This window comes from Rhodanobacter sp. OR92 (assembly GCF_000427545.1).
In the GTDB taxonomy this organism is placed as follows: Bacteria; Pseudomonadota; Gammaproteobacteria; order Xanthomonadales; family Rhodanobacteraceae; genus Rhodanobacter; species Rhodanobacter denitrificans.
This window is the reverse complement of record NZ_ATYF01000006.1, coordinates 394,344-450,136: the sequence shown is the minus strand read 5'-3', so window position 1 is coordinate 450,136 and position 55,793 is coordinate 394,344. Positions and strand designations below refer to the sequence as shown.

Genomic DNA, 55,793 nt, shown 5'->3' with positions numbered 1-55,793 from the left:
TCCAGCGGCCTGCGCCTGTCCGAGCTGTGCGGCCTGCGCTGGCTCGACCTCAACCTCGACGAGGGCGAAGTGCGCGTGCTCGGCAAGGGCAGCAAGACCCGCATCGTGCCGGTCGGCCGCCACGCCCTCGCCGCGCTGCGCGCGCTGGGCGCGGAGGAAGGCATGCCGGCGGACAGCCCGATCTTCCGCGGTCGCGGCGGCGCGCCGATCAACCCGCGCACGATACAACTGCGCATGAGCAAGCTGGCGTTGCAGCAAGGCATTCCGAAGCACATCCACCCGCACCTGCTGCGGCATACTTTCGCCAGCCACATGCTGGAATCCTCCGGCGACCTGCGCGCGGTGCAGGAGCTGCTCGGCCATGCCGACATCGCCACCACCCAGATCTACACCCACCTGGACTTCCAGCACCTGGCGCGGGTCTACGACGCCGCGCACCCGCGCGCGCGGCGCAAATGACCGCCATCGGGCGAACCGCCGCAAAAGCCCGCAGAAAGATTCCCATGGCCACAATGGCAACACGACACTTCTTGCCAGGCGCCAGCCAGTGACCCCCTCGGAAACGCCACTTGCCGCCATCGCACCCACGGTGGTCGGGCGCGACGCGTGGCCGACACACCGGCATCTGCTTGGGGTGGGAGAGCTGCCGCGACGCGACGTCTTCCGCATCCTGCTGCTGCGCCCCAACCATCGGCTTGGCAACGCGCTGCTGCTGACTCCGCTGCTGAGCGAGCTGGAACGGCGCTATCCCGGTGCCGAGATCGACCTGGTCACCGGCTGCGAAGCGGCCGACGAGGTGTTCGCCGGATTTCGCCAGGTTCGCCACATCTTTCAACTGACCCGCCGGCCAGGCCACCATCCGCTGCGGCTGTTGCGCACCCTGCTGCGTCTGCGACGCGCCCGTTACGACCTGGCGATCGACGGCACCCGCGGTTCGCGCTCCGGTCGCCTGCTGCTCTTCCTGAGCGGCGCCCGCCATCTGCTCGGCCTGCCGGGCAGCAAGCGCGAATTGCGTGAGGGCGGGTCGGCCTGGAAAACCGCGCTGGCTCACGCACCCGACCACTTTTCGCTGGATGGCGTATACGCGCTGCGCTGCGCGATGGGATTGTCCTTCCCGGAACAGGAAGAAAGCTGGCCGCCGCTGCGAATCCATCTGGGCGCAGAGGAGCGGGCGAGCGGCCGCGCGCTGCTGCTCGACCTGCTTGGCCACGAGCCGGACGGCAACCACCGGGTGATCGCGCTGTTCCCCAATGCCACCGGCAGCAAGCGTCTTTGCAGCGAGTGGTGGCTGGCCCTGGTCGACGCGCTGACGACAGCCCACCCGGAGCTGTGCTTCATCGAAATGCTTCCGGCGCACGGCCAGTCGCAACTGCAATCGCGCTTCCCCGCCTTCTACTCCAGCAACGTGCGCCGGATGGCGGCGGTGCTTGCGCAGTGCGACGGCTACATCAGCGCCGACTGCGGGGTGATGCATCTGGCCTGCGCCGCCGGCGTGCCCACGCTGGGCTTGTTCACGCGGGACAACCTGACGCGTTATCGCCCGCGCGGCCAGCACGACGAGGCACTGTGCGTGGCCGGCCTCACCCCGGTCCAGGTCGCCGCGGCGGCGGCGCCATTCGTGCACGCCCTGCAGCGCTGAAGCCGGGCGCATCGCTTGCAATCGGCGGGGCCGATCCTTATCTAGTCAGCTCCTCCCCGGAGCAAGACACCACCATGGAATCGTTTCACGCCACCACCATCGTCTGCGTGCGCCGCGAAGGCCGCGTCGTGATCGGCAGCGACGGCCAGGTCACGCTGGGCAACACGGTGATGAAGGGCAATGCGCGCAAGGTCCGCCGGCTGGGCAAGGCGGGCGACGTGGTGGCCGGCTTCGCCGGCGCCACCGCCGATGCGTTCACGCTGTTCGAGCTGTTCGAGCAGAAGCTCGAGAAGCACAACAGCAACCTCACCCGCGCCGCCGTGGAGATGGCCAAGGAATGGCGCACCGACCGCCGCTTCGGCCGGCTCGAGGCGATGCTCGCCGTGGCGGACAAGGAGGCCTCGCTGCTGATCTCCGGCAACGGCGACGTGGTGGAACCCGAACACGGCCTGATCGCGATCGGCTCCGGCGGACCGTTCGCGCAGTCCGCGGCGATGGCCCTGCTCGAAAACACCGAACTGGATGCGCGCACCATCGTCGAGAAGGCGCTGAAGATCGCCGGCGACATCTGCATCTACACCAACCACAACGTGTCGATCGAAGAGCTGTGATTCGGGATGGGGGATTCGGGATTCGCAAAAACCCGCCCCACTCCCATGCGCCACCCGCTGATCTTCCGAATACCGAATCTCGTCTCCCGAATCCCGGCGAAGCCCATGTCCGAACTCACTCCCCGCGAAATCGTCAACGAACTCGACCGCTACATCATCGGCCAGCACGACGCCAAGCGTGCAGTGGCGGTGGCGCTGCGCAGCCGCTGGCGGCGCATGCAGCTGCCGGCCGAGATGCGCAACGAGATCACGCCGAAGAACATCCTGATGATCGGGCCCACCGGCGTCGGCAAGACCGAGATCGCGCGGCGGCTGGCCACGCTGGCCAATGCGCCATTCGTGAAGGTCGAGGCGACCAAGTTCACCGAGGTGGGCTATGTCGGCAAGGATGTCGAATCGATCATCCGCGATCTGGCCGATGGTGCCTACAAGCTGACCCGCGAGCAGGCGATCAAGCGCGTGCGTTCACAGGCCGAGGATCGCGCCGAAGACCGCATCCTGGACGCACTGCTGCCGCGCCGGCAGACCCCGCCGACCGACTGGAGCCACGACGCACCGGCCGCTCCCGCCATCGACAGCGACACCCGCCAGAAGCTGCGCAAGCAACTGCGTGAAGGAGCGCTCGACGAGCGCGAAATCGAGCTGGATTTCGCCATGAACGTGGGCGTGGAGATCATGTCGCCGCCGGGCATGGAGGAGATGGGCGCGCAGCTACGCCAGATGTTCCAGAACCTGGGCGGGGCCAAGACACAGAACCGCAAGCTGGCGATCAAGCTGGCGCGCCCGCTGCTGATCGACGAGGAGGCCGGCAAGCTGCTCAACGACGAGGAAATCCGCGCCCAGGCGATGGAAGCTGCCGAGCAGAACGGCATCGTCTTCATCGACGAGATCGACAAGGTCGCCCAGCGCGGCGACCACGGCCACGCCGGGGTCAGCCGCGAAGGCGTGCAGCGCGACCTGCTGCCGCTGGTGGAGGGCTCCACCGTGTCGACCAAGTACGGCCCGATCAAGACCGACCACATGCTGTTCATCGCCTCCGGCGCGTTCTCGCTGGCCAAGCCGTCCGACCTGATCCCCGAGCTGCAGGGGCGGTTGCCGATCCGGGTTGAACTGTCCGCACTCAGCGTGGACGACTTCAAGCGAATCCTGCGCGAGCCGCAGAACGCGTTGACCAAGCAGTACGTGGCCCTGCTCGGCACCGAAGGCGTCAGCATCGAGTTCACCGACTCCGGCGTCGACCGGCTGGCCGAGGTGGCGTTCCAGGTGAACGAGCGCACCGAGAACATCGGCGCCCGTCGGCTGCACACCGTGATGGAGCGCCTGCTGGAAAAGATTTCCTTCGAGGCGGCGGACAAGTCCGGTGAAAAATACCTTATCGACGCCGAACATGTAGACAAAAACCTTGGAAGCCTGGCCCGGAACGAGGATCTCAGCCGCTACATCCTCTGAACAAGCCGGTTACCCCCATCTGCTAAAATAGGCGCCGTGAGCAACATTATTGAACTGAAAAACACCGGCCAGCGCGCCCAGTTGCGCGAGGCGCAACAGAAACAGACGCTGGTGCGGTTGTGGCGCGAGGAGCTTGAACACGGCAGCTTCTGCGGCTACGTGGGCGGCGTGGGACGCGAGTTCTTCCTGCTCTGGGTGGTCGGCGACGGCGTCACCTACGACGGCATGTACGTGATGCGCCACCGCGACGTCAGCGAGCTGGAGGCACCGGACAAGCACCACGTGTTCTTCGAGAAGGCGCTGGCGCTGAAGCAGATCCTGCCGCGGATGCCGCGCGGCTTCCCGCTGGACAATATCCGCGAGGTCATCCAGGCCGCCGGTGCGCAGGCGCCGGTGATCGGCGTGCACGTGGACAGCGAGGACGAGTCCGAGGTCTGCTACATCGGCCGCCTGATCGACGTCGAGGAAGACGGCTTCAACATGCAGGAGCTGAGCCCCGACGCGGAGTGGATGCGCGAACCCTCGTTCTTCGCCTGGGACGAGGTCTCCACCGTCAGCATCGAGGACAGCTACGCGCAGTCCCTGCTCGCCGTGGCCGGCCCTGCGCCGGCCCTGCTGCCCGGCGGCGACGCCGGCTTCGGCCGCGCTCCCTCGCCCTGATTCCCAGAAAAACGCCCTTGCAGGAGCCCGCTCGCGGGGTTCCCGTCGCACCCGGCTCGCCACGCCAACGGGTAAGCTTTCGGATACGTCCTGAAAGCCCACCCGCCCGGGAGCACACATGTGCCGCATCGTCGTCGTCGGCAGCATCAACATGGATCTGGTCACCCAGGCGCCGCGCTTCGTCGGGCCGGGCGAGACCATCCTCGGCGAGCGCTTCCTCACCATGCCCGGCGGCAAGGGTGCCAACCAGGCGGTGGCCGCGGCGCGACTGGGCGCCGAGGTGGCGCTGGTCGGTGCGCTCGGTGATGACGCCTTCGGCCAGCAATTGCGCGCCGGCCTCGCCACCGAAGGCGTCCACCTGGACCACGTCGCGCGCCTCGCCGACAGCGCCAGCGGCACCGCCTCGATCACCGTTGCCGGCGGGGAAAACCAGATCATCGTGGTGCCGGGTGCCAACGCCCGTGTCACCCCCGCGCAGGTGGACAACGCACACGCGCTGATCGAGCGCGCCGACGCCGTGCTGGTACAGATGGAAATCCCGCTGGACACCGTCGAAGCCACCGTGCGCCTGGGCCACCGCCTCGGCGTGCCGGTGATCCTCAACCCCGCGCCCGCGCAAAAGCTGCCCACCGACTGGCTGAAACTCACCCGCTACGTCACTCCGAACCAGCACGAACTGGCGATCCTGCTCGGCGCCGATCCCGACGAAGACTTCCGCACGTTGATGCAACGCGCGCCCTGTCCGGTGGTGCTCACCCGCGGCGGCGAAGGCGCCTGGTACCGCGAACAGGGCGAACCGCTGCACCAGTCCGGCTTCAAGGTCCACGTGGTCGACAGCACCGGCGCCGGCGACACCTTCAACGCCGCGCTGGCGGTGTTCCTGCACGAAGGCCTGCCCACCGCCGTACGCAAGGCCTGCGCCGCCGCCGCGCTGTCGGTGACGAAGCTCGGCGCGCAGGGCGGCATGCCGGGGCTGCAGGAACTGGATGCTTTTCTCGCGCAGCAGGCCGGCTGAATCACTTGCCTATGCAGAACGAGCCGAAGATCGCGCCCAGCAAATCGTCGCTGCTGTAGCTGCCGGTGATTTCACCGAGCGCGTGCTGGGCCTGGCGCAGTTCCTCGGCGGCGAGTTCGCCGGCGCGGCTACCGGTGAGGATGGCGGCGGTGCGATCGAGAAGCGCGCCGACCTGCTGCAGCGCCAGCACGTGACGACGACGCGCGCTGAAGGCGCCTTCGCCGCTGCCGGCGCCGGCCAGCCGCTTGAGGTGCTCGCGCAGGGCGTCGAGGCCGGCGCCGGTTTTCGCCGAGGCCCACAGCCAGTGCATGCCTGCGCACTGGCTGTGGCGGGCGGGAGCCTGGTCGAGGTCGATCTTGTTGATCAGCACGATGCGTTCGACGCCGACGGGCAAGGCGTCAAAGAAGGCCAGGTCGGCGGCGCAGTCGGCAGCGGTGGTCACCAGCAGGGCGACGTCGGCGCGCTGCAGTTCGCCGTGGGCGCGGCGCACGCCTTCGCGTTCGACTTCGTCGTCGGTGTCGCGCAGGCCGGCGGTGTCGGCCAGTTCCAGCGCGATGCCGTCGAGGCTGAGGCTTTCGCGCAACACGTCGCGGGTGGTGCCGGCGATCGGGGTGACGATGGCGCGCTCGCTGCCGGCCAGCGCGTTGAGCAGGCTGGACTTGCCGGCGTTGGGGCGGCCCACGATGGCCACCTTGAGGCCATCGTTCAGGCGCAGCCCGCGTTGCGCCTCGCGCAGGAGTTCAGCCAGTTCGGCGCGCAGTCTTTCGAGTCGTGCCGCGATCGCCGGGTCGGCGAGGAAGTCGATTTCCTCCTCGGGGAAGTCGATCGCCGCCTCGATATGCACGCGCAGCGCGATCAGCGATTGCAGCAGCGCGTCGACCTTGCGCGAGAACACGCCTTCCATCGACTGCAGCGCCGCGCGCGCGCCGGCCTGCGAGCGGGCGGCGATCAGGTCGGCGACGGCTTCGGCCTGGGCCAGGTCGAGCTTGCCGTTCAGGAACGCGCGCTCGGTGAACTCGCCGGGGCGTGCCAGCCGCGCGCCGAGTTCGCACACGCGACGCAGCAGCGCGTCGAGCAGCACGGCGCTGCCATGGCCCTGCAGTTCCAGCACGTGCTCGCCGGTATACGAGGCCGGGGCGGGGAAATGCAGCAGCAGGCCGCGGTCGATCAACTCGCCGGCACCGTCGCGGAACGCGGCGAAGTGGGCGTGGCGCGGTTGCGGCGGCCGGCCGAGCAGGGCTTGCGCGATCGCCGACGCGGCGGGCCCCGACACGCGCAGCACGCCCACGCCGGCGGCGCCCGGTGCGCTGGCGATGGCGGCGATGGTGTCGGTGCTCTGGCTCATGCGTGGCAGGTTAAACGAAGACGGCCGCGGCGGTTGCCCGGCGCGGCCGCTGTTACTGGAAGTGCGGCCACGAATGGCCGCTCACTCGATCCTGGCGATCAGGGATGAGCGCCAGCGTCACTCATCAGGCGGCCTGGGGCTTGGCCGCGTCCTCGCGATCGACGTGGTGGGTGATCCACCACTGCTGGCCGAGACCGACGATGCCGTTGACGGCGTAGTACAGGCACAGGCCGGCAGGGAAGAACGCGAACATCACGGTGAACAGCAGCGGCATCACCTTCATCATCTTCGCCTGGGTCGGGTCCATGCCCGCGGCGACCGGGTTCAGCCACTGCGTGCCCAGCATCACCAGTGCGTAGATAATCGGCAGAATGTAGAACGGATCGGGCGCGCTCAGGTCGGGAATCCACAGGAACGGCGCGTGGCGCAGTTCCAGGCTGTACTCGAGCACGAAGAACAGGCCGTAGAACACCGGCAGGGTGATCAGCACCGGCAGGCAGCCGCCCATCGGGTTGACCTTCTCCTTCTTGTACAGCTCCATCATCGCCGTCTGCATCTTCTGCTTGTCGTCGCCGTAGCGCTCCTTGAGCGCCTGCACGCGCGGCTGCAGCTTGCGCATGCGGGCGCTGGAGCGGTACTGGATGGCGGTGAGCTTCCAGCTCAGGCCCTTGATCAACAGCACCAGCAGGATGATCGCCACGCCCCAGTTCCTGGTGACGGCGTGGAACTGCGACAGCACCCAGTGCATCGGCACGGCGATGATCTTGAACATGCCGTAGTCGATGGTGAGGTCCAGCCCCGGCGCGATCGCGTCCATCGTGCCCTGCTTGTTCGGGCCAACATACAGGCGCGACTGGCTGGTCAGGCTCTGTCCCGGCGCCACGCTGAGCGCGGGGCCGACGGTGCGGATCAGGTAGCGCGGGTGCGCGCTGTCCGGGTTGATCGTCTGGGTGACGTACTGCTCGGTCTGGTCGGCCGGCGGAATCCACGCAGTGACGAAGTACAGCTTCAGCATCGCCGCCCAGCCGCCCTTGATCGAGGCGTTGAGCTGGTCTTTCGGTTCGGCGAAATTCTTGAACGGCAGCTTCTCGAACTTCTCGCCGGTGTACCAGGCGGCGCCCTGGAAGCTGCGTGTCTCGGGGTTGGTGTAGTTCGCCAGCCAGTTGCCGGCCTTCGGCGGCTCGACCCGCAGCAGTTGCTGGTAGGCGTTGCCCTGCCACGGCGCGGCGCTGCCGTTGTCGATGCGCTGGCTGACGCCGATGACGTAGCTGCCCCGCTTGAAGGTGTAGGTCTTGGTGACCTTGAGGCCGGCGGCGTCCTGCCAGGTGAGGTCGACCTTCAGCTCGTCCTGGCCGGGGGCGAGCGCGTAGGCGCTCTTCTCGGCGTGGAACAGCGCCAGGTGGTTCGGCTGGTCGGCCGGCGCGCTGTCGCTGTTGCTGACCAAGCCGTTCTGCGCCACCGAATAGCGCTCGGGATCGCTGGTCAGCAGCACGGTCGGCGGCGGGTTCGGCGCCTTGTGCGTGCGCGGCGCCTGCGGGTAGGCCAGCAGGTCGGCGTGCACCAGGCTGCCGCCGCGGGTATCCACGGTGAGCTTGAGTACGTCGGTCTCGACGCTGATCAGTTGCGCCGCGGCGGGTGTGGCGGCAGCCGCGTCACCGGCGCTCGGCGGCGTGGCCGCCGAGCCTGGCGCGGAGGCGGCCGGGATCGCGCCCGGTACACCGGCGTCCGCCGAAGATGCGGCTGCGCCGACGGCGCTGGTTGCCGTGGCCGGCGGCGGCGCGTAATCCTTCTCCCAGGCGAGGAACAGGAAGTAGGCCACGGCCAGCAGGGCGAACAGGAGGAAGGTGCGCGTTTGATTCATCGCGTAGCAGATCCGGGTAACGCCACGACACGTGTCCACGCCGCGGAGACAGGAAGGAAAAAGGTCAACGCTCGATTGTGGTGGTGTCGCCCGCGGGCTTCAATGGCCCCGACGTCGCGGCATGGCCGGCCAGCAGTTTTTTCCACAAGCCGTCGAGTTCGGCCAGCAGCTGCGGCCCGGGTACGCCGGCGGCCTGTTCGCGCGCCATCACCATCATGTCGACCGCCGGCAGCCGGTGGCGCACGCGCCGGAACGACTCGCGCAGCAGGCGCTTGATCCGGTTGCGCTCGACTGCGCGCTTGGAGACGCGCTTGGAGATCGCCAGGCCGAGCCGGGCATGGCCGAGCCCGTTGTCGCGATAGCGCATATGAAAACAGCGGCCGCCTGCGCGTCCGCTGCTGCTTCGCAAGGCGGCGAAGTCACCCGGCCGACGTAACCGCGCTTCGCGCGGCAGCCCGGCGCTGGACATGACGCTCGCGCCGATTACGGGATCAGGCGCTTGCGGCCCTTGGCGCGACGGGCGTTGAGGACTTTGCGGCCGTCGGCGGTGGCCATACGGGCACGGAAACCGTGCGTGCGAGCGCGCTTGAGCTTGCTGGGCTGGAAGGTCCGCTTCATGGGTTGCTCCGAAGGGAATGTGGATAAAAAGGTTGGAAAGTATGTGGGGTGAATGACGCCACTGTCAAATGGCGGTGGAGGGCACCCTGTGGATACCGCTGTGGATAGGTGGGCGGCCGGGGGCGTGTGGGAGGCTGCTAGACTACCCCATCACCCCGCGCGCAAGCGCTCCCAAGCTGTGGTTGATCCTATCCATGAGTGATCTGTGGCGGCGCTGCCTTGAGCGCCTCGAAGGCGAGCTGAGCGCCGAAGACCTGCATACCTGGCTGATGCCGCTGCAGGCGCGCGAAGACGCCAACGGCCTGCAGTTGTTCGCGCCCAATTCCTACACCCTGGACACCGTGCGCGGGCGCTACCTGGAACAGATCGAGGCGATGCTGCTGCAGCTTGCCGGCAAGCCGTGTCCGGTGCGGCTGGAGGTCGGTTCCAGTGCGGTCCGGCCGGCACCGCCGGCGAAGGTAGCCGCGGCGCCCCGGGTCGCCATGACGGCGGCCGCCGCGTTCAGCCACAACCTCGACCCGCACTACACCTTCGAAACCTTCGTCGAGGGCAAATCCAACCAGCTCGGCAAGGCCGCCGCCATGCAGGTGGCGACCAATCCGGGCCGGGCCTACAACCCGCTGCTGCTGTACGGCGGCACCGGCCTGGGCAAGACCCACCTGATGCATGCTGCCGGCAACCTGATGCGCGAACGCAACCCGGACTGCAAGGTGCTGTACCTGCGCTCGGAGCAATTCGTGGGCTCGATGATCGAGGCCTTGCGCGCCAAGAGCATGGACCAGTTCAAGCAGCGCTTCCGCTCGGTCGACGCGCTGCTGATCGACGACATCCAGTTCTTCGCCGGCAAGGACACCACGCAGGAGGAGTTCTTCCACACCTTCAACGCGCTGTTCGAGTCCAAGCAGCAGATCATCCTCACCTGCGACCGCTATCCGAAGGAAGTGGACAAGCTGGAGCCGCGGCTGAAGTCGCGGCTGGGCTGGGGCCTGTCGGTGGCGATCGAGCCACCGGATTTCGAAACCCGCGCGGCAATCCTGCTGTCCAAGGCGCACGAGAAGGGGGTGGCCGTGGACGAACACGTGGCGATGCTGCTGGCCAAACGCATCCGCTCCAACGTGCGCGACCTGGAGGGCGCGCTGAACACGCTGGCGGCACGGGCGAATTTCTATGGCAAGCCGATCACCACCGACTTCGCCGAGGAAACCCTGCGCGACCTGCTGGCCACGCATGCGCAGGCGGTCACCATCCCGAACATCCAGAAGATCACCGCCGAGTACTTCAACGTGCGCCTGCAGGACCTGTTGTCCAAACGCCGCGTACGCTCGCTGGCGCGGCCGCGGCAGATCGCAATGACCTTGTCCAAGGAGCTGACCGAGCACAGCCTGCCGGAAATCGGCGAGGCGTTCGGCGGGCGCGACCACACGACCGTGATGCACGCCTGCAAGACGATCCGCAAGTTCATCGAGACGGACGCACGCATGCGCCAAGACTGGGAGCAACTGATTCGCACGCTGACCGGTTGAGCGACGATCGGCAAAGTTTATGGATAAGCGGGGGCCCAAGCTGTGGATAATGGGTGGACAGATCGGTCCTTGAAGTTATCCACAAACAGCCCACCGGCAGGCCGCCCTTTCAGGCACAATCAAGAATCATTGCAAATCATTGATAGACAAAAGAAAAACAGGTCGTGAACGTTATCCACCGGTACCACCACAACCACCAACTTCTTTTAAAGACAGAACAGCAGGTATAGGGGAAGCACAGCCATGCAATTCAGCATCCAACGAGAAGCTCTGCTCAAGCCGCTGCAGCAGGTGGTTGGTGTGGTTGAACGCCGCCAGACGCTACCCGTGCTGGCCAACCTGCTGGTCCGGGTCGGCAACGGCAAGTTGTCGCTGACCGGAACCGACCTGGAAGTGGAGATGGTCGCCACGACCGAGGCGGAGAAGCTGGTCGACGGCGAGGTCACCATTCCCGCCCGCAAGCTGTTCGACATCGTGCGGGCGCTGCCCGACGGCGCCCGCATCGAGCTCAAGCTGAACGGCGACCGCGTGGCGCTCAGTGCCGGGCGCAGCCGTTTCACACTGACCACCCTGCCAGCCAGCGAATTTCCCACGATCGACGAAATCGAGCTGGTCGAAAAGGTCAGCCTGCCCGAGGAAGCGTTGCGCGACCTGATGGAGCGCACCGCGTTCGCCATGGCAAACCAGGACGTGCGCTACTACTTGAACGGCATGTTGCTGGACCTGCAGGAGCACACCCTGCGCTGCGTGGCTACCGACGGCCACCGTCTGGCGATGAAGGAAACCGAGCTGCAGAGCTCGGTCAGCGCGCGCCGGCAGATCATCATTCCACGCAAGGGCGTCAACGAACTGATCGGCCTGCTGGAAAGCGGTGACGGCCAGGTCGAACTGGAGTTCGGTCGCAACCACCTGCGCGTACGCCGCGGCGACGTGGTGTTCACCTCCAAGCTGATCGACGGCCGCTTCCCGGACTACGAAGCGGTGATTCCGCTGGGTGCCGACAAGACTGCCACGCTGGATCGGGAAGTGCTGCGTGGCGCCCTGCAGCGCGCGGCGATCCTGTCGAACGAGAAGTACCGCGGCGTGCGGCTGGAATTGTCGCCGGGCAAGCTGCGCATCGTGGCGCACAACCCGGAGCAGGAGGAAGCCGTGGAGGAGGTCGAGGCCGACACCCACGTGTCTGATCTGGCGGTTGGCTTCAACGTAGGCTACCTGCTCGATGCGCTGGCGGCGCTGCGCGGCGAACAGGCCCGGCTCAGCCTGCGCGACGCGCAGTCGAGCTGCCTGGTGCAGGAACACGACAACGAGCATGCCCGCCACGTGATCATGCCGCTGCGGCTCTGACGGCCGACCGATGGCGCTCGCCACGCACGGCAAGCCAGGGCAACGCCGGGGCCCCCCGCAGGGACCCCGGCGTTGCCGTTTGTGGGCGCCTTGCCCGTGAGGTTGCAGCAGCTTCGGATACGCGGACTGCGTTGCCTCACCGACGTCGATGCGGTGCTGGGTCCGGCTATCAATGTTTTCGTGGGCGCGAACGGCGCCGGCAAGACCAGCGTGCTGGAAGCGGCGTTCCTGCTTTCACATGCCCGCTCCTTCCGCAGCGGGGCGAAGGAGGCGCTGTTGCAGCGGGGCGCCACGCAGTTGTCGATCTTTGCCGAGTTGTGTCATGCCGACCGGCGGGTGTGCCGGCTGGGCCTGGGCCGCGCCGGAGCGGGCTGGGAGGCGAAGCTCGATGGTTCGGGCGTCCCGCTCGGGCAACTGGTGAGCGAATGCGCGGTGGTCTGCTTCGAGCCAGGGTCGCACGCCCTGATCGCCGGCGCGGCCGAGGAGCGCCGACGCTACCTGGACTGGGGTGTGTTCCACGTGGAACATGCGTTTCTGTCCTGCTGGCGCCGCTACCAGCGGGCGCTGAAACAGCGCAACAGTCTGTTGCGTTCCCTCTCGCCCCCCGGCGACGAGCTGTTTGCGCCATGGGAGGCCGAACTGGCGCAGGCTGCCGATCAAATCGATCGGCAGCGGCGCGCCTACCTGGATCGGCTGCGCCCGCGGCTGCAGGGCAGCATCGCGGGTTTGCTGCCGGAACTGGGGGCGTTCGCGCTGCGTTATCGCCGCGGCTGGTCGGACGAGCTGGATCTGGCCCGGCAGCTGCGCGAGCAACGGGGCAGGGACCTGGCACGCGGGCACACCACGCTCGGCGCGCATCGGGCCGACTGGTCGATCACGTTCGAACAGGCGCCACTGCGTGAGCATCTGTCCCGCGGCCAGGAGAAACTCACCGCGCTGGCCTGCCTGCTGGCCCAGGCCGAACTGTATGCCGAGCATCGCGGGGAATGGCCCATCGTCTGCCTGGACGATCTCGCCTCCGAACTGGATCAGGCGCACCAGCTTGCGGTGGTGACGCTGCTGCGGGCGGCCGACACCCAAGTCCTGCTGACCGGCACCGAGCTGCCGGCCGCGCTGCAGGGACTCCCTGCCTGCGTGTTCCACGTGGAACAAGGCAGGCTGGCGCGCCTGCTATAATCAAAAGGTTGCATCTCCCAGGATTGCATAACCCTGTCCGGCCATCCACGGCGCCGTGTCGGGCGGGTCGCTGGCGCCAGGAAACGGTCAACGCATGAACGAATCCAACAACGAATCGCATTACGACTCCAGCAACATCAAGGTCCTCAAGGGCCTGGAAGCGGTGCGCAAGCGCCCGGGCATGTACATCGGCGACACCGATGACGGCACCGGCCTGCACCACATGGTGTTCGAGGTCGTCGACAACGCGATCGACGAGGCGCTGGCCGGCTACTGCGACAAGGTGGTAGTCACCATCCTCGACGACGGTTCGGTCAGCGTCAGCGACAACGGCCGCGGCATTCCCGTCGACATCCATCCGGAGGAGGGCCGTTCCACCGCCGAGGTGGTGATGACGGTACTGCATGCCGGCGGCAAGTTCGACGCGAATTCGTACAAAGTCTCCGGCGGCCTGCACGGCGTGGGCGTATCGGTGGTGAACGCGCTGAGCGACCACCTGTGGCTGACCATCCATCGCGACGGCCACGAATACCTGCAGGAGTACGCGCTCGGCGAGCCGCTGTACCCCCTGAAAGAGGTCGGTCCGTCGACCAAGCGCGGCACCCTGGTGCGCTTCCTGCCCAGCCCGGCCACGTTCACCAACAACATCGATTTCCACTACGAGATCCTGGCCAAGCGCCTGCGCGAGCTGGCCTTCCTCAATTCCGGCGTCACCATCGAGCTGAAGGACGACCGCGGCGAAGGGCGCTCGGACACGTTTGCCTACCAGGGCGGCATCCGCTCGTTCGTGCAGCATCTGGCCCAGCTGAAGACCGCGCTGCATCCGAACGTGATCAGCCTGAGCGCGGAGCAGGACGGCATCGTGGTGGAAGTGGCGATGCAGTGGACCGACTCCTACCAGGAGACGATGTTCTGTTTCACCAACAACATCCCGCAGCGCGACGGCGGCACCCACCTCACCGGTTTCCGTGCCGCGCTGACCCGCTCGTTGCAGAACTATATCGAGAAAGAAGGTCTGGCCAAGACCGCCAAGGTTGCGCTGTCCGGCGACGACATGCGCGAGGGCATGATCGCGGTGCTGTCGGTGAAGGTGCCCGACCCGAAGTTCTCCTCGCAGACCAAGGACAAGCTGGTCTCGTCCGAGGTCAAGACGGTGGTGGAGCAGGTCGTCAACGAGAAGCTCGGCGAGTTCCTGCTGGAGCATCCGAACGAAGCCAAGGCGATCGCCTCCAAGGTGGTCGACGCCGCCCGTGCCCGCGAAGCCGCCCGCAAGGCGCGCGAGATGACCCGGCGCAAGGGTGCGCTGGACATCGCCGGCCTGCCCGGCAAGCTGGCCGACTGCCAGGAGAAGGATCCGGCGCTGTGCGAACTGTTCCTGGTCGAGGGCGACTCCGCCGGCGGCTCGGCCAAGCAGGGCCGCAACCGCAAGACCCAGGCCGTGCTGCCGCTCAAGGGCAAGATCCTCAACGTGGAGAAGGCGCGCTTCGATCGCATGCTGGCGTCGGCGGAGGTCGGCACCCTGATCACCGCGCTGGGCACCGGCATCGGCAAGGAGGAGTACAACCCGGACAAGCTGCGCTACCACCGCATCATCCTGATGACCGATGCGGACGTCGACGGCTCGCACATCCGCACCTTGCTGCTGACCTTCTTCTACCGGCAGATGCCGGAGCTGATCGAGCGCGGCCACATCTACATCGGCCTGCCGCCGCTGTACAAGGTGAAGCAGGGCAAGCAGGAGCTGTACATCAAGGACGACACCGCGCTGAACGACTATCTGATTTCCAGTGCGGTGGACAACGCCGCGCTGACCTACAGCCCGGACGCGCCGCCGATCACCGGCGAGGCGCTGGAAAAGCTGCTGCGCGGTTACCAGCACGCGCTGGACCAGATCGCCAAGCTGGCGCACCGCTTCGATGCCGCCGTGCTGAACGCCTTGCTCGAACACCCGCCGATCACGCCCGCGCTGTGGTCCGACGCGACCCTGATGCAGACTTGGCTGGATGGTGCCACCCGCCGCCTGGCCGCCAGCGGGCTGGGCAAGCCGCATTACCGCATGTCGCTGCGTCCGGCGCACGGCGAGCAGACGGCGGCGATCGAGGTGGTGAAGGAACAGCACGGGCTCAGCCATACCTGGTTGCTGCCTCAGCCATTCTTCGCCAGCGCCGAGTTCCGCCCGCTGCTGGCGATCAGCCAGCAGATCGCCGGCATGATCCAGCCCGATGCCGTGGTGCGTCGCGGCAATGCCTCGCGCGGCGTGCTCAGCTTCCTGGAGGCGCGCGGCTGGCTGCTGGAGGAGGCGAAGAAGGGGCGCAGCATCCAGCGCTTCAAGGGCCTGGGCGAGATGAACCCCGAGCAGCTGTGGGACACCACGGTGAACCCGGACACCCGGCGCATGCTGCAGGTCGGCATCGAGGATGCGTTTGCCGCCGACCAGATGTTTTCGATGCTGATGGGCGAGGCGGTCGAACCGCGCCGCGACTTCATCGAGGCGAACGCATTGAAGGTCGCCAACCTCGACATCTGAAACAGCTCGCGCCGATGTGCCGGCCGGCGCCAGGCGTCGGCCGGCGGCATGCCCATTGGGCGCCTTGCCGCGTGGTGCGGCGCCAAGCAATTGATTTTCAACAGGCTTTGATGCGGCAGTGCAACTTGTTATCCCGTGCCGGGTCGAGTTACGCTCCGCAATCCCCCGCGTCATCACGACACGCCCAGACATCAGAGGATCACCATGAAGCATGCCCGAGGGTTAACCATGCTGGCCGGCATTGCGCTGCTGCTGGGCGTGGCCAGCAGCCCGGCACTGGCGCGCAAGAGCGACGACGCCAAACCCAAGAAGGAAGTGCTGTATCCGAACGCGACGCGCGTCGAGCCGAAGCTCGACCTGAGCAGCGTGAAGGATCAGAAGAACCTCAACGACGGCCTGGATGCGGTCAACGAGGGCGACAAGGCCAAGGCCGAGCAACTGCTGCAGCCGATCATCGACGGCAGCAAGAGCAAGTACGCTCAGGCGCTCGCCCTGCAGGGCATGGCCAGCCTCCACTACAACGACGGCGACACCAAGGGCGCGATCGCCGCGCTGCAGCGCTCGCTGGCGCTTGGCGTGATGCCGAATGACACCTACTTCCAGTTGATGTACATGCTGGCGCAGTTCCAGCTGGCCGACGAGCAGTACCAGGCCGCGCTGGACACGATCGCCAAGTGGCGCGCCGAAGGCAAGAAGGAAACCGCCGATTCGTACGCGCTCGAAGGCAATGCCGACTATCGGCTCGGCAAATATCCCGAGGCGATCGCCGCCATCACCAAGGCCAAGTCGCTGACCGACAAGCCGCAGCCGACCTGGGACCAGATCCTGATGGCCAGCTACGCCGAATCCGGCCAGGACGACAAGGCAGCCGCACTGGCTACCAGCCAGCTCAGTTCCAATCCGGACGACCCGAACGTGCTCAACAACGCGGTCGCCGTGCTGATGCAGGCGCACAAGTACCCCGAAGCGATCCAGATGCTGGAAAAGGCCCGCGCCGCCGGCAAGCTCGGCAAGGACACCCAGTATGTGAACCTGGCCAAGCTGTACCTGATCAGCGGCCAGGACAGTTCCGATCCTGCGCCGAACGCGCTCAAGGCCCAGCAGGTGCTTGAGGACGGTATCGGCAAGGGCGTGCTCAAACCCGACGCGGAAACCTACGTGCTGCTCGGCCAGTCCGCCGAGATCGGCAACAACATCGACAAGGCGATCGGCTATTACAACAAGGCCATCCCGCTGGCCAGCAACGGTGAGGCCGCGCTGCGCGCAGGACGCCTGCTGCTGAGCGAGAACAAGTACAGCCAGGCCAAGGGCCTGGTCCAGCAGGCGATCGACAAGGGCGTGCAGCACAAGGGTACGGCGTACATGCTGCTGGCCGAGTCCGAGCGTGGCTTGAAGAACAAGCCGGCGGCGATCGCCGCGATGAAGAAGGCCGCACAGGATCCGGAGACGGCGGCGAAGGCAAGGGACTGGCTGAAAAAGACCGGCGCCGAGTGACCGGCCGAGGCACCTGGCAGGTCGCGGGGTGGATGGACGTCCATATGATTCGCCCCGCGGCGCTATACAAATGTCATGTGCTGTTGTACCGTTGAAACCTTTCCCTGCGTCTCCCCAGCGGCATGTTCCCTTCGGATCCGTCAAGGCATCAGACGACGGCTTCGGGGCCAAGCCCTGCGGCAACGTTCTCCTTCGGTTTGATCAGCTCCAGACAGTGACAGATGGCCTCAAGTAACGAAGAAATCGGGCGCGAGCCGTTTAGTTGGAAACGCACCTGGGCATTGGCAGTTGCCATCGGGCTGCATGCGTTTGCCTTCCTGTTGATCGTGGCGCCGATGGCGCCACCGAATCAGAACCACAAGGAAAAGGAACGCATCGTCCAGGTGAACTTCATCGAGCCGCCGCCGCCGCCGCCGCCGCCGCCGCCGCCGCCGCCGGAGCCGCCGAAGCAGCCGCCGCCGAAGATCATCCAGCAGATCAAGCCGCCGCCGACCCCGCCGCCGCCGACGCCGCCGCCACCGGTGGATGAGGTTTCAGCGAACGCGACTCCGGCACCGCCACCGGCGCCGCCGGCTCCGCCTGCGCCGCCTTCGGATATCACGGCCAGTTCGGACCTGAGCTACAACAGCCGTCTTCAGCCGAAGTACCCGCCGCAGGCGATCCGTCAGCGGCATGAGGGTACGGTCGTGCTGATGATCCTGGTGGGCGTGGATGGTTCGCCGAAGGACATCAAGATCGACCGCTCCAGCGGTTACCACGAACTCGATCGTGCTGCCATGGATGCCGCACGTCGTTGGCGCTTCAATCCAACGATTCGAAATGGACAAAAAGTTGAAGGGTACGCACGCGTTCCGGTCAACTTCAATCTCAACCAGCTGTAACCGGGTCCGCCCGGTTACAGTTACAGTTCACGCTTGACTTCCTTAGGGTAGCGTTATGTTCCTACAAACTCCTGCAACGACCGATGCCGCACAAGCTTTGGGTGGCAACACCAATGCTGAAGCCATGAAGGCCATGGGCTTTGGTGATTTGATCCACAATTTTGATCCGCTCGGTTGGGTCGTCTTCGTGACCCTGGTCGTGATGTCGTTCCTGTCGTGGTACTTCATCGTCGCCAACGGCATCCGCAATGCGACGGTGAAGGCCCGCGCCGACAAGGTCATCGACGGCTTCTGGGGCAACGGCTCCACCCAGGACGCGATCCGTGAACTGGAAGCCCAGCCGCGCAGCGAGCCGTTCTCCAAGATCGCGCTCGACGCCGCCTCGGCGGTCGCCCACCACCAGCAGGCCACAGCGGCGGCCGGCACCACCGGACGTCTGGCCGAGTCGCTGAGCCGTTCCGAGTTCATCGACCGCGCCCTGCGTCAGGCCGTGGCCCGCGAGAGCATGCGCCTGGAAGGCGGCATGACCCTGCTCGCCACGGTGGGCTCGGCCGCGCCGTTCGTCGGTCTGCTCGGTACCGTGTGGGGCATCTATCATGCTTTGATCAAGATTGCCGCTTCTGGCAACGCGTCGATGAACGCGGTGGCCGGCCCGGTCGGCGAGGCGCTGATCATGACCGCGTTCGGTCTGTTCGCCGCGATCCCGGCGCTGTTCGCCTACAACTTCTTCAGCCGCTCGAACCGCGTGGTCTATGCACGCTTCGACGAATTCGCGCACGACCTGCACGACTTCTTCGCCACCGGTTCGCGCGTCGAAAGCCAGAAGTGAGGGATTGACCCATGGCAGTCAGCCTAGGTGGCAATTCCGGCGGTCCGATGTCGGAAATCAACGTCACGCCGCTGGTCGACGTGATGCTGGTTTTGCTGATCATCTTCATGATCACGGCGCCGCTGATGTCGCACTCCATCACGATCGATCTGCCGATCGCGAATCCGAAGACCAAGGATGCGGAGTTGCCGGTGGCGCCTCTGGATCTGGCGGTCAAGCAGGACGGCAGCTTGTACTTCAATGACCACCTGGTCACCGAAGCCGAGTTGCGGGCGCAGTTTGCGGTGAATGCGCAGAAGTCGCCCCAGCCGGAACTGCAGATCCGTGCGGACAAGAACACCGAGTTCAAGATCGTGAAGAAGATCATCGGCGACGCCAAGGATTCGGGCATGGTCCATGTCGGCTTCATGACCACCGACGCGCCGAAGGGGTAACGAGATGTCTTTCTCCACCAAAACCAGCGGTCCGATGTCGGAGATCAACGTCACGCCGCTGGTCGACGTGATGCTGGTGCTCTTGATCATCTTCATGATCACGGCGCCGGTGCTGGCGCACAAGATCCAGGTCGACCTGCCGCAGCCGAACCCGAACCCGACGCCGCCGACCACGCCGCTGGATCCGATCCACCTGAAGATCGACCAGGCCGGTGCGCTGTACTGGAACGACACGCCGGTCGACGAGCTGGGCCTGAAGGCACAGCTCGCGGTGATCGCCCAGCAGAGCAACCAGCCGGAAATCCAGATCGCCGCGGATGACGCGGTGGCCTACCAGTACGTGGCGCGCGTGCTGGCGGATGCGAAGAGCTACAACCTGGTCAAGATCGGTTTCACCGAGAACTTCTGACCGGGCGCTGCCGCGGCAGCACGCAGCATCGAAGACCCCCGCCCTGTGCGGGGGTTTTTGTTTGCGTGAGCGGGCCGCGGGGCAGCGCTCAGCGCAGGATCTGCAGGTAGTTGCGCACGGTGGTGGCCAGTCCTTCGTACAGCGCCTCGCCGATCAGCGCATGGCCGATGGAGACTTCGGCCAGTCCGGGAATCGCCGCCTTGAAGGTGCCCAGGTTCGCCTGGCTGAGGTCGTGTCCGGCGTTCACCGCCAGCCCGGCCTGCTGCGCGCGGCGCGCGGTGTCGGCGCACGCGGCCAGCGCCGCCGCGGGCTGGCCATCGGCGAAGGCCTCGGCGTAGGGGCCGGTGTAGATCTCGACGCGCTGCGCGCCGATCGCTGCGGCCAGCTCGAAATCCCGGCTGCCGGCGTCGACGAACAGGCTGACCCGGCAGCCCAGGTCGCACAGTTCGCTGACCAGCGGGTGCAGCTGCGCGATGTCGCGGCGCAGGTCGAAGCCGTGGTCGGAGGTGATCTGGCCGTCGCTGTCCGGCACCAGGGTCACCTGGGTCGGGCGCACCTCGCGGGCCAGCGCGATCAGTCCCGGGTAGTCGCCGCGGGCGGCGGCAAACGGGTTGCCTTCGATGTTGTACTCGACCCGCCCGCGCAGCATCGCGGCCAGTGTGCGCACGTCCTGCGGCCGCACGTGGCGCTGGTCCGGGCGCGGGTGCACGGTGATGCCGCCACAGCCGGCCTCGATGCAGGTCTGCGCGGCGCGGCAGATATCCGGTTCGTGGCCGCCGCGCGAATTGCGCAGCACGGCGATCTTGTTGAGGTTGACACTGAGCAGGGTCATGGCGGGCGGTTCTTGGTGGTGGGCGATCGGCGTGGCACGCGGGTGGCGCACGGGCCGGTCGATGGACCGGAAACACTGCGCCGATCAGTCGTCGCTGGCAAGCGTGCCGAGGCGGATCCGCCGCTCGCCGCCGCGCCACGCCAGGGCGGCGATCAGGCCATGCCCGAGCGCCAGCCGCTGCAGCTGCCAGGCGCCGGCGTCGTCGCCGTGCAGCCGCCGCAGCTGCAGCCGTCCGTCCGCGCTGGCGACGCTGAGCCGGTCCAGGCCGAACGCGAGGCCGCGCCCCAGCGCCTTCAGCACCGCCTCCTTGGCGGTCCACAGTTCGAGGAAGACGGCGCCGCGCTCGGCCTCCGGCAAGGCGGCCAGCGCCGCGGCCTCCTCGGCGCAGAAAAAACGCCGGGCGAGCTGCAGTGCGTGCGGGCGTGGGCGCAGGCATTCGAGGTCGATCCCCGGCGCGACATGGCGGCCGACCGCGACCAGGGCATGGCCGCCACTGTGCGACCAGTTGAAGCCGAGCGTCGGGTCCAGCCCGGCGGCGAGCGCGGGGCGACCGTGCTCGCCCTCGGCCAGCACCACCTGCTCTGCCGCGATGCCGAGGTAGGTGGCCAGCAGTGCGCGCAGCGGTGCCCGCCCGCGCGACTGCTGGTGGTCCAGCCGCCACACATGAATCTCGTCATCGCGCAGGTGCTCTGCTACGTTGGCAAGTGTCGGTGCGGGCGCGGCGATCATCCGCGCATGGTGCCGCCGGCACCGCCATGGCACAAGCACGGGCCGCATGGTGCCGCGCCCGTCGATCGTCTGGCCGGGAGAAGGTGACTTGATTCAGGGGTGGATGCTGCTGCTGGTGTCGCTGCTGTACGTCGGGCTGCTGTTCGTGGTGGCCTACGCGGGCGACCGTCGGCCGCTGTACCCGCGCCAGCCGCGACTGCGGCCGATCGTCTACAGCCTGGCGCTGGCGGTGTACTGCTCGTCGTGGACGTTCTACGGCGCGGTCGGCACCGCCGCACGCGACGGCCTGGCCTACCTGCCGATCTACCTCGGCCCGATCCTGCTGTTCGTGTTCGGCTTCGGCCTGCTGCGCCGGCTGGTGCAGACGGTGAGGCAGCGCAACATCACCTCGATCGCCGACTTCATCGGCGCGCGCTTCGGCAAGTCGCACGGGTTGGCCGCGCTGGTGGCGGTGATCGCGGTGGTCGCCGTGGTGCCGTACATCGCGCTGCAGTTCAAGGCGGTGGCGATGTCGTACAGCGTGCTGGGCGGGGTCAGGCACGGCATGGTGACCGCCGGCGGCGTCGACAGCGCGCTGTGGTGCGCGGTGCTGCTGGCGGTATTCGCGATCCTGTTCGGCACGCGCAGCATCGACGCCACCGAACACCACCACGGCATGATGCTGGCGATTGCGCTGGAGTCGCTGATCAAGCTGCTCGCGTTCGTGGCGCTGGCCGGCTACGCGCTGTGGCAAGGCCCCGGGCTGGCCGATACCGTGCAGCTTCCGGCTGCCCAGCTGAGCCATGGCCTGTCGCCGGGTTTCCTGGCGCAGACGATGCTGGCGTTCTGCGCGATGTTCTGCCTGCCGCGGCAGTTCCAGATCGGCATGGTCGAATGCGAGGACACCGACGACCTCACCCGTGCGCGCTGGATGGTGCCGCTGTACCTGGTCATCGTCAGCGTGGCGGTGCTGCCGATCGTGGCGGCCGGCGCACACCTGCCGCTGGTGCGCGACGGCGCCGCTGACGCCTGGGTGCTGACCCTGCCGATGGCGCACGGTGACCGCGGCATGGCGCTGCTGGCCTTCATCGGCGGTTTCTCGGCGGCAACCGGCATGGTGATCGTGGCCTCGGTGGCGCTGTCGACGATGATCAGCAACGACCTGGTGATGCCAGCGCTGCTGCGCATCCGCCCGCTGCGGCTGGAGCAGCGCAGCGACCTGTCGCAGCTGGTGCTGGGCGTGCGCCGGGTGGCGATCATCCTGCTGGCGGTGATGGCCTACGCCTACTACCGGGCCGCCGCGAACGCGGAGAACCTGGCTGCCACCGGCCTGCTCGCGTTCGCCGCGGTGGCGCAGTTCGCGCCGGCGCTGATCGCCGCGCTGTACTGGCGCGGCGCCAGCCGTCGCGGCGTGATCGTGGGCCTGGCCGGCGGCTTCGCGGTGTGGCTGTACACCTTGCTGCTGCCGGCGCTGATCCGCTCGGATGGCTGGCTGCAGCACGGTCCGTTCGGCTGGGACTGGCTGCGCCCGCAGGCGCTGTTCCACCTGAGCGGCTGGGACCCGGTGATGCACGGCACGTTCTGGTCGTTGCTGACCAACGTGGGCTGCCTGGTGTTCGTCTCGCTGCGGCTGCGGCCCAGCCTGGAGGAGCGCCTGCACGCGGCGATGTTCATGGATGCCGATCCGGCCAGCCGCGGCGGCAGCGGCGACTGGCGCGGCCGCGTGGCGGTGGCCGACCTGCGCACCATCGCCGAGCGCATCGTGGGCGAGCGCAGCAGCGTGCGCGCGTTCGAGGAATACGGACAGCGCCGCGGCAAGCCGCTGCTGGCCGGCGAGGCGGCCGACCGCGCACTGATCCAGTACACCGAGCGGCTGCTCGCCTCGGCGGTGGGCGCGGCGAACGCGCGGCGCATCCTGATCAGCGCGCTGTCCGGCAGCGGCCTGGACCTGGCCGAGTCGATGGCGTTGCTGGACGAGGCCTCGCAGGAGTTGCGCTTCAACCGCGAGCTGTTGTCCACCACGCTGGAAAACGTTTCGCAGGGGATCAGCGTGGTCGACGCGCGGATGCGCCTGGTGGCGTGGAACCGGCGCTACCTGGAACTGTTCGACTACCCCGACGGCATGGTGCACGTGGGCGTGCCGGTGGCCGAGCTGATCCGCTGGAACGCCGAGCGCGGCGAGTGCGGCCCGGGCGAGGTCGAGGCGCACGTGGCCAAGCGCATCCAGTACATGCGGGCCGGCTCGGCGCACCTGTTCCAGCGCGTGCGCCCGGACGGCACGGTGATCGAGATGCGCGGCCGCGCGCTGCCCGGCGGCGGCTACGTCACCACCTATACCGACGTCACCGCGTACAAGCACGCCGAGCAGGCGCTGATCGAGGTGAACGAGACGCTGGAGCAGCGCGTCGAGCAGCGCACTGCCGAGCTGTCCGAGGCGCTGGTCGCCACCGCGCAGGCGCGGCGCGCGGCGGAAACGGCGAACATCTCCAAGACGCGCTTCCTGGCCGCCGCCAGCCACGACCTGCTGCAGCCGCTCAACGCGGCGCGCCTGTTCACCTCGGCACTGCGCCAGCATCCCGGACTGGACCCCGAGGCTAGCGGTCTGGCCGAGCGCATCGACGCCTCGTTCCGCGCCGCCGAGGACCTGCTCGATGCATTGCTCGACGTCTCGCGGCTGGATGCCGGCAGCTACCACCCCGAGGTCGGCGCGTTCGCGCTGGCCGAGCTGTTCGATTCGCTGACGGCGCAGTTCGCGGTGGTCGCCGAACGGCGCGGGCTGCGCCTGCGCGTGGTGCCGACGCGGCTGGCGGTGCGCAGCGACCCGCAGCTGCTGCGCCGGATCCTGCAGAACTTCCTCTCCAACGCGCTGCGCTACACCAGCAAGGGCAGCGTACTGCTGGGTGCGCGGCGGGTCGGCGTGGACGAGGTGCGCATCGAGGTATGGGACTCCGGCCCCGGTATCGCGGCGGAGCAGCGCGCGCGGATCTTCGACGAGTTCCAGCGGCTGGAACAGCCTTCGCCGTGGGGCGAGAAAGGACTGGGCCTGGGCCTGTCGATCTGCGACCGCCTGGCCGGCATCCTCGGCCACCGGCTCGACCTGCATTCGCGGGTCGAGCACGGCAGCTGCTTCGCGGTGACCGTGCCGCGCAACGAGGCGGTGCCGGTGCGCCGCCAGCGCGTGCAACGCAGCGGCACCGACAAGCAGCTGCCGCTGACCGTGCTGTGCCTGGACAACGACGCGGCGATCCTCGACGGCATGCGCGCCCTGCTCAGCCGCTGGGGCGTCGACTGCCGCATCGCGCTCGACGCGGCACAGGCGCGCGACGAACTGCGCCGCGGCACGGTGGACCTGATCCTGGCCGACTATCACCTGGCCGACGATGCCGACGGCCTGCAGGTGCTGCAGCAGTTGCGCCAGACGCTGGGCGACCTGCCGCCCGTGGCGATGATCACCGCCGACGGCAGCAGCGAGCTGAAACAGCGCGCCCGCGCGCTCGGCTACCCGCTGCTGCACAAGCCGGTGCGCCCCGCCGCGCTGCGCGCGCTGCTGACGGCGCTGGTACGCAGGCAGGGGGAGCCCGCGAGTTCAGCGGATTAGCAGGCCCGATACCGCGTCGGCCCCATCCGTTTGCTGGCGCGAATTCCGCCGTGCGTTCCGCCATGGGGCAATCCGGGCTTTCCGCGGTGGCGGATTGCCTTCGCAAGCCTGCCCAGGACGGCTTCAGGCGTCGTCGTCTTCGGGCAGCGGCTGCATCGCGCCGGGTTCGACCGCCAGCTGGCTGGCGATCAGCGCGACCTGGGTGCGGTTGTTGACGCCGAGCTTGCGCATGATCGCGGTCATGTGCGCCTTGACGGTGGCTTCGGAAACGCCGAGCTCCCAGGCGATCTGCTTGTTCAGCAGGCCTTCGGCGATCATCGTCATCACGCGAAACTGCTGCGGTGTCAGCGCGGCGACCTGCGCGGCAGCGGCGGCTTCGTCGGGCCTGAGCTCGGCGTTGCCGCCGACCAGTTGTGGCGGCAGCCAGACGTCGCCGTCGAGCACGGCGCGGATCGCCGCCACGATGCTTTCGCCCGAACTCGATTTCGGGATGTACGCCGACGCACCGTGAGCCAGCGCGCGGCGTGCCACCTGCGCTTCTTCGTGGCCGGACACCACGATGGTCGGCAGGCCCGGATACTGGCCGCGGATGTGCGCCAGCGCGGAATAGCCGCGCGCGCCGGGCATGTGCAGGTCCAGCAGCAGTAGCTCGGCATCGGGGAATTGCTCGATCAGGCCGAGCAGGGCGTGCACGCTGTCGGCGGTATGCACGCGTGCCTGCGGCATGGCGGCCAGCACCGCGCGCTGCAGCGCGTCGCGGAACAGCGGGTGGTCGTCGGCGATCAGGATGTCGGGCATGGCGTTCGTCGGCAAGGCGGGAGCGCACCCCGTGCGCGATGCTTTTGCTCTGCTGTGTGGAAAAGCACAGCGCACGGCGTGCGCTCCTGCCATTTCCTCATTTGATCAATCGCTCGTCCACCAGGTTCTTCACCACGCTGGGATCGGCCAGGGTGGTGATGTCGCCGAGCTGGTCGGGCAGGTTCTCGCCGATCTTGCGCAGGATGCGGCGCATGATCTTGCCCGAGCGCGTCTTCGGCAGGCCGGGCGCCCACTGCAGGTAGTCCGGCGTGGCGATCGGGCCGATCTCCTTGCGCACCCAGGCGATCAGTTCCTTGCGCAGCTCGTCGCTGCCGGTTTCGCCGGCGACCAGGGTGACGTACGCATAGATGCCCTGGCCCTTGATCTCGTGCGGGCAGCCGACCACGGCCGCCTCGGCCACCTTCGGGTGCGCCACCAGCGCGCTCTCCACTTCGGCGGTGCCGAGGCGGTGGCCGGACACGTTGATCACGTCGTCGACGCGGCCGGTGATCCAGTAGTAGCCGTCCTCGTCGCGGCGCGCGCCGTCGCCGGAGAAGTAGTTGCCGGGGTAGGCGCTGAAGTAGGTTTCGATGAAGCGCTGGTGGTCGCCGTAGATGGTGCGCACCTGGCCGGGCCAGGAGTCGGTGATCAGCAGGTTGCCCTCGGCCACGCCTTCCTGCACGGTGCCTTCGGCGTCGATGATGGCCGGCTTCACGCCGAAGAACGGCAGGGTGGCCGAGCCGGGCTTGGTGGCGATCGCGCCGGGAAGCGGCGAGATCATGATGCCGCCAGTCTCGGTCTGCCACCAGGTGTCGACGATCGGGCAGCGCTCCTCGCCGACCACCCGGTAGTACCACTCCCACGCCTCCGGGTTGATCGGCTCGCCGACCGAGCCGAGCAGGCGCAGCGACGCGCGAGAGCACTTCTTCACCGGCGCCTCGCCCTCGCGCATCAGCGCGCGGATCGCGGTGGGCGCGGTGTAGAAGATGCTGACCTGGTGCTTGTCGATCACCTGCCAGAAGCGGCTGTGGTCGGGGTAGTTCGGCACGCCCTCGAACATCACGGTGGTGGCGCCGTTGCATAGCGGGCCGTACACCACGTAGCTGTGGCCGGTGACCCAGCCCACGTCGGCGGTGCACCAGTAGATGTCGTCCTCACGCAGGTCGAACACCTGCTCGTGGGTGTAGCTGATGAACACCAGGTAGCCGCCGGTGGAGTGCTGCACGCCCTTCGGCTTGCCGGTGGAGCCGGAGGTGTACAGCACGAACAGCGGGTGCTCGGCCTCGACCGGGGTGGGCGCGCAGTCGGCCGACTGGCCTTCCATCAGCGTGTGCCAGTAGCGGTCGCGCGGCGACTGCATGTGCACCGCGCCGCCGGTGTGGCGCACCACGATCACGGTCTCCACGCTGTTGGTGCCGGGGCGTTCCAGTGCCGCATCCACGTTGACCTTGAGCGGGATGTGCTTGCCGGCGCGCCGGCCCTCGTCGGCGGTGATCACCACCTTGGCCTGCGAATCGACGATGCGCCCGGCCAGCGAGTCGGGCGAGAAGCCGCCGAACACCACCGAATGGATCGCGCCGAGCCGCGCGCAGGCCAGCATCGCCACCGCCGCCTCGGGGATCATCGGCAGGTAGATCGCCACGCGGTCGCCCTTGACCACGCCCAGGTGCTTCAGCGTGTTGGCGAACTTGCACACCTCGGCGTGCAGCTCGCGGTAGGTGATCTTGCGCGAGTCCTTCGGGTCGTCGCCCTCGAAGATGATCGCCACCTTGTCGCCGCGCTTTTCCAGCTGGCGGTCGAGGCAGTTCGCCGAGACATTGAGCTCGCCGTCCTCGTACCAGCGGATGTGCAGGTCCTTCGGATCGAACGAGACGTCCTTGATCTTGGTCGGCGGCTTGATCCAGTCCAGGCGCTGGCCGATGCGGCCCCAGAAGCCTTCCGGGTCGCTGACCGACTCGGCGTAGAGGCGGGTGTAGTCGTCGCGGCGCAGGCGCGACGCGGCGGCAAACGAAGGGTTGACCGGATAGAGCTTGGACATGGCTGGGCTCCTGCTGGCTCGGCGTGGAAGGTGGCGAAGGGGGATACCGCGGCAGGCGTCGACGCCCGGCGGTGCGCACGCTTCGAGTGTAGCCCGATCGTCGCGAAGGTAGCGGCGCGCCGCCGGCTCGACTTTGGTCGAAGTTCGACCAAAGGCGAATAGTCGCCCGCGTCGCAGCATGGCCATGCTCGGCTCGTCATCGACCCTGGGGAGACGCACGCATGACTCAACGACACACCCATCGTTACTCCGCGCTTGCCCTGAGCATGGCTTGCGCCCTGATGCTTCCGCTGGCCGGCCACGCGCAGGCGGACACGCGCGAGCAGCAACTTGAGCAGCGTGTGGCGCAGCTCGAGCAGCAGTTGAACGAACTGAAGGCCATGATCCAGGCGCAGAAGGCCGCGCCCGCGCCGCCGGCACCCGCGCAGAACGTGGCGGCGGCCCCAGTGGCGGCGACGCCGGTGTTCAGCAGCGCGCCCGGCGTGTCGGTGGCGCTGCACGGTTTCGTCAGCGCCAGCGCGTTCAGCCAGAACAAGAGCTTCACCTACGGCAACGGTCAGAACGCGCTGTTCCCGATCCCCGGCTCGAAAGGCTCGCTCTCCGGGGTCGACGTGCGCAACACGCGCTTCTGGCTCGACTTCAAGGGCGCCAAGTTCGCCGGCAACTGGAGCGGCGGCGGGCGCATCGAGATGGACTTCTTCGGCGGCTTCAACGGCACCGGCGCGTACAGCCAGCAGCAGCCGACGCCGCGTCTGCGCCAGGCCTACATGGACCTGACCAACCCCGAGAGCGGCACCACCGTGCGCATCGGCCAGCAGTGGGACCTGATGTTCCCGGTCGACAACTCGCCGACCTCGCTGGCGCACATCGCGTTCCCGCTCGGCTTCGGTTCCGGCTACGGCGGCTGGCGCTTCCCCGGCGTGGTGGTGATGCAGGACCTCAACCACGGCAGTACCGGTGCGCAGTGGCGGCTCGACGTGGGCGCGTTCGAGGGCACCTGGAGCGGACCGGGCAACAACGTCAACTACCTCACCGCCGGCAGCGCCGGCTTCCGCCCGCAGGTGGAGGCACGCTTGCACGTGCAGGACAAGAACTGGCTGGCGTACTTCTCGGCGCACTACAGCAAGGTCGACCTGCGCGGCGTGGGCGGCACCGCGCCGACGCCGATCCAGTCCAGCGTGAAGAGCACCGGCTACGAAATCGGCGGCCAGTGGAAGCCGGGCCCGTGGACGTTCAAGGGACTGGCCTACACCGGCAACGGCCTTGGCGAGATCTTCGGCGCGATGTCGCAGTTCGGCGACATCCAGGAGAGCGGCGGCTTCGTGCAGGCGGGCTACAGCTTCACGCCGAACTGGAGCCTGTATGCGTTCTATGCCTACAGCAAACCCGACAGCAAGGACGTGATCGCCTGGATGGGCAACGGCTCGACCGGCTTGCTGCGCAACCGCCAGACCGCGCTGAGCCTGCAGTACACCGCCGGCTCGTATGACCTCAGCGCCGAATGGATGCACGACAAGCTCGACTCCACCAGCAACGGCGTGGATCGCAAGACCACCACCGGCAACCAGTTCAGCCTCAACGCGCTTTATCGCTTCTGAGGTTCATGGCGGCGTGCCCCGGCGCGCCGCCGACCCACCTCCCGCGACAGCGGGAGGATGACGAGGTGCGGCCCGGGGCAAGGGACGGTCCGCACCTTCCGACTTCTCCCCAGCGTTCCGGGCAGAGGCATCTCACACCATTCGGGAGGGGAAACATCATGGCCAGCAATGCCATTGGCGCCATCGGCAACCAGGCCGACGCCGCGCTCGACGTCAGCCACAAGCGGGTGATCCTGGCTTCCAGCCTGGGCACCGTGTTCGAGTGGTACGACTTCTACCTGTACGGCTCGCTCGCCGTGATCATCGGCCACCAGTTCTTCTCCGGCCTGAACGAGGCCAGCCAGCTGGTGTTCGCCCTGCTGGCGTTCGCCGCCGGCTTCGCGGTGCGTCCGTTCGGCGCGCTGGTGTTCGGCCGGGTCGGCGACCTGGTCGGGCGCAAGTACACCTTCCTGATCACCATCGTGATCATGGGCCTGTCCACGTTCTTCGTCGGCCTGCTGCCCAGTTACGGCTCGATCGGGGTGGCCGCACCAGTGATCCTGATCGCGCTGCGCATGCTGCAGGGCCTGGCACTCGGCGGCGAATACGGCGGCGCGGCCACCTACGTGGCCGAGCATGCGCCGCACGGCAAGCGCGGCCTGTACACCAGCTTCATCCAGATCACCGCCACCTTCGGCCTGTTCCTGTCGCTGCTGGTGATCCTGGGCTGCAAGTGGATGCTCGGCGACAAGTTCAACGACTGGGGCTGGCGCATTCCGTTCCTGCTGTCCTCGCTGCTGCTGGCGATCTCGGTGTACATCCGCTTGCAACTGGCCGAGTCGCCGGTGTTCAAGCAGATGAAGGAGGAGGGCAAGCAGTCGAAGGCGCCGCTGACCGAATCGTTCGCGCGCTGGGGCAACCTGAAGCTGGTGATCCTGGCCCTGCTCGGCGCCACCGCCGGTCAGGCCGTGGTGTGGTACTGCGGCCAGTTCTACGCGATGTACTTCCTCGGCAGCACGCTGAAGATCGACGCCACCACCACGCAGTTGCTGATCGCCGCGGCGCTGGTGATCGGCACGCCGTTCTTCGTGGTGTTCGGCTGGCTGTCGGACAAGATCGGGCGCAAGCCGGTGGTGCTGGCCGGCTGCCTGCTCGCCGCGCTGACCTACTTCCCGATCTTCAAGGGCCTCACCCACTACGGCAACCCGGCGATCGAGGCGGCCAGCGTGGCGGCACCGGTCAAGGTGCTGGCCGATCCGGCTGGCTGCAGCGTGCAGATCGACCTGATCGGCAAGAAGGTCTTCACCAGCTCCTGCGACGTGGCCAAGAGCTACCTGGCCAAGCGCGGCGTGCCGTACGAGAACGTCGCCGCGGCGCCGGGCACGGTGGCGGTCGTCTCGGTCGGCGGCCAGGACTTCCCCGCGTTCGAGGGCGGCGCCCTGGCCAAGGCCGACTTCACCGCGCAGGGCAAGGCGTTCGGCGACAGCGTCGGCAAGGCCCTAGCCGCTGCCGGTTACCCGGCCAAGGCCGACCCGGCGCAGACCAACACGCCGATGGTGATCCTGCTGCTGACCATCCTGGTGCTCTACGTGACGATGGTCTACGGACCAATCGCCGCGTGGCTGGTGGAGATGTTCCCCACCCGCATCCGCTACACCTCGATGAGCCTGCCCTACCACATCGGCAACGGCTGGTTCGGCGGCTTCCTGCCCTCGGTATCGTTCGGCATCGTCGCGGCCACCGGCAACTTCTACGCCGGCCTGTGGTATCCGGTGGTGATTGCCACGATGACCTTCGTGATCGGCATGCTGTTCGTGCGCGAGACCAAGGACGTCGACCTCAACGACTGAGTACAGTCGCCTGGAAACCAAAAACGCAGCGGCTCGTGCCGCTGCGTTTTTGTTGGCCACGGTGAACCGGACGGGTCAGGCGCGCTTGATCAGGCCGATGAGCACCAGCAGCACGATCGCGCCGATCATCGCGTAGATGATGCTGGTGACGATCGGGCTGCCGAGACTGAAGCCGATGCCGAGCATCGGCAGCAGCCAGCCAGCGAGAAACGCGCCGATGATGCCGACCACGATATTGCCGAGCAGGCCGAAGCCGAAACCGCGCACGATCAGGCCGGCCAGCCAGCCGGCGATCGCGCCGATGAGCAGAAAAATGATCAAGCCGGATGCAGTCATCGTGAATTCCCAGGTAATGCGGGGCGGCAGGATGCCATGCCGCGATGTCAGCGCAAGCGTCCTAGTTCTGCCGTGCAGCGATCGTGATTGAAGCGTGATTCTGCCGACCCGCACCATGCACGCGCAGCGGCGATCCGGAAGCAGACGCTATGCTGGCAGCCGGGCTGCGTACGATGACTACGGGAGAGCACCGATGAGTAGCGCAGCAAGTTACGTTCACGGCGCCAGCGCGCAGCCGCTGCTGGGCGACACCGTGGGTTCGCTGATCGACCGCATCGCCGTCGCATACCCCGATCGACCGGCGCTGGTGGTGCGCGCGCAGGGCGTGCGCCTGAGCTACCGGCAATTCCACACCGAAGTGGAACGCATCGCTGCCGGGCTGCTGGCGCTGGGCCTCGAACCCGGCGAGCGCATCGGCATCTGGTCGCCGAACCGCGCCGAGTGGGTGCTGCTGCAGTTCGCCGCGCCGAAGGCCGGGCTGGTGCTGGTCAACATCAATCCGGCTTACCGCACGCACGAGCTGGAGTATTCGCTGAACAAGGTGGCTTGCCGCGCGCTGGTGCTGCCGCGCCGCTTCAAGACCTCGCATTACCTGGACATCCTGACCGAACTGGCGCCGGAGCTGGCCGCCGGCGTGCCGGGAGAGTTACGCGCGGCGCGGCTGCCGGCGCTGCGCGAGGTGGTCCTGCTCGACGACGAACCGGCGCCCGGCACGCGCGGCTGGTGGCAGCTGGCGGCGCTCGGCGACGCCGCGGCGCTGGCGCGGCTGCACGAGGTGGAACGCGAACTGGGCTTCGACGATCCGGTCAATATCCAGTTCACCTCCGGCACCACCGGCGCACCGAAAGGCGCCACGCTGACCCACCACAACATCGTCAACAACGGCTGGTTCATCGGCGAGGCGATGCGCCTCACCGAGTACGACCGGCTGTGCATCCCGGTACCGTTCTACCACTGCTTCGGCATGGTGCTGGGCAACCTCGCCTGCGTCACCCACGGCGCCTGCATGGTGATCCCCGGCGAGGGCTTCGACGCGCTGGCCACGCTGGAAACCGTGGCGGAGGAAAAATGCACCGGCCTGCACGGCGTGCCCACCATGTTCATTGCCGAGCTGGAACACCCGCGCTTCGCCGAGTTCGACCTGTCGACCCTGCGCACCGGCATCATGGCTGGCTCGCCGTGCCCGATCGAGGTGATGCGGCGGGTGGTCGGCGAGATGCACCTGGCCGAGATCACCATCGCCTACGGCATGACCGAGACCAGCCCGGTGAGCTTCCAGACCGTGCCGGACGACCCGCTGGAGCGCCGCGTGGACAGCGTGGGCCGGATCCATCCGCAGCTGGAGGTGAAGCTGGTCGACGAACGTGGGCTCATCGTGCCGCGCGGCACGCCGGGCGAGCTGTGCACGCGCGGCTACTCGGTGATGCTGGGCTACTGGGAAGACGAATCGCGCACCCGCGAGGTGATCGACGCGGCACGCTGGATGCACACCGGCGACCTCGCGGTGATCGACGCAGACGGTTACTGCCGCATCGTGGGCCGGCTCAAGGACATGATCATCCGCGGCGGCGAGAACGTGTACCCGCGCGAGGTCGAGGAGTTCCTGTACGCCCACCCGAAGGTGCTCGACGTGCAGGTGTTCGGCGTGCCCGACACGAAGTTCGGCGAGCAGGTGTGCGCGTGGGTCCGTCTGCGCGAAGGTGCCGGCGCCAGCGAAGCCGAGATCCAGGACTACTGCCGCCATCACCTCGCCTACTACAAGGTGCCGCACTACGTGCGCTTCGTCGACGCCTTCCCGATGACGGTGACCGGCAAGGTGCAGAAGTACCGCATGCGCGAGGCGATGGTCGACGAGCTCGGCCTGTAGGAGCGCACCCTGTGCGCGATGCTCTTGGCTGGATTGACCTCAGAGCATCGCGCACAGGGTGCGCTCCTGCCCGCAGCGACCTTATCGAGCCAGGCGATCGTGCTTCAGCGGATCCTTGCCTTCGCGCAGCCGCTTCAGGTCGTACTCGGACAGGCTGTCCCCGCGTGCGCTGCCGGCGATGCGCGCCTGCACGAAGGCCAGCGTGGTGGCGAAGACGCCGATCAGCCCGACCAGCAGCCAGAAGCCCCAGGCGCCGGCGCCGTGGCGGGTGAAGCACAGCACGAACGCGAACACGGTGGAGACGAGCAGCAGCCAGCGCATGAAGTAAGCCCCGACAGGTGGAAGCGCACCGCCGGCAGCGGCGGACGGCCGCATCATAGCGTCGCCATGGCGCGTCCGGCGCGCGCCGGATCACGCCGCGCAAAAATGTCGCGACGGCTGAGACGTCGCCGCGCGACACTGCCGCGATGGATCGTCCCTCGCCATTGCCGGCCTCCCCGGAACAGTTCCCCGCGACGCGCCCGCTCAAGGGCCGCGGCGCCGCCTCCAATCCGGAAGGCCGCTTCGAAAGCATCCGCCACCAGGCCGAGGACGACGGCTGGCAGAGCGCGCTGCTGGACGGGGATGCACCGCGCCCGCGCACCGAGGTCACCGAGGAGCGCGCCAAGAGCGTGATCACCCGCGCAGTGGATCAGGCCGTGTACCGCAAGCGGGGCGGCGGCGGTCTCGATGTCGTGGAGCATGGCGCTCATTTCAGTCTCCCAGCAGTCGGGTCAGTTGCCGCAGCACCGAGGCGGCAGGCAATTCGAGTTCGTTCGCATGGCGCGCCAGCGCCTGCAGTTGCGGTTCGAGCAGGGCCAGCCGGTGGCTTTCGCTTTGCGCGGCCTTGCGCATGGCGATAACGGCCATGCCCTTGCCGCGCAGCCGTTCGACCAGGCCTTCGCTTTCGGCGATGCCGTAGGCGCGCGACACGGTCATCGGGTTGATTGCGTGGAAACCGGCGACCTCGCGCACCGACGGCAGCCGTTCGCCGTGCGCGAGCTGGCCGCCGGCAATCAGCCGGCGCAGCTGCTCGACGATCTGCCGATAGATTGGCTCCGGCGCGGTGGGTTGAACGGTAAGCAGAGAAGCATCCATGTGTATCAGTACAGCAATACACTTAGCCGCTGTCAGGCATGACTCCTGACAGGGCGGTGATCCATCTGGGTTGCTCAGCCGAAGCGCTGGCGCAGGCTATCCAGCCGAGCCTGGTTGTCGATGGCGATGTGGCGAAAGTCCGGACTCAGTTGCGGGTGCTGCGCCACGCGTTGCCAGAACGCGGCGGCCCAGGCAGCCGTCTGCTGCCAGTGCGACAACGTGGCGGGCAGCGGCGTCGGCGGCTGGTAATCGCGCGGTGCGATGCTGCCGTTGGCGGCGGGCCGGTACAGCATCGGCAGCATGTCGTAACTGGGTGCCAGCTGCAGCGGCAAGGCGTCGTCGAGGAAGAAACCGAGGTTGCCGAAGTGCATGTCGGTGTTGCCGATCATGCGGCCGAACCACCAACGTTGGCGGATCTGTCCGAGCGCACCGGTGTCGAGCCAGCCGCCGCGCTGCATGCGCTCGGCCGTTTCCGGCCAGCTGTCGCGAACGCCGTCGTACGCGTCGCTCCACGCCGCCAGCGAGACGAAGCCGCGCCGGCCGTGCGCACCTGCGCGGTCGAAGCGGGTCGATTCCAGGCAGAGTTGCCTTTGCGACCAGACCAGTTCGTCGCTGGCGCTGGCGTGGCCGTGCTCGCCCAGCAGTTGGTTGGCGAGGTATTCGCAGATCAGTAGGTCGGCCCAACGCCGGGCTACCGGATTGGCTTCGATCGACTCGCTGAATTTCACGATGACGTGGCGCAGTGAGCCATCACCGTCCTCGATGCAGGCAGTGAATTTCGGCTGCTCGCCGGCGGCCGAGGAACCGGCCCGTTCGCCGGCCAGCGTGGCTTGCGCCAGGGCGGCGTAGCGTTCGGCACGCTGCGGCGAGGGAATCGGATCGGGCGCAGCGCGCAGCGCCCGATCCAGCGACGAATCGCCCAGCACGAAATTGCCCGGAGCGTCCTCGCCCCGCAGTAAGAGTGCCGTGAGTACCGCGTCCTCGTTCCAGCGCAGGATGTCAGGGTCCAGGCCCAGTTCGGACGCACTGCGCTGCGCAAACAGGCGGCCGAGAAAGCCTTGCGGCCGCATGTCGTCAAGGAACCATGGCAGGCCGGGAAAGACGCCGTCGCGGAACTCGTTGCGCAGCCAGTCGACTGATTGCGCGGGGGTGATCAGACAACCCTCGCCATGCAGGGCGGTCAGCTGGGCGAACGTGCGGGGCCGGCCGTTGCTGTCGATGCGGTATAGCGGCCAACGCTCGCCCAGGCCGCGTACGTTGCGCACGGCGGCGTAGCGTGAACTGCGTGCCTGCCCGATCCGCACGATCTGATCGCCGGCCGCGGCCAGCCAGCGCGAGATGCTCGGCTGGCTGGCACCGAGTGCGTTGCCGAGTTCACGCGCGCTGGCCAGCCGACGTGCGCGCAACGCGTCGAGCAGGCGATCTGGTGCGGATAGGCGAGGAGTCATGAATGAATGGATACATGAATAGATATTTCATGTCAAATTCACTTTATTTCATGTGTTTACAAATTGTTCTGTACCAGATTGAATAAATATTTGACGAGATTTCGCTTAGTTCGAGGCCGGTAGGTACTTCGCGAACCACGCCAAAGCCCGTTGCAGCACGTCGCGCTGGTGCGCGGGATCGACGAAGTGGTGGCCTTCGTTCGGGTAGACCACCAGCGAGGTCGGCACGTTCTGCGCGCGCAGCGCGTGCCACATCTCGAACGATTGCGGCGCCGGGCATTCGGCGTCGCGATCGCCGACCACGATCAGCATCGGCGTCTTCACCTGCTTGACGAAGTTGATCGCCGAGCTCTTCGCGTACACCGCCGGGTCGTCGTAGACGCTGGCGCCGAAGAACGGCGGCATCCACTGGTCGATCAGGTTCTGGCCGTAGTAGCTCTGCCAGTTGGCGATGCCGGCGCCGGCCACCACGGCGCGGAAGCGCTGGGTCTGCGTGGGCGCGAACATGCTCATGAAGCCGCCGTAGCTCCAGCCGGTGAGGCCGAGCCGCTGGTCGTCCACCGGCAGCTTCTTCTCCACCGCGTCGACGCCGGCGAGGATGTCGCGCAGGTCGCCGTAGCCGAAATCCCTGCGGTTCGCTTGCACGAACCGCTCGCCCTGGCCGAAGCTGCCGCGCGGGTTCGGCATGAACACGAAATAGCCCAGCGCAGACAGCGGCGCGCCGCCGTAACCGACGCCGGGCCAGCGCGGGATCACCGCGCTGGACGGGCCGCCATGCACCACCACGATCATCGGGTAGCGCTTCTTCGCGTCGTAGTGGGCCGGGTACAGCAGCCAGCCCTGCACGTGGAAGCCCTCGTTGTTCCACTCCACCGATTCGGCCTTGCCCCAGGCCGGTTTCAGCGCGGCGTTGAACGCGGTCACTGCCGGCGGCGGCGCGTGACCCAGCGCGCCGGCATGCACCTCGCTGGCGGCCGTGTACGAGCTCTGCACGAAGGCCACGTGCCTGAGGTCAGCGGAGAGCGACATCGCCATCGACGCGCTGCCGTCGCCGATGCTGGCCGGCACGGTGAAATGCACGCGCTGCTGCTGCGCGCGGTCGCCGGTGACGGCGTAATCCGCCAGCTGGCTCTGGCCGTTGCTGACCTGGCTGACCAGCAGCGAGTGCGGCCCGCTCCAGCGCAGCCACGACGGCGTGACGTGGATGCCCGGCGTGAGATCGACCGGCGCACCACCGCCGGCCGGCACCGCATAGATGTCGCCACCGGTGGCGCCCTGGTCGCTCATCAGGCCGCCGATGAAGGCGATCCGCGCGGCTTCCGGCGACCAGCGCGGCAGCGCGATCTGCAGGCCGTGCAGCGAAGCGCTGGCGGTGCCGGCCGGGTCGACCAGCACGCGGGCGTCGGCGTCCGCCTGCGCGCTCTGCACGTAAAGCTTCGCGATCCACCAGTTGTTGTCGCCCGGCGGCGGCGCGGCGGTGTAGGCGATGCGCGAGCCGTCCGGCGACCAGTCGAATTCGTAGGCGTACAGCGTGGCCGGGGTCAGTTCGCGCAGCGTGCCGTTGGCCACGTCGACGCTGGCCACGCGCTGCACTTCCAGCCCGCTCACGCCGATCTCGCCGGCGGCCGGCTTGGCGGCGGCCACCGCGCTGGCGTGGCGGGTGGCGCCGGGCACGTAGAGGAAGCCGAGCGACTTGCCGTCGGCAGTCCATTGCAGCGAACGCACGTAGCCTTGCAGTGCGGCCAGCCGCGCCGGCGCGCCGCCGCCGCGCGTGTCGGCGAGATAGATGGCGTTCTGCATCGCCTTGGTGCTGGTCAGATCGACGTGGCAATTGGCAATGAAGGCGAGGCGGCGCGAATCGGGCGCCCAGGCGATGCCGGATTCGGCACAGCTGCCCGGCGTGGTGGCGGCGCTGATGCGGTGCGCATGGCGGCCGTCGGCGTCGGCCACCTCGATCGCCGGCTTGTCGTCGCGCCGGATCACCCACGCCAGCTGTTTGCCGTCCGGCGACAGCGCCACCGCCTGGATCGACTGCGCCTTGCCCAGCTCGGTCAGCACCTGTTCGATGCGCGGATCGACCGTGGGCGTGGCGGCGAAGGCATGCGGTGCCAGTGCCACAGTCAGCAGCGACAGCGGGAGGATCAGGCGCGAGCGTTTCAGCATGGGAGGATTCCGGCGCGGGAAGTCCCCACGCTACAACCCGGTGGTCACCGGCGCCAAGTGCAGGACGGCACGGCCGGCGTGGCTCAGGGGGCGACGGTGGCCGCGGCGGCCTGGTGCGCCGCGACCATCGCGGCCAGCTTGGTGCGGATCGCCGGGATCGCCGCCAACGCGGCTTTCTCGCCCTCGAGGATGGCCTGGTTCTTCTGCTCGAAATCGGTCGGGCCGATGCCGCGTAGGTCGGGACGGATCACCACGTCGGCGCGCGCACTTTCCTGTGCAGCCAATTGCCGGCCCATGATGGTGATGGACTGGCCGACGATGCCCATCATGTCCTGCGGGTTGCTGCCGTCGGGCATGGCGGAGATGTCCACCGCGATCACGAAGTCGGCGCCGAGCTGGCGCGCCGCGTCGACCGGGATCGGGCTGACCACGCCGCCGTCGACATAGTGCTTGCCGTGGATCTCGACCGGCTCGAACACGCCGGGAATGCTCGACGACGCGCGCACCGCGCGGCCGGTATTGCCGCGCACGAACACCGTGCGCGTGCCGGTTTCCAGCTCGGTGGCGACCGCGGCGAAGGGCCGCTTCAGCTGCTCGATCGGCTGCTTGTGCAGCAGCTGGTTGACGTAGTCCTGCAGTGCCTGGCCTTGCACCAGGCCGCCGGAAAACAGCCGCACGTCGCGGATCTTCGCTTCGTCCAGGCCGAACGCGGTCTGCTGCAGCGCGAACGCATCCATGCCGCTGGCGTACAGCGCGCCGACCACGCTGCCGGCGCTGGTGCCGGCGACCACGTCCGGGTGGATGCCGCTGGCCTCCAGCATCTTGATCACGCCGATGTGCGCGAAGCCCTTGGCCGCACCGCCGCCAAGGGCGAGGCCGATCTTCAGCTTCACCGGTGGCGGCGCCGCCGGTGGCGGCACCGGTTTGGTGGCATGCGTGCAGGCGCCCAGCAGGAGCGTGGCGAGCAGTGGCAGCAGGCGGCGGAGAGGCATGGGTGTCGGTGTCGGAGGTTTTTGATCCGCTCCTCCCGCTGCATGCAGGGGGAGGCTGGTGACCGAAGGGAGTCAGTCAGCCCACGGCGCCGTCGGCTTCCCGGTGGTAGTGCGTGGCCAGTTCGACCTCCTGCTTCGAACCGAGGAACACCGGCACGCGCTGGTGCAGGCCGCTCGGCTGCACTTCCATGATGCGTTGGCGCCCGGTGGTGGCGGCACCGCCGGCCTGCTCGACGATGAAGGCCATCGGGTTGGCCTCGTACATCAGGCGCAGCTTGCCGCCCTGCTTTTCGATCTTGGCGTCCAGCGGGTAATAGAACACGCCCCCGCGGGTCACGATGCGGTGCACGTCGGCCACCATCGAGGCGACCCAGCGCATGTTGAAGTCCTTGCCGCGCGGGCCTTCCTTGCCGGCCAGCAGCTCGCCGACGTAGCGCTGCATCGGCGCCTGCCAGTGGCGCTGGTTGGACATGTTGATGGCGAACTCGGCGGTCTCGGCCGGAATGCGGATGCCGCGGCGGCTGAGGATGAAACTGCCCACCTCGCGGTCCAGCGTGAACTCGTGGGTGCCGTGGCCGAAGGTGAGCACCAGCACGGTGGACGGGCCGTACACCACGTAGCCGGCGGCGAGCTGGGCGGTGCCCGGCTGCAGGAAGTGCTCGGCCTTCGGCTCGGTCACGCCGTCCGGGCAGCGCAGCACCGAGAAGATGGTGCCGACCGAGATGTTGACGTCGATGTTCGAGGAGCCGTCCAGCGGGTCGAACAGCAGCAGGTGCTGGCCCTTCGGGTAGCCGTCCGGGATCTGCTGCGGGTCTTCCATCTCCTCCGAGGCGCAGGCGGCGAGGTGGCCACCCCAGGCGTTCGCCTCCAGCAGGATCTCGTTGGAGATCACGTCCAGCTTCTTCTGCGCTTCGCCCTGGACGTTCATGCTCAGCGCGTCGCCGTTGCCGGCCATGCCCAGCACGCCGCCCAGCGCGCCCTTGCCGGTGGCCACGCCGATGCGCTTGCAGGCGCGCGCGACCACTTCGATCAGCAGCGAGAGTTCGGCGTTGATGTGGCCGGCGCGGCGTTCCTCGATCAGGAACTGGATCAGCGAGACGGGTTTCATGTCGGGTCCGTGGCAAGAGGAAGCGCCATTGTCCCGGCTCCGGCTGAACGGTGCCAGCCCGGCAGCCCGCGTGCCCGCATCCAGCCCGGCTGCTGACATCACGTTGGCAGCAAGGGGTGGGCAAGCTGTACCTCCATAGCGGAGGGATACGACATGCGCGACGTGGTTTATTTCCTGGTGTTCGACGGCTTTGCCGACTGGCAGGCCGCGCTGGCCCTGTGCGAGATCCGCCGGCCCGGCGACTGGCAGGTGCAGGCGGTGGGCTTCTCGACGGCGCCGGTGGTCTCGATGGGCGGCCTTCGCGTGCAGCCCGAGCTGTCGCTGGATCAGCTCGATCTCAAGCGGGCGGCGTTGCTGATCGTGCCCGGCGGCCACCTGTGGCAGCGCGGCGAGGGTGCCGCGGCGGTGGCGGCGATCCGCCGGCTGTACACCGCCGGGGCGCCGGTGGCCGCCATCGACAGCGGCGTGCTGGCGCTGGCCCGCAGCGGCCTGCTCGACCACTGCCGGCACACCGGCAACTGGGCCGGGCACATCGACAGCCACGTCCCGGCCTACGCCGGCGCCGAGCAGTACGACGCCGGCGTGCTGGCGGTCAGCGACGGCGGCGTGATCAGCGCCAGCCACCTCGGCAGCGTGGAGTTCGCGCGCGAGGTGATCCGCACGCTGGACCTGTACAGCCCCAGCGACCGCGAACACTGGTACCGCCTGTTCAAGCACGCCGAGCTGCCGCCGTGGTGCGTCGGCGAAGCCGTGGCGACGGCCTGAGGAGCCCACCATGAAGCCGCTACTGAAAACCGTGCTGATGGCCTATCGTCCGCTCTATCTGAATGGCCTGCTGCTGGATGGGCAGTACAAGCTGCCCAAGCCGGCCCCGACCGACGCCGCCGCGCCGCGCGCGCGCCGGCGCACCCTGCTGGCTGCACTGACCCACATCGTCTGGCACCCGCGCGGCAAAGCATGATCCCGCCCGTCGCAAGGCGTTCTTCGACTCGCCGCTGGCCTCGCCGGCAGCGGCGTGGCGAAGCCCTGCCCCGGCGCGATCGACATGGACCGCGACGAGCCGGCGGCGGCCCGTTTCCGCAGCACTGACATCACCCCATCGGCCGGGAGCACCCAGCATGGACACGACACCCCGCGTCACCTTCTTTCATGCGCTGCAGAGCCGCTCCGCCGGCACCCGTGCCCTGCTCGAGGAACTCGGTGCCGACTACGAGCTGCAGCTGCTCGACCTGAAGGCCGGCGAACAGCGCCGGTCGCAGTATCTGGCGATCAACCCGATGGGCAAGGTGCCGGCGATCCATCACGCCGGCGCGCTGGTCACCGAGCAGTCGGCGGTGTTCATCTACCTGGCCGATCTCTACCCCGCCGCGAAGCTGGCGCCGCCACTGGGTGACCCCCTGCGCGGGCCCTACCTGCGCTGGCTGGTGTTCTACGGCTCGTGCTTCGAGCCGGCGATGGTCGACAAGTCGATGCAGCGCGCACCCGCGCCGCCGTCGACCTGCGGCTACGGCGACTACGACACCATGCTGCAGACGCTGGTCGACCAGCTCGAACAAGGCCCGTACCTGCTCGGCGACACCTTCAGCGCCGCTGACGTGCTGTGGGGCACGGCGCTGAACTGGACCACCCTGTTCAAGCTGGTGCCTGAGCTGCCGGTGATCCGCGCCTATATCGACCGCGTGCTGGCGCGCCCGGCGATGCAGCGCGCCGCGGCCAAGGATGCCGAACTGCTGGCCGCCCGGGCCGGGTGACGCGATGTATCGCGTCCGGCGTGACGTTCGGCGCTGTTCGCCCGCAGGTGCCTCGGCGATGATGTACGGATGCGTCGAGCCGATCGCCTGTTCCTCATCATCCATGCCCTGCGCGGCCGGCGTACCGCGTTGCAGGCGCGCTCGCTGGCGCAGACCCTGGGCGTGTCGCTGCGCACGGTGTACCGCGACGTCGCCGACCTGCAGCTGTCCGGCGTGCCGATCGAGGGGGAGGCCGGCGTCGGCTACGTGCTGCGCAAGGGCTCGGACATCCCGCCGCTGATGTTCACCGCGAACGAGCTCGAAGCCCTGGTGGTCGGCTCGCGCTTCGTGCGCGCGTTCGCCGGCACCCGGCTGGCCGAGAGCGCGCAGTCCGCCTTGCTGAAGATCGAGGCGGTGCTGCCGCCGGAATTGCGCGAGCGCGCCGCGCGTACGCGGATCTTCGCGCCGGTGTGGCGCGACCAGTACCGCGACGATTTCGCCGCGCTGATCGACCGGCTGCATGCGGCCATCGTGGACAGCCAGGTGCTGCGGCTGGAGTATCGCGACGAGGGCGGCAAGCCCAGCACGCGCGAGGTCGAGCCGCTGTGCCTGTCGTTCTGGGGCGGCAAGTGGACGCTGGGCGCGTGGTGCCGGCTGCGCGGCGACTTCCGCAATTTCCGCCCGGACCGCATCGATACTTGCGTGCCCAGCGGCGAGGTCTTCGTCGAGACCGGCGAACGCGACCTGGCCGCCTACTTGCGCGCGGTCGGCGTGGGCAAGCTCGATCTCGGCTGAGCGGTGCGGCTGGCCCCACGTTGCCATGCCGCGGCAGGAAGGCGAGGATAGGCGTTCGCATCACGTCGCGTGATGCACGTTGACGCCGTCCCGCTGCAAGGAATCCGTGTGAACAAGCCCCTGATGATCGCGCGGCTGGCCGCGCTCGCGCTGACCTGCAGCGCCGCGCCGCTGCACGCGGCCGCCACGCCGCCGCCCGCCGCCGCCAGCGCCAGCGCCGATGCACGCTTCAAGGACATCTACCGTGCCGAGTGGGCCTGGCGCACCGGCCAGGCCGGCATCAGCACCGCCGGCGAGCCGCAGCTGAACAGCGGCCGGCTCGACCAGGTCGATGCCGCCAGCCAGCAGCGGCGGCTGGCGTATTGGCAGGGTGTGCTGAAGCGGCTCGACGGCGTCGACGTGACGCGGCTATCGCCGGCCAATCAGGTCAACTACGCGATCTATCGCGAGCAGATCGGCAACTTCGTCGCCGGGCAGAAGTTCCAGGCCTGGCAGATGCCGTTCAACAGCGACTCCGCGTTCTGGTCCGATCTCGGTTACGTGCTGGGTGGCGACCGCCTGCGCACGGCCGCCGACTACCAGCGCTACCTCGACCGGCTCGGCCAGGTCCCGGCCTACTTCGACCAGCAGATCGCGAACATGCGCGCCGGCCTCAGGCGCGGCTTCAGCGTGCCGCGTGCGGTGCTGGGCGGGCGTGACGCCTCGATCGCCGCGGTGGCCGAGCTGAAAGACCCGACCCGCAGCAGCTTCTACGAACCCTTCCGGCAACTGCCGGCCTCGATCCCGGCCGATCGTGCGCAGGCGCTGCAGGGCCAGGCGCTGCGGCAGATCCGCGACGAGGTGATCCCCGCCTACGCGAAGCTGCTGGCCTTCTTCCGCAATGAATACGTGCCGCAGGCGCGCACCACACTGGCGGCCGAGGCGTTGCCCGACGGCAAGGCGTTCTATCGCCAGCAGATCCGCGAGTACACCACGCTCGACCTGGGGCCCGACGAGATCCACCAGATCGGCCTCGACCAAGTGGCGAAGATCCACGCGCAGATGCTGCAGGTGATGCAGGACACCGGCTTCAAGGGCAGCTTCGCCGAGTTCCTCACGTTCCTGCGCACGGACCCGCAGTTCTACGCGAAGACGCCAGACGAACTGCTGATGCGCAGCGCCTGGGTGGCCAAGCAGGTGGACGGCCAGATGTCGCGCTACTTCGGCCACCTGCCGCGCGCGCACTTCACCATCAAGCCGGTGCCGGCCGACATCGCGCCGTACTACACCTCCGGCCGCGGCGGCGCCGATGCCTACCTGGTCAACACCTACGACCTGAAGTCGCGGCCGCTGTTCAACGTGCCGGCGCTGACCCTGCACGAGAGCTACCCCGGCCACGCGCTGCAGCTGGAGCTGGCCGACGAACAGCACGAGCAGCCCGCGTTCCGCCGCAACAGCTACATCTCCGCCTACGGCGAGGGCTGGGGCCTGTACTCGGAATACCTCGGCAACGAGATGGGCATCTACCACACGCCGTACGAGCGCTTCGGCTACCTCACCTACCAGATGTGGCGCGCCTGCCGGCTGGTGGTCGATACCGGCATCCATCACCTCGGCTGGACGCGCCAGCAGGCGATCGACTACCTGACCGGCAACACCGCGCTGTCCGCACGGGAGATCGCCAACGAGGTGGACCGCTACATCAGCTGGCCGGGCCAGGCGCTGTCGTACGAACTGGGCTACCTGAAGATCCGCGAGCTGCGCGCGAAGGCGGAACAGGCGCTGGGCGGAAAGTTCGACATCCGCCACTTCCACGATACCGTGCTCGCGCTCGGTTCGGTACCGCTGCCGGTGCTGGAGCAGCGCATCGACCGCTTCATCGCCGAGGGCGGTCCGGAGCCGGACTACGCGTGCGACTGCGCGAAGACGAGGGGAGCTTCGGGACATTGAGGCCAGCTGGTGGTTGGCTGGTTTTTACTGTGTTTGTGAAGTAGTATCTTAAATAACTTCACAGGGAGAGTATGCGCCATGGCTGCTCATTCGACCCGCATCGCCGAAGCCGCACCTCGCTACACGCCGCCGGACACGCTCGCCGATCCGGCGCTGCGCGCGTTCTTCAAGCTGGCCGAACACTGGAAGCTGCGCATCGCCGACCAGCGCAAACTGCTCGGCGACCCGCCGGAATCGACCTTCTACAAGTGGAAGCGCCAGCAGGGCGGTGCGCTGGGGCGCGACACGCTGGAGCGGATCAGCTACCTGCTCGGCATCTGGAAGTCGCTGCAGATCCTGTTCCCCGACCCGGCCCAGGCCGATGCCTGGCTGCACAAGCCGAACGCGGCGCCGCTGTTCGGTGGTCATTCCGCGCTGGAGCGCATGCTGTCCGGCAACGTCGCCGACCTGTACGTGGTACGCCAGTATCTGGATGCGCAGCGCGGCTGAGCGGCGCTGCGCTGTACTGTGCTGCGCGTCGCGGTGCGCGAGACGGGACAGCCACACGCTTTGCTCCTCCCCCGCTTGTCGCTTGAAGGACTTCCTTCGGTCGCAGAGGAGGGAGTTCGCTTGTTCGATACGGAATCTCGATGCCAACCGAGTTGCCACCCGTCAAACGCATCCGCTGGAACCAGGCCTACCGCATCGTGCCCAGCCGCTTTCCGCCGGTCGGGGTGTACGACCGCATCGCCGATCCGGCCGATCTTGACGCGGTGTTCGCAATCGAGGCGCTGACCAACCCGCGCCTGCGCGAGGAAGCCGGCGCGTTGAAACTGGTGCCGAAGGAGCATCGCCTCAGCGGGCCGGGCTCCACCCCGGTGATGGCCGCGTTCACCCATCTCAATCCGGAAGGCAGCCGCTTCTCCGACGGCAGCTGGGGCGTGTTCTACGCCGGGCACAGCGTCGCCACCGCGGTCGAGGAAACCGTGTACCACCGCGAGCGCTTCCTTGCCGCCACCGCCGAGCCGGCCTGCGACATCCAGATGCGCTGCTACCGCACCCATGTCGACAGCCGCCTGCACGACCTCCGCGGCGGCTGGAAGGCCGAGCACGATCCGGGCGTCTATACGGCCAGCATCAAGCTTGCCCGCGAGCTGCGCGAGCAGGGTTCCAACGGCATCGTCTACGACAGCGTGCGCGATCCGGGCGGCGAATGCCTGGCTGCATTCCAGCCTGACGTGGTGGCGCCGTGCGTGCAGGCGCAGCACCTGGTCTACCGCTGGGACGGCACGCGCATCGCGCAGGTGCTGGCGGTTTCGGAACTGGCGCGGCCGCGCCAGGCTGCGGGCACACCCGGGGAGGCGAGCCGATGAAGACCCTGCGCAACCTGCTGCTGTTCCTGCTGCTGTGGCCATTGCTGGCGATGGCACGCGACAACCGCGAGAACGATCACGCGCAGTGGAACGCGGAGATCGCCGCGTTCCAGGCCGGCGATCGCATGCATCCGCCGCCGGCCGGCGCGGTGCTGTTCATCGGCAGCTCGTCGATCCGCCTGTGGACCTCGCTGGCGGCGGATTTTCCCGGCGTGCGCACGATCAACCGCGGCTTCGGCGGCTCGGAGATCGACGACGCCACTTTCTTCGCCGAGCGCATCGTGGCGCCGTACCACCCGCGCGCGATCGTGATCTACGCCGGCGACAACGACCTGCAGGACGGCGACAGCCCGGCGCACGTGCGCGACGATTTCGCCGCCTTCGTGCGCAAGGCGCGCGCGGTCGATCCCGGCGTGCCGATCGCCTTCATCGCGATCAAGCCCAGCGTGGCGCGCAAGGCGCTGTTGCCGAAGATCCGCGAGGCGAATGCGCTGGTGCGAACCTATGCAGCGACCCAGTCGGGTGTTGCCTACCTGGACGTCTTTACGCCCATGCTGGGCAAGGACGGCCAGCCGCAGTCGCGGTGGTTCATCGCCGACGGCCTGCACATGAACCGCCAGGGTTATGCACGGTGGATCGAGCTGGTGAAACCCTGGCTGGACGCGACGCTGCGCCGATCCGCCGGCTCAGGTATCCGCGTTGGCCGCCCAGCCCACGCGGTCGCCGCGGGTGAACACGCGGTCGCCGTCCAGCACGTCGCCGGCAGCGTGCGCCGGCCGCTCGCGCAGCTTGGCGTAGATCGGCGTGAAGTCCGGCCGGGTCGCCTCGAACAGCTGCTCGAAGCTGTCGATCACGAAGTAGGTCTGCTGGTAGGTGTCGATGCGGTAGCGCGTGCTCATCACGCGTTCCAGGCCGAAGCCGATGCGGTTCGGTGACGGCGAATCCAGGCAGTAGATCGACTCGCCCTTGGAGCTGACGATGCCGGCGCCGTAGATGCGCATGCCGTCGGCGGTGTGGATCAGGCCGAACTCCACCGTGTACCAGTACAGCCGGGTCAGGTTCATCAGCGCCTCGGGGCCGATCGCGAACGCCTTCATGCCGCCGCGGCCGTAGGCCTGCATGTAGTCGGCGAACACCGGGTTGAGCAAGAGCGGCACATGGCCGAACAGGTCGTGGAACAGGTCCGGTTCGCTCAGGTAGTCGAGCTGCTCGGGTTTCCTGATCCACCAGCTGACCGGGAAGCGGCGATGCGCCAGGTGGTCGAAGAACACCTCGTCCGGCAGCAGGCCTTCCACCGCCACCAGCTCCCAGCCAGTGGCCTGGCGCAGTACCCGGGTGACGTCCTCGAACTTCGGGATGCCGCCGTTGCCCAGGCCGAAGCGCTCCACCCCGGCGAGGAACTCCCGGCAGGCGCGCCCGGGCAGCAGTTCGCGCTGGCGCTTGAACAAGGTGTCCCACACCTCGTGGTCACTCTGGCTGTAGCTGGCCCACGGCTGCTCGACCACGCCGGTGGCGTACACCGGCACGTAGCCGCGGTCGGTCTGCTGGTGTTCGACTTTGCGGGGCGTGTCCATCGGTGCGATTCCGGTGTGATCGGGCAAGCCACAGCATACGGCGGTTCGGCCGCAGCAGGGTTGTTTTGTTGCATCGCGCTGCGGAACAAATGCACTATTCTTGCTTTGAAATAGCCATTATCTGAGGTTTATTGCGCATGACGACACTCGATCGCACCGACCTGCGCATCCTCGCCGTGCTGCAGAGCGAGGGCCGCATCACCAACGCCGAACTGGCCGAGCGGGTCAGCCTGTCGCCGTCGGCCTGCCTGCGCCGGCTGCAGCGGCTGGAGGCGGACCGGGTGATCACCGGCTATGCCGCGCAGGTCGATCCGCAGGCGGTGGGGCTGGGCCTGCAGGCGTTCGTGCGGGTGCAGCTGGTGAAACACGAGAGCGCGGCGATCGAGGGCTTCGTGGAGCGCGTCAACGGCTGGGACGAGGTGGTCGCCTGCCACGCGCTGACCGGCGACATGGATTACCTGCTGCACGTCTACGTGGCCGATCTCAAGGACTTCTCGCGCTTCCTGCTCGACCATCTGCTGAACGCGGCGGGGGTGGCCGATGTCAATTCCAGCTTCGTGCTGCGCACGGTGAAGCGTTCGCCGTCGCTGCCGCTGGCGCAGCTGGAGCGCTGACGCCCCGCGTGTGCGCGAAACTGCCGCTAAACTAACCGACTGATGAGCATCGACACCACGACTACCACGACCGGGCCCGAGCGCGACCTGCTGCGCCCGCTGCGTTACCTGTGGCGGGTGCCGCTGCTGCTGCTGCACATCGTGCTGGGCATCGCGCTGTGCGCGCTGATCCTCAGCTGGAACCAGCGCGTGGTGATGAACAACGGCCGCGAGCCGTTCGCGCACCGCATGATCCGCTGGTGGTCGCTCGGTCTGCTGCGCATCTTCGGCCTGCGCTCGGTGCGCTTTGGCGAGGTGCGGCGCGACCCGGTGCTGTTCGTGGCCAACCACACCTCATGGATCGACATCGTGATGCTGCACAGCCAGCGCGCGGCCTGCTTCGTGGCCAAGGCGGAGATCGCCGGCTGGCCGCTGATCGGCTGGCTGGCCAGGAACGGCGGCACCATCTTCCATCGCCGCGGCAACAACCATTCGCTGTCCACGGTGATGCAGGCGATGGTCGAGCGGCTGCGCGAGGGCCGTTCGGTGGCGGTGTTCCCGGAAGGCGGCACCGGCTACAACGGCGTGCTGAAGATCTTCCATGCGCGCATCTTCCAGGCCGCGCTGGATGCCACGGTGCCGGTGCAGCCGGTGGCGCTGCGCTTTGCCCGCGATGGGCGACGGGTGCTCGATGCCGGTTTCCGCGAGCACGAAAGTTTCGTGCACAACATCGTGCGCATGCTGGGCGAGGCGCCGCTGGACGCCGAGGTGCATTTCCTGGCGCCGGTTCCGGCCACCCCGGAGGCACGCCGACGCATGGCCGAGCTGTCGCGCGAGCGCATCGCCGTCGCGCTGGAAGATCGCCCCGGATGAACCTGCTGCACGGAAAGGATTTCCGACCGCCCTGGCCGCTCAGCAGCGGCCACATCCAGACCATGCTGTCCTCCAGCGGCGTGCGCCGCGTGTTGCTGCCACGCGCGGCGAAGAGCGTGCTGCGCGGGGCCGAGGCGGTAGTGGTCGATGGCGGCGGCGGCGTGCGCCTCACCGGTGCGTACACCGCACAGCAAACCCGGCCGCAGTCGCGCGGCCTGGCCGTGCTGTTCCACGGCTGGGAAGGCAGCGTCGATTCCACCTACGTGCTGCAGACCGGCAGCCGCCTGCTCGCCGACGGCTGGGACATCTTCCGGCTGAACTTCCGCGACCACGGCGACAGCCATGGGCTCAACGAGGCGCTGTTCCACTCCTGCCGGCTCGACGAGGTGGTGCACGCGCTGGGCGACATCGCCGCGCGCTGGAGCGCGCGCCCGATGGCGCTGGCCGGCTTCTCGCTGGGCGGCAACTTCGCGCTGCGCGCGGCGATGCAGACCTCGCGCGTGGGCATCCCGCTCAGCTACGTGCTGGCGGTGTGCCCGATCATCGACCCCGGCGAGGGCCTGTTCTCGCTGGAGGAATCCGCGCCGTGGTTCTACCAGGCGTACTTCATGCGCAAGTGGCGGCACTCGCTGCTGGCCAAGCAGAAGGCGTTCCCGCAGCACCAGTATTTCGAGATGTCCGAACTGAAGCAGCACCTGCGCGGGCTGACCGAGTCGCTGGTGCTGCGGCATACCGACTTCAATACCTTGCAGCAGTATCTGGACGGCTATTCGGTGGCCGGCGACGCCATGCGGGCGATGCAGATTCCCGCCACCATTCTCACCGCCAGGGACGATCCGGTGATCCCGGTCAGCGGCTTCGAGAAACTCGAACTGCCGGCCAACGTCGAGCTGGACATCGCGCCGTGCGGCGGCCACTGCGGCTTCATCCGCGGCTGGGGCATGACCAGCTACACCGACGACTACATCGCCACGCGCTTCAATGCGGTGGCGGACGCGGCCGTGCCGACCGGCTGAACGCCGGCGCGATCGCCTGGAGAGCGGGTGCCCACGGACGAACGCGCACCATCACCGTGGGCAAGCCGGGGGCGGGGGCATGATCGGATCGGGGTGGATGGGGAACTTGCACGCAGCCGGCTGGCTGCGCCGGGGTCTATGGCTGGCCTGCCTGCTGCCGTGCCTCGCGGCCGGCGCCACGGAAACGGGCTTCCTGCGCTCGTTCGAGAACAGCGAGCCGGCGCCGCCGGCACCGTTGGCGGGCGCCTCCTTCAGCGTCGACGTGGCCGGCGGCCCCGGCCAGGCGGCGGCGCTGACCGCCAAGCCCGGCGTCGGCTTCAGCGGGCAGCGTTCGCTGCACTACCGCGGCAGCGCCGGCGGGCAACAGCAGGCGGAGCTGTATGCGGTGGACCTGCCGGTACGGCCGGATACGCAGCTGTCGTACCTGATCTTCCCGCTGTCGAACGCGGGCGACCTGCGCAACCCTTCCACCTACGTCGCGGTGGACCTGCTGTTCGACGACGGCAGCCGGCTGTCCACCCGCGGCGCACGCGAGCAGCACCGCATCGGCGCCGCGGCGCGCGCACAGGGCGAGGGCCGCACGCTGTATCCGGACCAGTGGAACTACCTGTCGATCGACGTGGGCGCGGTCGCCGCCGGGCGCACGATCAAGCGCATCGTGCTGATGCACGATGGTCCGGCCGCCAGCTTCGAGGGCTATCTGGACGACCTGCGCCTCGGCGCCGCGCCCGCCGATACGCGCCGGCGCCCCAGCGACTTCGTCGACACCCGTCGCGGCACCAATTCCAACGCCCGCTTCTCGCGCGGCAACGCCTTTCCCGCAGTGGCCGTGCCGCACGGCTTCAACTTCTGGACGCCGGTGACCGATGCCGGCTCGGACTGGATGTACCAGTACCAGCAGCGCAACGATGTCGACAACCGCCCGCGGCTGGAAGCGTTCGCGCTGTCGCACGAACCGAGCCCGTGGATGGGCGACCGGCAGACCTTCCAGCTGATGCCGGCCGCGGTCGCCCGCGGTGCGCCGAGCGTGAATCGCGCGGCACGCGCGCTGAGCTTCAGCCACGTGGACGAGGACGCGCACGCGCACACCTACCGCGTCGCCTTCGACAACGGCATCGTCACCGAGCTCGCGCCGACCGACCACGCCGCGATGTTCCGCTTCACCTTCGCGGGCGATCGCGCGCAGCTGGTGTTCGACAATCGCGACGACCGCGGCGGCATCGCGCTGGACCCGTCAGGGCAGAGCTTCAGCGGCTGGTCCGACGTGAAAAGCCGGCTCTCCGCCGGCGCCACCCGGCTGTTCTTCTATGGCACGCTCGACCAGCCGGTGCGCGAGAGCGGCCGGCTGCGCGGTGAAGGCCGCGACCACGTGGCCGCCTGGTTCGGCTTCGACACCACGCGGCAGAAAGTGGTGCACCTGCGCATCGCCACCTCGCTGATCAGCCTGGAACAGGCGCGGCATAACCTGGCGCTGGAGATCGCGCCCGGCGCGAGTTTCGACGACGTGCGCGATCGCGCGCAGCGGCAGTGGGACGCGCAGCTCGGCATCGTCAAGGTGCGCGGCGCCAGCCGCGACGAGCTGACCACGCTGTACTCCAACCTGTACCGGCTGTTCCTGTACCCGAACGCCGCCTACGAGAACACCGGTACGGCGGCGCAGCCGCACTGGCGCTACGCCAGCCCGTTCTCCGCGCCGGTCGGCCCGGACACGCCCACGCAGACCGGCGCGCGCGTCGTCGACGGCAAGCCCTACGTCAACAACGGCTTCTGGGACACCTACCGCACCGCGTGGCCGGCCTACGTGCTGTTCACGCCGACGCAAGCCGGCGAGATGATCGACGGCTTCGTGCAGCAGTACCGCGACGGCGGCTGGATCGCGCGCTGGTCGTCGCCCGGTTATGCCGACCTGATGGTCGGCACCAGCGCCGACGTGGCCTTCGCCGACGCGTGGCTGAAGGGCGTGCGCAACTTCGACGTGCGCGCGTTCTACCAGTCCGCGCTGAAGGACGCCACGGTGGCCAGCCCGCTCGCCGGCACCGGCCGCAAGGGGCTGCAGCGCGCGATCTTCAAAGGTTACACCTCGACCGGCGTGGAGGAAGGCCTGTCCTGGTCGATGGACGGCTATATCAACGACTTCGCGATCGGCAACCTCGCCGCCGCGCTGGCGCAGCCACCCGCAACCGACGACCCGTACGCCGCGCACTACGCCGACGATGCGGCGTATTTCCGCCAGCGTGCGCTGGGCTACGCGAACCTGTTCGATCCCGCCGTCGGCTTCTTCGTCGGCCGCGACGGTGCCGGCGACTGGCACCACGACGCCGGGGATTTCGACCCGCTGCGCTGGGGCGGCGACTACACCGAGACCGACGCCTGGAACATGGCCTTCCATGCGCCGCAGGACGGCGCCGGCCTGGCCGCGTTGTACGGCGGCCGCGCCGCGCTGGCGGCGAAGCTCGATGCGCTGTTCGCCACGCCGGGCGAGTTCCACGTCGGCAGCTACGGCGAGCCGATCCACGAGATGCTGGAGGCGCGCGACGTGCGCATGGGCCAGTACGGCCACAGCAACCAGCCCTCGCACCACATCGTCTACATGTACGACTATGCGGGCCAGCCGTGGAAGACGCAGGACAAGGTGCGCGACGTGCTGAGCCGCCTCTACGTCGGCAGCGAGATCGGCCAGGGCTACCCGGGCGACGAGGACAACGGCGAGATGTCCGCCTGGTACCTGTTCAGTGCCGCCGGCTTCTATCCGCTGCGCATGGGCACGCCGGAGTACGTGATCGGCGCGCCGTATTTCCCGCACATGGACATCGCGCTGGAGAACGGCAAGCACCTGGTGATCGACGCGCCGGGGGTGAGCGACACCAACCGCTACGTGCAGGGCCTGCGCGTCAACGGCCAGCCGTGGAACCGGCTGACCCTGCCGCATGCGCTGCTGGCGCAGGGCGCCACGCTGGCATTCACGATGGGGCCGCACCCGTCGCGCTGGGCCAGCGACGAGGACGCGCTGCCGCCGTCGATCACCGGCGAAGGCCTGCCGCAACCACTGCACGATCTCGTCGAGCAGCGGCTCGGCCGGGCCCGCGGCATCCCCGCCATCCCGGGCCTGCCGCTGCTGTTCGACAACGACTCCGCCACCGAAGTGGCATGGCCCGCCGCCACCGCCACGATCGACTGGTACTTCGGGCTGCCACGCCGGGTGAGCATGCTCACGCTGACCGCGGGCAGCACGGCCACGGCGCCGTCGGGCTGGCAGTTGCAGGGATCCGCCGACGGGCAGTACTGGTCCACCCTCGATACGCGCCGCGACGAACGCTTCGCCTGGCCGCGGCAGACCCGCGCCTTCGTCGTGCGGGAGCCGGGCGCGTACGCCTACTACCGCCTGCAGGTCGACGCGGCGACGACGGACGCGCGGCGCGCCCTGGCCGAGATCGAGCTGCTCGGCGCCACGTCCGGTCCGTAGGCAAGCCCTCATTGAAGTCGAACTGCTCGGCGTCGCCCCCAACCCGTAGGAGCCCGCCAGCGGGCGATGCTTTGATCTTGCGTATCCCGAATCCCGAATCCCGGCTCTCAACAGACGAACGTCTGGTCATCCCGGCTTTAACAGCATCGCCCGCCAGCGGGCTCCTACGCGATCCGGTCGGGGCTGCGCTGGCGCATCCAGCAGGCGATGCTCAGGCGCTCGCGCGTGGCCGGCAGCACCTCGTGCTCGAACCGCGCGGAGAGGAACAGCAGCAGCGTGCCGGCGTGCGGAAGGATGTCGCGATGGGTGCCGTCGCCCAGGTACAGCCGCAGCGCGCCGCCGTCGGCTTCCTGCCAGCCCTGGTTGAGGTAGAACACCGCCGACAGCACCCGCGCGTCGCTGTCGCGCAGGCGATCCAGGTGCCGCGCGTAGCGCGCGCCGGGCGCGTACACCGCATAGTGCGCCTCGCACTCGACCAGGCCCAGCATCAGCTCGCGGTTGAGTGCCAGGCGCAGCGCGTCGAGGCGCGCGACGAACGTCCGCTGCGGCGCACTCGCCGCCGCCGGGTCGAACCACTGCGTGCGGTCGCCGCGCAACTCCGTGGCGGTGTGCGCCGCACCGACCCGCGCCGGCGCCAGCCGCCGCGCCGCGTACAGCGCCGTGCACTCGTCGGCCAGCGCACGGGTCTGTGCCGGCGTCAGCAGCTCGGTCAGCACGCACCAGCCGTCGCCAGCCAGGGCGTCGGCGGCGGTGCGGAAGAGGCTGGCGTTGTCCATGCGCGCAGTGTAGCCAGCGCGGCTCAGGAAGTGCGTCGGCGCAGCGGCTCCAGCAGCCGGGACAGACCGTTGTGGTCGATCTCCAGCATCAACGCCAGCAACCGGCCCAGCTCGCCGTTCGGAAAGCCCTTGCGCGCGAACCAGGCCAGATACGCGCCGGGCAGGTCGGCGAGCAGCCGGCCCTGGTACTTGCCGTAGGGCATGCGCACCGTCACCAGCTTCGGCAGGTCTGCTGCATCCATCGTCGTCATTCCCGCCGTGCTGGCCCTCACGGCTTCACGAACTTCAACGTCATCCGGTCCGACTCGCCGATCGCCTTCATCTGCGCTTGCTCGCCGTCAGGCCCGGACAGATCCGGCGGCAGGCGGTGCACGTTGACGTCTTCCGGGTCGCTCGGGTTGGCATTGATCTGCGATACGCCGGCCACGCGAAAACCGGTCTTGAGGGCCAGCGCGATCAGGTAATCCTCGGGGAGACGGTGCAATGCCCCGGCGCTTTCCACGCCATCGGCGAACGGTTTGGCGCGGTGTTCGGTGACGCCGAACACGCCGCCGGGCTTGAGCACGTTGAACGCAGCTTTGAACACCGCATCGAGCGTGGCCGGACTGTGGTTGAGCCAGTCATGCGTGTTGCGGAAGGTGAGCACCATGTCGGCGGAGCGGTCAGCGCCCAGCTTCACCTGCTCCGGTGGGGCGAACGGAATGACTTTTGCGATGTGTCCGTACACCGCCGGGTCGGCCTTGAGCTTGGCGGCGAACTTCGCGGCTGATGGTGGCGCCGCTTCGATCAGGTGGCCGTGCGCGTGGAGGAACGGCGCGAGGATTTCGGTGTACCAGCCGCCGCCGGGTGCCAGTTCGATCACCGTCATGTTCGGCTTGATGCCGAAGAACTGCAGCGTCTCGAGCGGATGCCGATATTTGTCGCGGGCCCGGTTCGCGTCGGAGCGCCAGTGGCCGTTCACCGCCTGCTGCAGCGCCGTGGTGGTGCTGTCCGGCGCGCTGGCAGGAGCGGCGCTGGCGGCGACAGGGAGCAGCAGGGCCGCGAGCAGCGGGATGAGCAGCTTGCAGGTACGACGAAACATGGTTCGACCCTCCTGACGATGGGCGTTCAAGACTACGCCGAAACCGAGGGTCGGGGCCGTGCCGGAGCCGTCCTCCGCGGTAACCGTCGCGTTACTTTGCGAACAACTGCGCGCGATCGGCGAACACCTTGAACTCCAGCGCATTGCCGCAGGGGTCGAGCAGGAACATCGTGGCCTGCTCGCCCGGCTGGCCCTCGAAGCGGATAGGCGGCTCGATCACGAAGCGCGTGCCGGCCGCCCGCAACCGTTCGGCCGATGCATGCCACGCATCCATCTCTAGGAACTTTGCAAGCGCCCGGGCGGTCCACCCCATGCCTGCGCCGGGGGAAGGCTCGACCGTGAGA

The 55,793-nt window shown here is 68.1% G+C and carries 52 protein-coding genes and 2 pseudogenes (1 of these 54 only partly in view); 32 read left to right on the top strand and 22 right to left on the bottom strand.

The genetic code is table 11. The annotated features are described in order from the left end of the window. The 6 genes from xerC to rbsK all read left to right on the top strand — a co-directional run. A protein-coding gene (xerC, locus tag RHOOR92_RS0105015; RefSeq protein ID WP_027489763.1) for a tyrosine recombinase XerC crosses the window boundary here: on the top strand, positions 1-459 show its 3' portion. The gene continues 426 nt to the left of window position 1, outside the view; the window shows 459 of its 885 coding nt (coding positions 427-885); its start codon lies beyond the left edge, outside the window; the stop codon is at positions 457-459. Between the two features lie 88 nt (positions 460-547). Next, positions 548-1,639 (top strand): glycosyltransferase family 9 protein, encoded by a 1,092-nt coding sequence (locus tag RHOOR92_RS0105010; RefSeq protein WP_027485059.1) that lies wholly within the window; start codon positions 548-550, stop codon positions 1,637-1,639. A gap of 74 nt (positions 1,640-1,713) precedes the next feature. Beyond that, on the top strand, positions 1,714-2,250 hold the full coding sequence (gene hslV, locus RHOOR92_RS0105005; protein WP_015449209.1) for an ATP-dependent protease subunit HslV: 537 nt from the start codon (positions 1,714-1,716) through the stop codon (positions 2,248-2,250). 105 nt (positions 2,251-2,355) lie between these two features. Then, positions 2,356-3,699: an ATP-dependent protease ATPase subunit HslU gene (hslU, locus tag RHOOR92_RS0105000; RefSeq protein ID WP_027489762.1), complete on the top strand. Its 1,344-nt coding sequence runs from the start codon at positions 2,356-2,358 to the stop codon at positions 3,697-3,699. A gap of 36 nt (positions 3,700-3,735) precedes the next feature. Next, on the top strand, positions 3,736-4,359 hold the full coding sequence (locus tag RHOOR92_RS0104995; RefSeq protein WP_007510020.1) for a hypothetical protein: 624 nt from the start codon (positions 3,736-3,738) through the stop codon (positions 4,357-4,359). A gap of 118 nt (positions 4,360-4,477) precedes the next feature. Continuing rightward, the gene (rbsK, locus tag RHOOR92_RS0104990) at positions 4,478-5,374 is read left to right on the top strand and encodes a ribokinase (RefSeq protein WP_007510022.1); all 897 of its coding nucleotides are present in this window, start codon (positions 4,478-4,480) and stop codon (positions 5,372-5,374) included. A 1-nt stretch (position 5,375) separates the two neighbouring features. Here the strand turns inward: rbsK and mnmE are convergent, their stop codons facing one another. The 4 genes from mnmE to rpmH all read right to left on the bottom strand — a co-directional run bounded on the left by mnmE (position 5,376) and on the right by rpmH (position 9,198). After that, entirely contained in the window at positions 5,376-6,719 is a 1,344-nt protein-coding gene (mnmE, locus tag RHOOR92_RS0104985) for a tRNA uridine-5-carboxymethylaminomethyl(34) synthesis GTPase MnmE (RefSeq protein ID WP_027489761.1), read from the bottom strand. A gap of 124 nt (positions 6,720-6,843) precedes the next feature. Beyond that, positions 6,844-8,580, bottom strand: coding sequence for a membrane protein insertase YidC (gene yidC / locus RHOOR92_RS0104980; RefSeq protein WP_027489760.1), 1,737 nt, complete (start codon positions 8,578-8,580; stop codon positions 6,844-6,846). A gap of 64 nt (positions 8,581-8,644) precedes the next feature. Beyond that, positions 8,645-9,049, bottom strand: a complete 405-nt coding sequence (gene rnpA / locus RHOOR92_RS18540) for a ribonuclease P protein component (protein ID WP_027485064.1) — start codon at positions 9,047-9,049, stop codon at positions 8,645-8,647. 14 nt (positions 9,050-9,063) lie between these two features. Then, complete coding sequence (gene rpmH / locus RHOOR92_RS0104970) at positions 9,064-9,198, bottom strand: 50S ribosomal protein L34 (RefSeq protein WP_007510029.1); 135 nt, start codon at positions 9,196-9,198, stop codon at positions 9,064-9,066. 194 nt (positions 9,199-9,392) lie between these two features. Here rpmH and dnaA point away from each other — a divergent pair, with 194 nt between their 5' ends. The 5 genes from dnaA (at position 9,393) to RHOOR92_RS0104945 (ending at position 17,262) form a co-directional block, all read left to right on the top strand. Further along, positions 9,393-10,721, top strand: coding sequence for a chromosomal replication initiator protein DnaA (gene dnaA, locus RHOOR92_RS0104965; protein ID WP_007510031.1), 1,329 nt, complete (start codon positions 9,393-9,395; stop codon positions 10,719-10,721). Positions 10,722-10,964: 243 nt separating this feature from the next. Further along, positions 10,965-12,065, top strand: coding sequence for a DNA polymerase III subunit beta (dnaN, locus tag RHOOR92_RS0104960; protein ID WP_007510034.1), 1,101 nt, complete (start codon positions 10,965-10,967; stop codon positions 12,063-12,065). 81 nt (positions 12,066-12,146) lie between these two features. Further along, complete coding sequence (recF, locus tag RHOOR92_RS0104955; protein WP_306460401.1) at positions 12,147-13,241, top strand: DNA replication/repair protein RecF; 1,095 nt, start codon at positions 12,147-12,149, stop codon at positions 13,239-13,241. Positions 13,242-13,335: 94 nt separating this feature from the next. Next, positions 13,336-15,768: a DNA topoisomerase (ATP-hydrolyzing) subunit B gene (gene gyrB / locus RHOOR92_RS0104950; RefSeq protein WP_007510038.1), complete on the top strand. Its 2,433-nt coding sequence runs from the start codon at positions 13,336-13,338 to the stop codon at positions 15,766-15,768. A 228-nt stretch (positions 15,769-15,996) separates the two neighbouring features. Continuing rightward, complete coding sequence (locus RHOOR92_RS0104945; RefSeq protein WP_027489759.1) at positions 15,997-17,262, top strand: tetratricopeptide repeat protein; 1,266 nt, start codon at positions 15,997-15,999, stop codon at positions 17,260-17,262. A 148-nt stretch (positions 17,263-17,410) separates the two neighbouring features. Here RHOOR92_RS0104945 and RHOOR92_RS19935 read toward each other — a convergent pair whose 3' ends face one another. Together RHOOR92_RS19935 and RHOOR92_RS19930 are read right to left on the bottom strand one after the other, a co-directional pair. Further along, the gene (locus tag RHOOR92_RS19935) at positions 17,411-17,557 is read right to left on the bottom strand and encodes a hypothetical protein (RefSeq protein WP_231378331.1); all 147 of its coding nucleotides are present in this window, start codon (positions 17,555-17,557) and stop codon (positions 17,411-17,413) included. A 54-nt stretch (positions 17,558-17,611) separates the two neighbouring features. Beyond that, positions 17,612-17,863, bottom strand: a complete 252-nt coding sequence (locus tag RHOOR92_RS19930) for a hypothetical protein (RefSeq protein ID WP_231378330.1) — start codon at positions 17,861-17,863, stop codon at positions 17,612-17,614. Here RHOOR92_RS19930 and RHOOR92_RS20045 point away from each other — a divergent pair. The 4 genes from RHOOR92_RS20045 to RHOOR92_RS0104925 all read left to right on the top strand — a co-directional run bounded on the left by RHOOR92_RS20045 (position 17,784) and on the right by RHOOR92_RS0104925 (position 19,815). Further along, positions 17,784-18,143 (top strand): energy transducer TonB, encoded by a 360-nt coding sequence (locus RHOOR92_RS20045; RefSeq protein ID WP_255326663.1) that lies wholly within the window; start codon positions 17,784-17,786, stop codon positions 18,141-18,143. The genes RHOOR92_RS19930 and RHOOR92_RS20045 overlap by 80 nt on opposite strands. A 97-nt stretch (positions 18,144-18,240) precedes the next feature. Continuing rightward, positions 18,241-18,972 (top strand): MotA/TolQ/ExbB proton channel family protein, encoded by a 732-nt coding sequence (locus RHOOR92_RS0104935; RefSeq protein WP_027489758.1) that lies wholly within the window; start codon positions 18,241-18,243, stop codon positions 18,970-18,972. A gap of 11 nt (positions 18,973-18,983) precedes the next feature. Next, positions 18,984-19,406: a biopolymer transporter ExbD gene (locus RHOOR92_RS0104930; RefSeq protein WP_007510046.1), complete on the top strand. Its 423-nt coding sequence runs from the start codon at positions 18,984-18,986 to the stop codon at positions 19,404-19,406. 4 nt (positions 19,407-19,410) lie between these two features. After that, complete coding sequence (locus RHOOR92_RS0104925) at positions 19,411-19,815, top strand: biopolymer transporter ExbD (protein ID WP_007510047.1); 405 nt, start codon at positions 19,411-19,413, stop codon at positions 19,813-19,815. Positions 19,816-19,903: 88 nt separating this feature from the next. On the opposite strand, the gene RHOOR92_RS0104920 is transcribed toward RHOOR92_RS0104925, so the two are convergent. Further along, entirely contained in the window at positions 19,904-20,647 is a 744-nt protein-coding gene (locus tag RHOOR92_RS0104920; protein WP_015446342.1) for a pyridoxine 5'-phosphate synthase, read from the bottom strand. Between the two features lie 84 nt (positions 20,648-20,731). After that, positions 20,732-21,376, bottom strand: coding sequence for a 4'-phosphopantetheinyl transferase superfamily protein (locus RHOOR92_RS0104915; protein WP_015446343.1), 645 nt, complete (start codon positions 21,374-21,376; stop codon positions 20,732-20,734). Between the two features lie 88 nt (positions 21,377-21,464). Here RHOOR92_RS0104915 and RHOOR92_RS0104910 point away from each other — a divergent pair, with 88 nt between their 5' ends. Continuing rightward, positions 21,465-24,953, top strand: a complete 3,489-nt coding sequence (locus tag RHOOR92_RS0104910) for a PAS domain-containing hybrid sensor histidine kinase/response regulator (protein ID WP_027485070.1) — start codon at positions 21,465-21,467, stop codon at positions 24,951-24,953. A 123-nt stretch (positions 24,954-25,076) separates the two neighbouring features. Here the strand turns inward: RHOOR92_RS0104910 and RHOOR92_RS0104905 are convergent, their stop codons facing one another. Both RHOOR92_RS0104905 and acs read right to left on the bottom strand, forming a co-directional pair. Beyond that, positions 25,077-25,751, bottom strand: coding sequence for a response regulator transcription factor (locus tag RHOOR92_RS0104905; RefSeq protein WP_007510051.1), 675 nt, complete (start codon positions 25,749-25,751; stop codon positions 25,077-25,079). A 97-nt stretch (positions 25,752-25,848) separates the two neighbouring features. Further along, on the bottom strand, positions 25,849-27,789 hold the full coding sequence (gene acs, locus RHOOR92_RS0104900; RefSeq protein ID WP_007510054.1) for an acetate--CoA ligase: 1,941 nt from the start codon (positions 27,787-27,789) through the stop codon (positions 25,849-25,851). 221 nt (positions 27,790-28,010) lie between these two features. Between acs and RHOOR92_RS0104895 the strand changes: the two genes are divergently transcribed. Together RHOOR92_RS0104895 and RHOOR92_RS0104890 are read left to right on the top strand one after the other, a co-directional pair. Beyond that, positions 28,011-29,387 (top strand): carbohydrate porin, encoded by a 1,377-nt coding sequence (locus RHOOR92_RS0104895; protein ID WP_027485072.1) that lies wholly within the window; start codon positions 28,011-28,013, stop codon positions 29,385-29,387. Between the two features lie 158 nt (positions 29,388-29,545). Continuing rightward, the gene (locus RHOOR92_RS0104890; RefSeq protein ID WP_015446347.1) at positions 29,546-31,216 is read left to right on the top strand and encodes an MFS transporter; all 1,671 of its coding nucleotides are present in this window, start codon (positions 29,546-29,548) and stop codon (positions 31,214-31,216) included. A gap of 75 nt (positions 31,217-31,291) precedes the next feature. On the opposite strand, the gene RHOOR92_RS0104885 is transcribed toward RHOOR92_RS0104890, so the two are convergent. Further along, entirely contained in the window at positions 31,292-31,669 is a 378-nt protein-coding gene (locus RHOOR92_RS0104885; RefSeq protein WP_231378329.1) for a GlsB/YeaQ/YmgE family stress response membrane protein, read from the bottom strand. Between the two features lie 76 nt (positions 31,670-31,745). On the opposite strand from RHOOR92_RS0104885, the gene RHOOR92_RS0104880 reads away from it, so the two are divergent. Further along, entirely contained in the window at positions 31,746-33,419 is a 1,674-nt protein-coding gene (locus tag RHOOR92_RS0104880; RefSeq protein WP_007510062.1) for an AMP-binding protein, read from the top strand. An 81-nt stretch (positions 33,420-33,500) separates the two neighbouring features. Here the strand turns inward: RHOOR92_RS0104880 and RHOOR92_RS0104875 are convergent, their stop codons facing one another. Continuing rightward, complete coding sequence (locus tag RHOOR92_RS0104875; protein WP_007510064.1) at positions 33,501-33,740, bottom strand: hypothetical protein; 240 nt, start codon at positions 33,738-33,740, stop codon at positions 33,501-33,503. Between the two features lie 146 nt (positions 33,741-33,886). On the opposite strand from RHOOR92_RS0104875, the pseudogene RHOOR92_RS19920 reads away from it, so the two are divergent. Next, positions 33,887-34,102 (top strand): annotated as a pseudogene (locus RHOOR92_RS19920) (radical SAM protein); the annotation flags it as partial. 70 nt (positions 34,103-34,172) lie between these two features. Here RHOOR92_RS19920 and RHOOR92_RS0104865 read toward each other — a convergent pair. The 5 genes from RHOOR92_RS0104865 to RHOOR92_RS0104845 all read right to left on the bottom strand — a co-directional run bounded on the left by RHOOR92_RS0104865 (position 34,173) and on the right by RHOOR92_RS0104845 (position 40,267). After that, positions 34,173-34,556, bottom strand: coding sequence for a GntR family transcriptional regulator (locus RHOOR92_RS0104865; RefSeq protein ID WP_007510068.1), 384 nt, complete (start codon positions 34,554-34,556; stop codon positions 34,173-34,175). Between the two features lie 74 nt (positions 34,557-34,630). After that, on the bottom strand, positions 34,631-36,004 hold the full coding sequence (gene yjjJ, locus RHOOR92_RS0104860) for a type II toxin-antitoxin system HipA family toxin YjjJ (protein ID WP_027485073.1): 1,374 nt from the start codon (positions 36,002-36,004) through the stop codon (positions 34,631-34,633). 105 nt (positions 36,005-36,109) lie between these two features. Beyond that, entirely contained in the window at positions 36,110-38,167 is a 2,058-nt protein-coding gene (locus RHOOR92_RS0104855; protein WP_027485074.1) for a S9 family peptidase, read from the bottom strand. Between the two features lie 83 nt (positions 38,168-38,250). After that, positions 38,251-39,159: a patatin-like phospholipase family protein gene (locus RHOOR92_RS0104850; RefSeq protein WP_027485075.1), complete on the bottom strand. Its 909-nt coding sequence runs from the start codon at positions 39,157-39,159 to the stop codon at positions 38,251-38,253. Between the two features lie 76 nt (positions 39,160-39,235). Further along, positions 39,236-40,267: a class 1 fructose-bisphosphatase gene (locus tag RHOOR92_RS0104845; protein WP_007510082.1), complete on the bottom strand. Its 1,032-nt coding sequence runs from the start codon at positions 40,265-40,267 to the stop codon at positions 39,236-39,238. A 153-nt stretch (positions 40,268-40,420) separates the two neighbouring features. On the opposite strand from RHOOR92_RS0104845, the gene RHOOR92_RS0104840 reads away from it, so the two are divergent. The 8 genes and pseudogenes from RHOOR92_RS0104840 to RHOOR92_RS19215 all read left to right on the top strand — a co-directional run. Further along, positions 40,421-41,032 (top strand): DJ-1/PfpI family protein, encoded by a 612-nt coding sequence (locus RHOOR92_RS0104840; RefSeq protein WP_027485076.1) that lies wholly within the window; start codon positions 40,421-40,423, stop codon positions 41,030-41,032. Between the two features lie 10 nt (positions 41,033-41,042). Beyond that, the gene (locus RHOOR92_RS0104835) at positions 41,043-41,228 is read left to right on the top strand and encodes a hypothetical protein (protein WP_007510087.1); all 186 of its coding nucleotides are present in this window, start codon (positions 41,043-41,045) and stop codon (positions 41,226-41,228) included. Positions 41,229-41,385: 157 nt separating this feature from the next. After that, positions 41,386-42,018: a glutathione S-transferase family protein gene (locus tag RHOOR92_RS0104830; protein WP_027485077.1), complete on the top strand. Its 633-nt coding sequence runs from the start codon at positions 41,386-41,388 to the stop codon at positions 42,016-42,018. 69 nt (positions 42,019-42,087) lie between these two features. Next, the gene (locus RHOOR92_RS0104825; RefSeq protein ID WP_007510093.1) at positions 42,088-42,792 is read left to right on the top strand and encodes a YafY family protein; all 705 of its coding nucleotides are present in this window, start codon (positions 42,088-42,090) and stop codon (positions 42,790-42,792) included. A gap of 123 nt (positions 42,793-42,915) precedes the next feature. Then, positions 42,916-44,721, top strand: a complete 1,806-nt coding sequence (locus tag RHOOR92_RS0104820) for a DUF885 family protein (protein ID WP_051281154.1) — start codon at positions 42,916-42,918, stop codon at positions 44,719-44,721. 78 nt (positions 44,722-44,799) lie between these two features. Further along, entirely contained in the window at positions 44,800-45,210 is a 411-nt protein-coding gene (locus tag RHOOR92_RS0104815) for an MbcA/ParS/Xre antitoxin family protein (RefSeq protein ID WP_027489755.1), read from the top strand. A 140-nt stretch (positions 45,211-45,350) separates the two neighbouring features. Then, complete coding sequence (locus tag RHOOR92_RS0104810) at positions 45,351-46,073, top strand: RES family NAD+ phosphorylase (protein ID WP_027485080.1); 723 nt, start codon at positions 45,351-45,353, stop codon at positions 46,071-46,073. After that, positions 46,070-46,747 (top strand): annotated as a pseudogene (locus RHOOR92_RS19215) (SGNH/GDSL hydrolase family protein); the annotation flags it as partial. The gene RHOOR92_RS0104810 and the pseudogene RHOOR92_RS19215, both read left to right, overlap by 4 nt. A gap of 12 nt (positions 46,748-46,759) precedes the next feature. Here RHOOR92_RS19215 and phhA read toward each other — a convergent pair. Continuing rightward, positions 46,760-47,647, bottom strand: coding sequence for a phenylalanine 4-monooxygenase (gene phhA, locus RHOOR92_RS0104795; RefSeq protein WP_027489753.1), 888 nt, complete (start codon positions 47,645-47,647; stop codon positions 46,760-46,762). Between the two features lie 137 nt (positions 47,648-47,784). On the opposite strand from phhA, the gene RHOOR92_RS0104790 reads away from it, so the two are divergent. From RHOOR92_RS0104790 to RHOOR92_RS0104775, 4 genes are all read left to right on the top strand, one after another. After that, positions 47,785-48,261 carry an Lrp/AsnC family transcriptional regulator gene (locus RHOOR92_RS0104790; protein ID WP_007510103.1) on the top strand — a complete coding sequence of 159 codons (477 nt, stop codon included), beginning with the start codon at positions 47,785-47,787 and terminating at the stop codon, positions 48,259-48,261. A gap of 42 nt (positions 48,262-48,303) precedes the next feature. Continuing rightward, a complete protein-coding gene (locus RHOOR92_RS0104785; protein ID WP_027489752.1) occupies positions 48,304-49,113 on the top strand; it encodes a lysophospholipid acyltransferase family protein in 810 nt (269 codons plus the stop codon). Next, positions 49,110-50,129, top strand: a complete 1,020-nt coding sequence (locus RHOOR92_RS0104780; RefSeq protein ID WP_027489751.1) for an alpha/beta fold hydrolase — start codon at positions 49,110-49,112, stop codon at positions 50,127-50,129. Before RHOOR92_RS0104785 ends, RHOOR92_RS0104780 begins: the two co-directional genes overlap by 4 nt. A gap of 97 nt (positions 50,130-50,226) precedes the next feature. Beyond that, positions 50,227-53,592: a GH92 family glycosyl hydrolase gene (locus tag RHOOR92_RS0104775; protein ID WP_027489750.1), complete on the top strand. Its 3,366-nt coding sequence runs from the start codon at positions 50,227-50,229 to the stop codon at positions 53,590-53,592. 164 nt (positions 53,593-53,756) lie between these two features. Here RHOOR92_RS0104775 and RHOOR92_RS0104770 read toward each other — a convergent pair whose 3' ends face one another. Genes RHOOR92_RS0104770 through RHOOR92_RS18535 form a run of 4 tightly spaced genes read right to left on the bottom strand, consistent with a single transcriptional unit; the run spans position 53,757 to position 55,723 of the window. Continuing rightward, positions 53,757-54,368 (bottom strand): 2OG-Fe(II) oxygenase, encoded by a 612-nt coding sequence (locus RHOOR92_RS0104770; protein WP_027489749.1) that lies wholly within the window; start codon positions 54,366-54,368, stop codon positions 53,757-53,759. 23 nt (positions 54,369-54,391) lie between these two features. Next, positions 54,392-54,610: a DUF3820 family protein gene (locus tag RHOOR92_RS0104765; protein ID WP_027485087.1), complete on the bottom strand. Its 219-nt coding sequence runs from the start codon at positions 54,608-54,610 to the stop codon at positions 54,392-54,394. A gap of 26 nt (positions 54,611-54,636) precedes the next feature. Continuing rightward, complete coding sequence (locus RHOOR92_RS0104760; protein ID WP_231378328.1) at positions 54,637-55,593, bottom strand: hypothetical protein; 957 nt, start codon at positions 55,591-55,593, stop codon at positions 54,637-54,639. After that, the gene (locus tag RHOOR92_RS18535) at positions 55,541-55,723 is read right to left on the bottom strand and encodes a glyoxalase (protein WP_231378327.1); all 183 of its coding nucleotides are present in this window, start codon (positions 55,721-55,723) and stop codon (positions 55,541-55,543) included. Before RHOOR92_RS18535 ends, RHOOR92_RS0104760 begins: the two co-directional genes overlap by 53 nt. Positions 55,724-55,793: the final 70 nt, after the last annotated feature.

Coding starts and splice junctions, on each gene's coding strand:
- RHOOR92_RS0104770 (WP_027489749.1), bottom strand. CDS start 54,368: ATGGACAACGCCAGCCTCTTCCGCACCGCCGCCGACGCCCTGGCTGGC.
- hslV (WP_015449209.1), top strand. CDS start 1,714: ATGGAATCGTTTCACGCCACCACCATCGTCTGCGTGCGCCGCGAAGGC.
- RHOOR92_RS0104885 (WP_231378329.1), bottom strand. CDS start 31,669: ATGGTGCGGGTCGGCAGAATCACGCTTCAATCACGATCGCTGCACGGC.
- RHOOR92_RS0104850 (WP_027485075.1), bottom strand. CDS start 39,159: ATGCCTCTCCGCCGCCTGCTGCCACTGCTCGCCACGCTCCTGCTGGGC.
- rbsK (WP_007510022.1), top strand. CDS start 4,478: ATGTGCCGCATCGTCGTCGTCGGCAGCATCAACATGGATCTGGTCACC.
- RHOOR92_RS0104835 (WP_007510087.1), top strand. CDS start 41,043: ATGAAGCCGCTACTGAAAACCGTGCTGATGGCCTATCGTCCGCTCTAT.
- RHOOR92_RS0104880 (WP_007510062.1), top strand. CDS start 31,746: ATGAGTAGCGCAGCAAGTTACGTTCACGGCGCCAGCGCGCAGCCGCTG.
- RHOOR92_RS0104810 (WP_027485080.1), top strand. CDS start 45,351: ATGCCAACCGAGTTGCCACCCGTCAAACGCATCCGCTGGAACCAGGCC.
- RHOOR92_RS0104790 (WP_007510103.1), top strand. CDS start 47,785: ATGACGACACTCGATCGCACCGACCTGCGCATCCTCGCCGTGCTGCAG.
- RHOOR92_RS0104915 (WP_015446343.1), bottom strand. CDS start 21,376: ATGATCGCCGCGCCCGCACCGACACTTGCCAACGTAGCAGAGCACCTG.
- RHOOR92_RS0104765 (WP_027485087.1), bottom strand. CDS start 54,610: ATGGATGCAGCAGACCTGCCGAAGCTGGTGACGGTGCGCATGCCCTAC.
- RHOOR92_RS0104930 (WP_007510046.1), top strand. CDS start 18,984: ATGGCAGTCAGCCTAGGTGGCAATTCCGGCGGTCCGATGTCGGAAATC.
- yjjJ (WP_027485073.1), bottom strand. CDS start 36,004: ATGACTCCTCGCCTATCCGCACCAGATCGCCTGCTCGACGCGTTGCGC.
- RHOOR92_RS0104830 (WP_027485077.1), top strand. CDS start 41,386: ATGGACACGACACCCCGCGTCACCTTCTTTCATGCGCTGCAGAGCCGC.
- RHOOR92_RS0104855 (WP_027485074.1), bottom strand. CDS start 38,167: ATGCTGAAACGCTCGCGCCTGATCCTCCCGCTGTCGCTGCTGACTGTG.
- RHOOR92_RS0104820 (WP_051281154.1), top strand. CDS start 42,916: ATGATCGCGCGGCTGGCCGCGCTCGCGCTGACCTGCAGCGCCGCGCCG.
- RHOOR92_RS0104875 (WP_007510064.1), bottom strand. CDS start 33,740: ATGCGCTGGCTGCTGCTCGTCTCCACCGTGTTCGCGTTCGTGCTGTGC.
- RHOOR92_RS0104775 (WP_027489750.1), top strand. CDS start 50,227: ATGGGGAACTTGCACGCAGCCGGCTGGCTGCGCCGGGGTCTATGGCTG.
- rnpA (WP_027485064.1), bottom strand. CDS start 9,049: ATGTCCAGCGCCGGGCTGCCGCGCGAAGCGCGGTTACGTCGGCCGGGT.
- yidC (WP_027489760.1), bottom strand. CDS start 8,580: ATGAATCAAACGCGCACCTTCCTCCTGTTCGCCCTGCTGGCCGTGGCC.
- RHOOR92_RS0104840 (WP_027485076.1), top strand. CDS start 40,421: ATGCGCGACGTGGTTTATTTCCTGGTGTTCGACGGCTTTGCCGACTGG.
- RHOOR92_RS0104780 (WP_027489751.1), top strand. CDS start 49,110: ATGAACCTGCTGCACGGAAAGGATTTCCGACCGCCCTGGCCGCTCAGC.
- acs (WP_007510054.1), bottom strand. CDS start 27,789: ATGTCCAAGCTCTATCCGGTCAACCCTTCGTTTGCCGCCGCGTCGCGC.
- RHOOR92_RS0104760 (WP_231378328.1), bottom strand. CDS start 55,593: ATGCGCTGGAGTTCAAGGTGTTCGCCGATCGCGCGCAGTTGTTCGCAA.
- RHOOR92_RS19935 (WP_231378331.1), bottom strand. CDS start 17,557: ATGGCAACTGCCAATGCCCAGGTGCGTTTCCAACTAAACGGCTCGCGC.
- dnaN (WP_007510034.1), top strand. CDS start 10,965: ATGCAATTCAGCATCCAACGAGAAGCTCTGCTCAAGCCGCTGCAGCAG.
- RHOOR92_RS0104945 (WP_027489759.1), top strand. CDS start 15,997: ATGCTGGCCGGCATTGCGCTGCTGCTGGGCGTGGCCAGCAGCCCGGCA.
- rpmH (WP_007510029.1), bottom strand. CDS start 9,198: ATGAAGCGGACCTTCCAGCCCAGCAAGCTCAAGCGCGCTCGCACGCAC.
- dnaA (WP_007510031.1), top strand. CDS start 9,393: ATGAGTGATCTGTGGCGGCGCTGCCTTGAGCGCCTCGAAGGCGAGCTG.
- RHOOR92_RS18535 (WP_231378327.1), bottom strand. CDS start 55,723: ATGGATGCGTGGCATGCATCGGCCGAACGGTTGCGGGCGGCCGGCACG.
- RHOOR92_RS0104825 (WP_007510093.1), top strand. CDS start 42,088: ATGCGTCGAGCCGATCGCCTGTTCCTCATCATCCATGCCCTGCGCGGC.
- RHOOR92_RS0104815 (WP_027489755.1), top strand. CDS start 44,800: ATGGCTGCTCATTCGACCCGCATCGCCGAAGCCGCACCTCGCTACACG.
- RHOOR92_RS0104925 (WP_007510047.1), top strand. CDS start 19,411: ATGTCTTTCTCCACCAAAACCAGCGGTCCGATGTCGGAGATCAACGTC.
- RHOOR92_RS0104785 (WP_027489752.1), top strand. CDS start 48,304: ATGAGCATCGACACCACGACTACCACGACCGGGCCCGAGCGCGACCTG.
- RHOOR92_RS0104865 (WP_007510068.1), bottom strand. CDS start 34,556: ATGGATGCTTCTCTGCTTACCGTTCAACCCACCGCGCCGGAGCCAATC.
- gyrB (WP_007510038.1), top strand. CDS start 13,336: ATGAACGAATCCAACAACGAATCGCATTACGACTCCAGCAACATCAAG.
- phhA (WP_027489753.1), bottom strand. CDS start 47,647: ATGGACACGCCCCGCAAAGTCGAACACCAGCAGACCGACCGCGGCTAC.
- mnmE (WP_027489761.1), bottom strand. CDS start 6,719: ATGAGCCAGAGCACCGACACCATCGCCGCCATCGCCAGCGCACCGGGC.
- RHOOR92_RS0104895 (WP_027485072.1), top strand. CDS start 28,011: ATGACTCAACGACACACCCATCGTTACTCCGCGCTTGCCCTGAGCATG.
- RHOOR92_RS0104905 (WP_007510051.1), bottom strand. CDS start 25,751: ATGCCCGACATCCTGATCGCCGACGACCACCCGCTGTTCCGCGACGCG.
- RHOOR92_RS0104890 (WP_015446347.1), top strand. CDS start 29,546: ATGGCCAGCAATGCCATTGGCGCCATCGGCAACCAGGCCGACGCCGCG.
- RHOOR92_RS0104845 (WP_007510082.1), bottom strand. CDS start 40,267: ATGAAACCCGTCTCGCTGATCCAGTTCCTGATCGAGGAACGCCGCGCC.
- hslU (WP_027489762.1), top strand. CDS start 2,356: ATGTCCGAACTCACTCCCCGCGAAATCGTCAACGAACTCGACCGCTAC.
- RHOOR92_RS0104920 (WP_015446342.1), bottom strand. CDS start 20,647: ATGACCCTGCTCAGTGTCAACCTCAACAAGATCGCCGTGCTGCGCAAT.